The sequence below is a fragment of the Thiohalocapsa sp. genome (assembly GCF_022340605.1).
Classification (GTDB): Bacteria; Pseudomonadota; Gammaproteobacteria; order Chromatiales; family Chromatiaceae; genus Thiohalocapsa.
In genome coordinates this window covers 57,672-115,342 of sequence record NZ_JAJDNQ010000027.1, presented here as the reverse complement: position 1 = coordinate 115,342, position 57,671 = coordinate 57,672, and the positions used below count along the sequence as shown (strand labels likewise).

The 57,671-nt window shown below is 67.6% G+C and carries 39 protein-coding genes, 1 tRNA gene, 2 pseudogenes and 1 riboswitch (2 of these 43 cut by a window edge); of the genes and pseudogenes, 28 read left to right on the top strand and 14 right to left on the bottom strand.

The window, feature by feature from the left end; genetic code table 11:
* Nucleotides 1–2,413, bottom strand: the 5' portion of a protein-coding gene (locus LJE69_RS04010; RefSeq protein ID WP_296921727.1) for an EAL domain-containing protein. 161 nt of this gene lie to the left of the window's left edge; the window shows 2,413 of its 2,574 coding nt (coding positions 1–2,413); the start codon lies at nucleotides 2,411–2,413; its stop codon lies beyond the left edge, outside the window.
* Nucleotides 2,414–2,903: 490 nt separating this feature from the next.
* On the opposite strand from LJE69_RS04010, the gene dnaE reads away from it, so the two are divergent.
* Complete coding sequence (dnaE, locus tag LJE69_RS04005) at nucleotides 2,904–6,551, top strand: DNA polymerase III subunit alpha (RefSeq protein WP_296921725.1); 3,648 nt, start codon at nucleotides 2,904–2,906, stop codon at nucleotides 6,549–6,551.
* A 388-nt stretch (nucleotides 6,552–6,939) separates the two neighbouring features.
* On the opposite strand, the gene LJE69_RS04000 is transcribed toward dnaE, so the two are convergent.
* Entirely contained in the window at nucleotides 6,940–8,109 is a 1,170-nt protein-coding gene (locus LJE69_RS04000; RefSeq protein ID WP_296921723.1) for an alkaline phosphatase family protein, read from the bottom strand.
* Nucleotides 8,110–8,316: 207 nt separating this feature from the next.
* On the opposite strand from LJE69_RS04000, the gene LJE69_RS03995 reads away from it, so the two are divergent.
* The 7 genes from LJE69_RS03995 to LJE69_RS03965 all read left to right on the top strand — a co-directional run bounded on the left by LJE69_RS03995 (nucleotide 8,317) and on the right by LJE69_RS03965 (nucleotide 14,207).
* The gene (locus LJE69_RS03995) at nucleotides 8,317–8,967 is read left to right on the top strand and encodes a response regulator (protein WP_296921721.1); all 651 of its coding nucleotides are present in this window, start codon (nucleotides 8,317–8,319) and stop codon (nucleotides 8,965–8,967) included.
* Between the two features lie 52 nt (nucleotides 8,968–9,019).
* Nucleotides 9,020–9,670 carry a uracil-DNA glycosylase gene (locus LJE69_RS03990; RefSeq protein WP_296921719.1) on the top strand — a complete coding sequence of 217 codons (651 nt, stop codon included), beginning with the start codon at nucleotides 9,020–9,022 and terminating at the stop codon, nucleotides 9,668–9,670.
* Between the two features lie 163 nt (nucleotides 9,671–9,833).
* Nucleotides 9,834–11,651 (top strand): excinuclease ABC subunit UvrC, encoded by a 1,818-nt coding sequence (gene uvrC, locus LJE69_RS03985; RefSeq protein ID WP_296921717.1) that lies wholly within the window; start codon nucleotides 9,834–9,836, stop codon nucleotides 11,649–11,651.
* A gap of 585 nt (nucleotides 11,652–12,236) precedes the next feature.
* Nucleotides 12,237–12,848: a CDP-diacylglycerol--glycerol-3-phosphate 3-phosphatidyltransferase gene (gene pgsA / locus LJE69_RS03980; RefSeq protein WP_296921741.1), complete on the top strand. Its 612-nt coding sequence runs from the start codon at nucleotides 12,237–12,239 to the stop codon at nucleotides 12,846–12,848.
* Between the two features lie 104 nt (nucleotides 12,849–12,952).
* A tRNA-Gly gene (locus LJE69_RS03975) sits at nucleotides 12,953–13,028 on the top strand.
* A 513-nt stretch (nucleotides 13,029–13,541) separates the two neighbouring features.
* Nucleotides 13,542–13,841: a hypothetical protein gene (locus tag LJE69_RS03970; protein ID WP_296921715.1), complete on the top strand. Its 300-nt coding sequence runs from the start codon at nucleotides 13,542–13,544 to the stop codon at nucleotides 13,839–13,841.
* A 186-nt stretch (nucleotides 13,842–14,027) separates the two neighbouring features.
* Nucleotides 14,028–14,207 carry a hypothetical protein gene (locus LJE69_RS03965; protein WP_296921713.1) on the top strand — a complete coding sequence of 60 codons (180 nt, stop codon included), beginning with the start codon at nucleotides 14,028–14,030 and terminating at the stop codon, nucleotides 14,205–14,207.
* 5 nt (nucleotides 14,208–14,212) lie between these two features.
* On the opposite strand, the gene rlmKL is transcribed toward LJE69_RS03965, so the two are convergent.
* Both rlmKL and LJE69_RS03955 read right to left on the bottom strand, forming a co-directional pair.
* Nucleotides 14,213–16,453 carry a bifunctional 23S rRNA (guanine(2069)-N(7))-methyltransferase RlmK/23S rRNA (guanine(2445)-N(2))-methyltransferase RlmL gene (rlmKL, locus tag LJE69_RS03960; protein ID WP_296921711.1) on the bottom strand — a complete coding sequence of 747 codons (2,241 nt, stop codon included), beginning with the start codon at nucleotides 16,451–16,453 and terminating at the stop codon, nucleotides 14,213–14,215.
* Nucleotides 16,450–17,370, bottom strand: a complete 921-nt coding sequence (locus LJE69_RS03955; protein ID WP_296921709.1) for a hydrogen peroxide-inducible genes activator — start codon at nucleotides 17,368–17,370, stop codon at nucleotides 16,450–16,452. The genes rlmKL and LJE69_RS03955 overlap by 4 nt, the downstream gene beginning before the upstream one ends.
* Before the next feature lie 606 nt (nucleotides 17,371–17,976).
* Here LJE69_RS03955 and LJE69_RS03950 point away from each other — a divergent pair.
* Nucleotides 17,977–18,639, top strand: coding sequence for a hypothetical protein (locus tag LJE69_RS03950; protein ID WP_296921707.1), 663 nt, complete (start codon nucleotides 17,977–17,979; stop codon nucleotides 18,637–18,639).
* Between the two features lie 55 nt (nucleotides 18,640–18,694).
* Here LJE69_RS03950 and LJE69_RS03945 read toward each other — a convergent pair.
* The 3 genes and pseudogenes from LJE69_RS03945 to glgB form a co-directional block, all read right to left on the bottom strand.
* Nucleotides 18,695–19,696, bottom strand: a pseudogene (locus LJE69_RS03945) (AAA family ATPase); the annotation flags it as partial.
* A 117-nt stretch (nucleotides 19,697–19,813) separates the two neighbouring features.
* On the bottom strand, nucleotides 19,814–21,607 hold the full coding sequence (dacB, locus tag LJE69_RS03940) for a D-alanyl-D-alanine carboxypeptidase/D-alanyl-D-alanine-endopeptidase (protein WP_296921705.1): 1,794 nt from the start codon (nucleotides 21,605–21,607) through the stop codon (nucleotides 19,814–19,816).
* Nucleotides 21,608–21,651: 44 nt separating this feature from the next.
* A complete protein-coding gene (gene glgB / locus LJE69_RS03935) occupies nucleotides 21,652–24,012 on the bottom strand; it encodes a 1,4-alpha-glucan branching protein GlgB (protein WP_296921703.1) in 2,361 nt (786 codons plus the stop codon).
* Nucleotides 24,013–24,395: 383 nt separating this feature from the next.
* Between glgB and glgC the strand changes: the two genes are divergently transcribed.
* From glgC to LJE69_RS03885, 10 genes and pseudogenes are all read left to right on the top strand, one after another.
* The gene (gene glgC, locus LJE69_RS03930; protein ID WP_296921701.1) at nucleotides 24,396–25,667 is read left to right on the top strand and encodes a glucose-1-phosphate adenylyltransferase; all 1,272 of its coding nucleotides are present in this window, start codon (nucleotides 24,396–24,398) and stop codon (nucleotides 25,665–25,667) included.
* A gap of 216 nt (nucleotides 25,668–25,883) precedes the next feature.
* Entirely contained in the window at nucleotides 25,884–26,192 is a 309-nt protein-coding gene (locus tag LJE69_RS03925) for a linear amide C-N hydrolase (RefSeq protein WP_296921699.1), read from the top strand.
* Between the two features lie 119 nt (nucleotides 26,193–26,311).
* Nucleotides 26,312–27,082, top strand: a pseudogene (locus LJE69_RS03920) (choloylglycine hydrolase family protein); the annotation flags it as partial.
* 549 nt (nucleotides 27,083–27,631) lie between these two features.
* Nucleotides 27,632–29,164 (top strand): hypothetical protein, encoded by a 1,533-nt coding sequence (locus tag LJE69_RS03915; RefSeq protein WP_296921697.1) that lies wholly within the window; start codon nucleotides 27,632–27,634, stop codon nucleotides 29,162–29,164.
* A 582-nt stretch (nucleotides 29,165–29,746) separates the two neighbouring features.
* Nucleotides 29,747–31,222 carry a 4-alpha-glucanotransferase gene (gene malQ / locus LJE69_RS03910; protein WP_296921695.1) on the top strand — a complete coding sequence of 492 codons (1,476 nt, stop codon included), beginning with the start codon at nucleotides 29,747–29,749 and terminating at the stop codon, nucleotides 31,220–31,222.
* Between the two features lie 321 nt (nucleotides 31,223–31,543).
* Nucleotides 31,544–32,746, top strand: a complete 1,203-nt coding sequence (locus tag LJE69_RS03905) for a BtaA family protein (RefSeq protein ID WP_296921692.1) — start codon at nucleotides 31,544–31,546, stop codon at nucleotides 32,744–32,746.
* Nucleotides 32,747–32,799: 53 nt separating this feature from the next.
* Nucleotides 32,800–33,546: a class I SAM-dependent methyltransferase gene (locus LJE69_RS03900; protein WP_296921690.1), complete on the top strand. Its 747-nt coding sequence runs from the start codon at nucleotides 32,800–32,802 to the stop codon at nucleotides 33,544–33,546.
* 633 nt (nucleotides 33,547–34,179) lie between these two features.
* On the top strand, nucleotides 34,180–35,526 hold the full coding sequence (egtB, locus tag LJE69_RS03895) for an ergothioneine biosynthesis protein EgtB (protein ID WP_296921687.1): 1,347 nt from the start codon (nucleotides 34,180–34,182) through the stop codon (nucleotides 35,524–35,526).
* Complete coding sequence (gene egtD, locus LJE69_RS03890; RefSeq protein WP_296921685.1) at nucleotides 35,523–36,509, top strand: L-histidine N(alpha)-methyltransferase; 987 nt, start codon at nucleotides 35,523–35,525, stop codon at nucleotides 36,507–36,509. The genes egtB and egtD overlap by 4 nt, the downstream gene beginning before the upstream one ends.
* Before the next feature lie 749 nt (nucleotides 36,510–37,258).
* Nucleotides 37,259–37,906 carry a hypothetical protein gene (locus tag LJE69_RS03885; protein WP_296921683.1) on the top strand — a complete coding sequence of 216 codons (648 nt, stop codon included), beginning with the start codon at nucleotides 37,259–37,261 and terminating at the stop codon, nucleotides 37,904–37,906.
* 373 nt (nucleotides 37,907–38,279) lie between these two features.
* On the opposite strand, the gene LJE69_RS03880 is transcribed toward LJE69_RS03885, so the two are convergent.
* The 4 genes from LJE69_RS03880 to LJE69_RS03865 all read right to left on the bottom strand — a co-directional run bounded on the left by LJE69_RS03880 (nucleotide 38,280) and on the right by LJE69_RS03865 (nucleotide 46,526).
* Nucleotides 38,280–38,873 carry a methyltransferase type 12 gene (locus tag LJE69_RS03880; RefSeq protein WP_296921681.1) on the bottom strand — a complete coding sequence of 198 codons (594 nt, stop codon included), beginning with the start codon at nucleotides 38,871–38,873 and terminating at the stop codon, nucleotides 38,280–38,282.
* Nucleotides 38,874–39,133: 260 nt separating this feature from the next.
* Nucleotides 39,134–39,619, bottom strand: a complete 486-nt coding sequence (locus LJE69_RS03875) for a WbuC family cupin fold metalloprotein (protein WP_296921679.1) — start codon at nucleotides 39,617–39,619, stop codon at nucleotides 39,134–39,136.
* Nucleotides 39,620–39,623: 4 nt separating this feature from the next.
* The gene (locus LJE69_RS03870) at nucleotides 39,624–43,505 is read right to left on the bottom strand and encodes a PAS domain S-box protein (RefSeq protein ID WP_296921677.1); all 3,882 of its coding nucleotides are present in this window, start codon (nucleotides 43,503–43,505) and stop codon (nucleotides 39,624–39,626) included.
* Between the two features lie 84 nt (nucleotides 43,506–43,589).
* Nucleotides 43,590–46,526, bottom strand: a complete 2,937-nt coding sequence (locus LJE69_RS03865; protein ID WP_296921675.1) for a chemotaxis protein CheB — start codon at nucleotides 46,524–46,526, stop codon at nucleotides 43,590–43,592.
* Between the two features lie 190 nt (nucleotides 46,527–46,716).
* Nucleotides 46,717–47,059, top strand: a riboswitch (cobalamin riboswitch).
* 190 nt (nucleotides 47,060–47,249) lie between these two features.
* Here LJE69_RS03865 and LJE69_RS03860 point away from each other — a divergent pair.
* From LJE69_RS03860 to LJE69_RS03845, 4 genes are all read left to right on the top strand, one after another.
* Entirely contained in the window at nucleotides 47,250–49,190 is a 1,941-nt protein-coding gene (locus LJE69_RS03860) for a TonB-dependent receptor (RefSeq protein ID WP_296921673.1), read from the top strand.
* Nucleotides 49,191–49,431: 241 nt separating this feature from the next.
* A complete protein-coding gene (gene cobU, locus LJE69_RS03855) occupies nucleotides 49,432–49,953 on the top strand; it encodes a bifunctional adenosylcobinamide kinase/adenosylcobinamide-phosphate guanylyltransferase (protein WP_296921671.1) in 522 nt (173 codons plus the stop codon).
* A 100-nt stretch (nucleotides 49,954–50,053) separates the two neighbouring features.
* Entirely contained in the window at nucleotides 50,054–51,136 is a 1,083-nt protein-coding gene (gene cobT, locus LJE69_RS03850; protein ID WP_296921669.1) for a nicotinate-nucleotide--dimethylbenzimidazole phosphoribosyltransferase, read from the top strand.
* Between the two features lie 13 nt (nucleotides 51,137–51,149).
* Nucleotides 51,150–51,785: a histidine phosphatase family protein gene (locus LJE69_RS03845; protein WP_296921667.1), complete on the top strand. Its 636-nt coding sequence runs from the start codon at nucleotides 51,150–51,152 to the stop codon at nucleotides 51,783–51,785.
* A gap of 44 nt (nucleotides 51,786–51,829) precedes the next feature.
* On the opposite strand, the gene LJE69_RS03840 is transcribed toward LJE69_RS03845, so the two are convergent.
* Nucleotides 51,830–52,438: a hypothetical protein gene (locus LJE69_RS03840; protein ID WP_296921665.1), complete on the bottom strand. Its 609-nt coding sequence runs from the start codon at nucleotides 52,436–52,438 to the stop codon at nucleotides 51,830–51,832.
* A gap of 258 nt (nucleotides 52,439–52,696) precedes the next feature.
* On the opposite strand from LJE69_RS03840, the gene LJE69_RS03835 reads away from it, so the two are divergent.
* The 3 genes from LJE69_RS03835 to LJE69_RS03825 all read left to right on the top strand — a co-directional run bounded on the left by LJE69_RS03835 (nucleotide 52,697) and on the right by LJE69_RS03825 (nucleotide 55,617).
* Nucleotides 52,697–53,725 (top strand): metallophosphoesterase, encoded by a 1,029-nt coding sequence (locus LJE69_RS03835; RefSeq protein ID WP_296921663.1) that lies wholly within the window; start codon nucleotides 52,697–52,699, stop codon nucleotides 53,723–53,725.
* Between the two features lie 91 nt (nucleotides 53,726–53,816).
* Nucleotides 53,817–54,746: a DUF808 domain-containing protein gene (locus tag LJE69_RS03830; protein ID WP_296921661.1), complete on the top strand. Its 930-nt coding sequence runs from the start codon at nucleotides 53,817–53,819 to the stop codon at nucleotides 54,744–54,746.
* On the top strand, nucleotides 54,739–55,617 hold the full coding sequence (locus LJE69_RS03825; RefSeq protein ID WP_296921660.1) for an adenosylcobinamide-GDP ribazoletransferase: 879 nt from the start codon (nucleotides 54,739–54,741) through the stop codon (nucleotides 55,615–55,617). The genes LJE69_RS03830 and LJE69_RS03825 overlap by 8 nt, the downstream gene beginning before the upstream one ends.
* Before the next feature lie 113 nt (nucleotides 55,618–55,730).
* Here LJE69_RS03825 and LJE69_RS03820 read toward each other — a convergent pair whose 3' ends face one another.
* Nucleotides 55,731–56,174, bottom strand: coding sequence for a hypothetical protein (locus LJE69_RS03820; protein WP_296921658.1), 444 nt, complete (start codon nucleotides 56,172–56,174; stop codon nucleotides 55,731–55,733).
* A 65-nt stretch (nucleotides 56,175–56,239) separates the two neighbouring features.
* Complete coding sequence (locus LJE69_RS03815; RefSeq protein WP_296921656.1) at nucleotides 56,240–56,953, bottom strand: SDR family NAD(P)-dependent oxidoreductase; 714 nt, start codon at nucleotides 56,951–56,953, stop codon at nucleotides 56,240–56,242.
* A gap of 155 nt (nucleotides 56,954–57,108) precedes the next feature.
* Between LJE69_RS03815 and LJE69_RS03810 the strand changes: the two genes are divergently transcribed.
* Nucleotides 57,109–57,243: a hypothetical protein gene (locus LJE69_RS03810; RefSeq protein WP_296921654.1), complete on the top strand. Its 135-nt coding sequence runs from the start codon at nucleotides 57,109–57,111 to the stop codon at nucleotides 57,241–57,243.
* Nucleotides 57,243–57,671, top strand: partial view of a lipopolysaccharide assembly protein LapB gene (lapB, locus tag LJE69_RS03805; protein WP_367114622.1) — the 5' portion only. 750 nt of this gene lie beyond the right edge of the window; 429 of the gene's 1,179 nt are visible here — the first part of the coding sequence; the start codon lies at nucleotides 57,243–57,245; the stop codon falls past the right edge of the window. Before LJE69_RS03810 ends, lapB begins: the two co-directional genes overlap by 1 nt.

Genomic DNA, 57,671 nt, shown 5'->3' with positions numbered 1-57,671 from the left:
GCGTCTGAATGCCCGTGGCGACCACCAGGCTGCTGAAATGCCTGCCGAGGGAGACCCCGGCTTGCACCAGCGCCTGAGCGCGCCCCTGGTGTGTCACGCCCGCGGCCAGTGTGCGGTCCAGCTTGATGGTGTCGAAGCTGAGGTCCGCGAGTGGGGCCACCGGCGTCCGACCGGCCCCGAAGCCATCCAGGCACACCAGCAGTTGCTGGCCGAGCAGGCGCTCGCGCCAGGCACTGATGTGCGGGTGATCGTTGGTCAGCGCCGCTTCCGGGATCTCGAAGCGCAGGGCGCTCGGATCGATGCCGTACTTGTCCATGGCACGCCTGACCTCCGCCAGCAGGCGCTCGTCGCCGAGCTGCGACACGGATAGGTTGATGCTCAGGTACTCGCCCTGGTACCAGGTCTGATGCTGCTGCCACTCGCACAGCTGCCTGCACGCGAGGTGGATGACGCGATAGCCCAATTCGCGGATGAGTCCGCCGGCCACGGCGTAGGGGACGAACTGCGCCGCCGGCAGCAGGCCGCGCGTCGGATGCTGCCAGCGCAGCAGGGCCTCGCAGCCCAGCGGCCGCCCCGTGTCCAGCGCCACCACGGGCTGGTAGTGCAACAGGAATTGCTCCGCCCGTAGCGACCGGACAAGCTCCCTGCGCAGGCGCTCATGCGCCTGCTGCTCGCTGCGCATGGATGCCTCGAAGCGAACCGCCCTGTTGCCGCCGCGCTGCCGCGCCGCGTCCTGCGCGAGACCCGCATCGGCAATGATGTCGTCCACGCGGGCGTAGCGCGCATTCAGGGTAACGATGCCGATGCTGGCTTTGAGCCGCAGTTCGCGTGCGCCGCAGCGCATCGGCTCCGCCAGCTTGGCCAGGATGCTGCTCGCCCGGCCCTCCGCCGCGCAGGGCTCCTGGCCCGCGCGCAGCATCACCAGGAACTCGTCGCCGCCGAAGCGCCCGATCGACTCGCCGGGCTCCAGCACGCGTTGCAGCGCGGCACCGACGTCGCGCAGTATCGCGTCGCCGCCGGCGTGGCCGCAGCAGACGTTCACCTGCCTGAAGTCGTCCAGGTCCAGCAACAGCACTTGGCGCTGGATGCCCGGTTGGCGTTCAGCCTTGCTCAGGGTCCGGTCGAGCTCTTCACGCAGCCAGTGGCGGTTATGCAGGCCCGTCACCGGGTCGTGGTACGCGGTCCACCAGAGTTGCCTGCGATCCTCGGCCTGCTCGGCGCGGAACTTGAGTGTCAGTGCAATGAGCCAGCAGATGGACTCCACCAGATTGCCAATGGGGAAGGCCACCGAGACCACGCCCGGCAGCGCGACGCTGTCCACGGCGATGGAGGTGGCCTGCAGCCCGCCGCCGAGCATCGAGGCGCCGAGACCGGCCGCGAACCAGCGCAGTGCTGCATCCGCGTCGCGTAGCCGGCGCGCCAGCAGCGAGAGCACCAGAACCGCCAGCACGGCGAGTACGGCGGCTCCCAGCCGGTAGCTCCAAGTGGTCCAGGCGGAGCTGAGAAAGGCTGCGGATGCGAGGGCGACGCCGGCGGCAATAGTGAGCGTCAGCCCGCGGCGCGGGCGCAGAAAGGTCAGCACCACGCCGGTAATGCCCGGCACCACCAGCGCGACGGCGAGCGCTTGCATCATCCGCGTATGCGTCGGCCAGAAGGGTATCCAGGCCGGGCCGAGACCGAGCGCCTGAAGCTGGTAGAACTGCAGCGTGAGCAGGTATACCACGTAGGCCAGGGCGAAGGCGTTGCGCTGCCAGGCGACGAAGCCGAGCCCCACCAGCAGCAGCACCGCCAACATCCCGGTGTAGGCGCCAAGCTGGGTCCACTGGCGTGCGGACAAAGTCCGGAAGCGGCTTTCCGGCGCATACTCAATCCATTCTCGAACGGCCTTGGCGTCGGCGACGACGGCCACCGGCGGCGTGTCGCCGAGCGCCGCCGGCACCCGCGTGTTGGCCAGTGGGCTGGCAACCGTGCGCTCGCCCATCGGCAGCGCTCGGCCGGACAGGCCCGCGTGCACGCAGCCCCGGGCGTCCTCGGCCAGCACCAGCAGCCGCTCGACGATGCTGTCGCGGGTATAGACGATGCCGGGCTCGGGGAAGGTCAGGCCGGCGAGCCGGGCGAAGACGAAGGCGCCGGTGCGCACCCCGGGGGGCAGTGCCGGGATGCTCGTCGGCGCACAGTCCGTGGGCTGCGTGGCCGCGAGCTCGCGGTAATGAGTGAGCCACGGCGCGGCCGCTTCTCGGGCGGGCTGGAACAGCGCAGGTTCTGCCCATGCGGCCACGTGCGCAGAGGCCGCCGGCGGTGCCGAGACCATGATGAGCACGACGACAAGTGCCAGTGCCGCGGAACCGACGGCGCAGGTCCATGCCTCGGCTGCGCCGCGTCTCCGGGTGCTGGTCTGCTCGATGATGTGCATGACAGCCTGCCGGCGATTGTGGCAGGCACCGGAAGGTGCGGGCGCTGCCGATTCGGCATGTCCGGCTGGCCGTCGCGAAACCGCCGCGGCCCGCGCACCACCGCGGCCCGTGTGGAACTGCTCGACGCATCGCCGCCGCTGCGGCAAGGCGTGACGGTCGTCCGGTGTTTGGTGGGCCTCGTGCCCCGCCTGTCCACAGGACTCGTCCTGCCCGTTCCCGGGGCCAATCACAGCTTGCTACCCGCTGCAAACCGGGGTGTCCGTGGACGGATCACCCTCGTGTGCAATACAAAGAATACACGTAGCAATCGCAGGGGAACATGACAATTGGCCGCTTGGTGATGGCTTCGAGGCTTGCATTTTCGCCTCGCATGGACTCAACGGGCGCGAGCGCCGACGTGCGGTCGGCGCCAGCCACGGTCGCGGACGGCAACGCGTAGAATCCGGCAGTCCAGCTTCAGCCGAGCCCATCGCCCTCCCGAGCCATCCCATGCAAGCCCGCTTCGTCCATCTGCACCTGCACTCCGAGTACTCTTTGAGCGATGGCCTGGTGCGGGTCAAGCCGCTGGTGAAGGCGGCCGCGGCCGCCGGCATGCCCGCCGTCGCCGTGACGGACAAGACCAATCTGTTCTGCCTGGTGCGCTTCTACAAGGCCGCGCTCGCCGCTGGCATCAAGCCCGTCGCCGGCACCGAGGTCGCGGTGCAGGACCCGGACAACCCCGCCGAGCCGCACCGGCTGGTGCTGCTGGTGCAGGATGCCGCCGGCTACAAGAACCTGACCCGGCTCATCTCCCGCGCCTACCTGGAGGGCCAGTACCAGGGCATCGCGCAGGTGCAGCGCGATTGGGTGCTGGACGCCAGCCAGGGGCTCATCGCGCTCTCGGGCGGCGTTGGCGGCGACCTGGGGCGCGCGCTGGTGGGGGGGCACCGGGCCGACGCGGAGGCCAGGCTCGACACCTGGCTCGGTGCCTTCGGCAACCGCTACTACCTGGAGCTGACCCGCACCGGCCGCGAGGGCGAGGCGGAGTGTATCGAGGCCAGCGTCGATCTCGCCATCGCCAAGGGCGTGCCGGTGGTGGCCACCAACGATGTCGCCTTCCTGAAGCCGGAGGACTTCGACGCCCACGAGGTGCGCACCTGCATCCACGGCGGCTGGACCCTGGCGGACAAGCGCCGGCCGCGCCGCCATGCCCCGGAGCAGTACCTGCGCTCGCCGAAGGAGATGGCGCTGTTGTTCTCGGACCTGCCGGAGGCGCTGGATAACTCGGTGGAGATCGCCAAGCGCTGCAACCTGGAGTTGACGCTGGGCAAGAACTACCTGCCAGCCTGGCCGGTGCCCGCGGGCATGACCATCGACGAGCTCTTCGCCGCGGAGGCACAGAAGGGCCTGGAGTGGCGCCTCGACCGCACCTTCGACCGCACCGCCCCGGACTTCGCCGAGCGCCGCCAGCCCTATGACGAGCGCCTCCGGATCGAGCTCGACGTCATTTGCCAAATGGGCTTCCCGGGCTATTTCCTGATCGTCGCGGACTTCATCCAGTGGGCCAAGGACAACGGCATCCCGGTGGGGCCAGGGCGCGGCTCGGGGGCCGGCTCGCTGGTGGCCTACGCGCTCAAGATCACGGACCTCGACCCGCTGGAGCACGAGCTGCTGTTCGAGCGCTTTCTCAACCCCGAGCGCGTGTCGATGCCGGACTTCGACGTGGACTTCTGCATGGAGGGCCGCGACCGCGTCATCGAGTACGTGGCGCAGAAGTACGGCCGCAAGGCGGTCTCGCAGATCATCACCTTCGGCACCATGGCCGCCAAGGCCGTGGTGCGCGACGTCGGCCGGGTGCTGGGCCACCCCTACGGCTTCGTCGACAAGATCGCCAAGATGGTGCCCTTCGAGCTCGGCATAACGCTGGACAAGGCGCTGACGGAGAGCGAGGACCTGGCGAACGCCTACCGCGAGGACGAGGCGGTGACGGCCATCATCGACATGGCCCGCAAGCTGGAGGGCGTCGCCCGCAACGCCGGCAAGCACGCGGGCGGCGTGGTCATCGCACCCACCGAGCTGACGGACTTCGCGCCGCTCTACTGCGAGCCGGGCGGCGCGAATCTGGTCACCCAGTACGACAAGGACGACGTGGAGCAGGCGGGCCTGGTGAAGTTCGACTTTCTGGGGCTGCGCACGCTCACCATCATCGATTGGGCGCTCGCCACCATCAATGGGGAGCGCGAGGCCAAGGGTGAGGCAGCGCTCGACATCAACCTCATCGACCCAAAGGACCCGGACGCCTTCGCACTCTTGCAGCGCTGCGAGACCACAGCCGTGTTCCAGCTCGAATCGCGCGGCATGAAGGAGCTCATCAAGAAGCTCGGGCCCGATTCCTTCGAGGACATGACCGCGCTGGTGGCCCTGTTCCGCCCGGGGCCGCTGCAGTCCGGCATGGTGGACGACTTCTGCGACCGCAAGCACGGCCGCGCCGACGTCGCCTACCCGCACCCCAAGCTCGAGCCCATCCTCAAGCCCACCTACGGCGTCATCCTCTACCAGGAGCAGGTGATGCAGATCGCCCAGGTGCTGGCGGGCTATTCGCTCGGCGGCGCTGACCTGCTGCGCCGCGCCATGGGCAAGAAGAAGGTGGAGGAGATGGACAAGCAGCGCGCCATCTTCGAACAGGGCGCGGTGGAGCGGGGCGTCGAGGCCGAGACCGCCACCTACATCTTCGACCTGATGGAGAAGTTCGCGGGCTACGGCTTCAACAAGTCCCACTCGGCCGCCTATGCGCTGGTGTCCTACCAGACCCTGTGGCTCAAGGCGCACTATCCAGCCGCCTTCATGGCCGCGGTGCTGTCGGCGGACATGGACAACACCGACAAGGTCGTCACCCTCATCGACGAATGCCGAAGCCAGGGCCTCGCGGTGGAGCCACCGAAGGTGAACCGCTCCGAGTACCACTTCACCATCGACGGCGAGCGCACCGTCGTCTATGGCCTCGGCGCCATCAAGGGCGTCGGCGAGTCGGCCATTGCGGCCATCCTCGAGGCCCGCCGCGACGGCGCCTTCCGCGACCTCTGGGACCTATGCCGGCGCGTGGACCTGCATAAGGTCAACAAGCGGGTGTTCGAGGCGCTGATCCGCGCCGGCGCCTTGGATGGGCTAGGCGGCGGCTTCGGGGCGGACCCGGTCGGCGCCGGCCCCAACCGCGCCACCCTGACGAACTTGCTCCCCGCCGCCATCCAGCTCGCCGAGCAGCACCAGGAGCAGCAGTCCTCGGGCCAGGCGGACCTGTTCGGCGCCCTGTTCGCGGACCAAGCCGAAGACTCGGCGGCCGTCGCCGAGCCGGACCCGCAGCTCGCCGCCCAGCGCTGGCCGGACTGGGACGAGGACGAGCGCCTGCTGGGTGAAAAGGAGACCCTCGGCCTCTACCTCACCGGCCATCCCGTGAATCGCTACGACGCCGAGCTGAACGTCCTGGTGGCCCAGCGCATCGGCCCCCTGCTGGCGTCGAGCCATGGTCTTGCCGACCCCGGCGTCACCCAGCTCCGCGGCGGGGACCGCGACCAGCGCACCGTCGCCGGCCTGGTGCACCAGATCCAGGTGCGCAAGGGCGCGCGCGGGCGCATGGCCTCGCTGACCCTGGACGATCGCACCGGGCGTATCGAGGTCACCTGCTTCAACGATGTCTACGAGCAGGCCCGCGAGCTGCTCCAGCCCGACGCCATCCTGGTCATTAGCGGCAACCTGCGCGCCGACGACTACACCGGCGGCGTCGGCCTCATCGCCCGCGGCGTGCAGACCCTGGAGCAGGCCCGCGCCGGGCGCGCCGAGCACCTGCTGCTGCGCCTGGACCTCGCCGAGCCCGCCGCGCACGCGAAAGGCCTGGAGCGCGTGCAGCGGCTCCACGAGCTGCTGCAACCCTACAGCGGCGAGGGCACGCCGCTGCGCCTGCACTACCGCCGTCCCGGCTGCGAGGGGCGGCTGCGCCTCGGCGAGAACTGGCGGGTGACGCCGGCGGACGCGCTGCTCAAGCGCCTGCGCGGGCTGCTCGGCGACGACGGCGTGGAGGTGGTCTACGAGCGCGAGCGGGTCGTCGCCGCGCCACCAGCGCCGGTGGCGGCGGGGCGGCCGCAGTTGGCGGTGGTGCGGTGAGTTCGGCTGGGGTGATATTGGCCACCCGGCGACACGCCAGGCCGTGCCGCCGCGACTAGTGCACCAGTGCGCCACTCCCGAGACCGTCTCAGGTCGTTGTCGTTGTCGTTGTCGTTGTCGTTGTCGTTGTCGTGATCGTGATCTCAACCGTCTGGATATTCGATTACGACCACCACCACGAGGGAGTCCGGTCTCGGAATTGCCGCAGCGAAGCACCAGACTGCTGGAGGTCGGCCTGCTGTGCGCGCTCAGCCTGCGGCAGCCGCACTCCGCCGCGGAGCTCACCACCCCTGGGCGCTGACCTGCGCCAACCACCTCTTTGGCGCGGAGTCGGGCTTCACTATCGCTCAGCCCGACCTACGGGCCGGTGCTTGATCCGGCGTCGCGGTCACACCCGCGCCAGGGACAGCGGCACGTACAGCTCCTCGGGGCTCAGGCCCCCGTGCACGCCGATCTGCCTGAAGCCCTTCTCGGTCGGTAGCTGGTCGTGGATGACGGCCCGGCCGCGGGCCAGCAGGGTGTAGTCGCCGATGCGCTCGGCGAGCCTCGGATGTGGGGCGCCGGTGCCGAAAAGGCCGGCGTCGAGCAGGTCTTGGCTGCGATGGAGGTCGAACCGCTCGCCGAGCACGTCCCGGCAGTAAGCGGTGAAGCGCTCGACGCGGTCCGCGCGCACATAGCAGAACGCGGCCCGGGGCTCGCCGCAGAGGGGTAGGGTGAGGCAGTCGGCCAGCACCGGGTGATCGGCGAGCTGCACGACGTCCTCGGGCCGGCAGTCGAGGTGGCCGTGGTCCGCGCTCACCAGCACGGCGGTGTCGGTGCCGGCGATGTTGCGCAGGAAGCGTGCGTAGAGCGCATCGATGGCGTGGAAGTGGGCCAGCGCCTCGGGGCTGTCGATGCCCCGCTCGTGGCCGATGCCGTCCAGGCCTGGCCAGTAGAGATAAAAATAGCTCGGCTCGCGGGCGCGGCGGATGGCGCGGGCGGCGCGCCTGAACATCTGCTTCAGGCCCTTATAGGGCAGAAGTTGGGCCGGCCCCAAGTGCGCCAGATTGAAGTCCGAGCGGGCGATATGGGCGGGCGAGACGGCCACCGAGGGTGTCGCCAGGCGCTCGAAGATGGAGCGGTGACCCAGCAGCGCCGGCAGGTCCACGCCGGCGCTCGTGTAGCCGACGCCGCCGTAGCGCGGCGTCCCGGGCAGCACGGTCATCACGCAGCCCAACTCCCGGAGCCAGGTGAACCAGCCGGTGAGCCCATGCTGCTGTGGCGCATCGCCGGTGAGATAGGTGGTGATGGCGGTCGCCGTTGTGGGTGGGAAGACGGACGTCAGCTCGCCGATACGGTGTGCCGCCAGCGCGGACCCGGCGCCGTGCCGTGCGAGCCAGCGGCTGCCGAGGCCGTCGAGCACCAGCAGGACGATGTGAGGAACATCAGCGAGGGCTTGGGCGGGCAGGGCGCTCAGTTCCGGCAGCGCGGCGCGGCCGCCGCGGGCCGCGATCAACGTCGCCGTCAGGTTGACGATGCCGCCACCCTGATAATCCGGTTGGTGCGCGATCGTAATCATCGGTCCCAAGCATACTTGCGGGACGTTACCATGTCGCGTGTCGCCACTCGTGCTGCGGCTGTCGGGTTGCGGGGGCAAAGCCGGCTCAGACCCAGCAAGGTGCTACTTTCCGCTTGATCGGTTCATGGGGGTAGGGTTGACGGTCGCAGAACAACACGTATCCGGGCAGGCGGCCGGAATGAGGTCGCCGCGGGTCGGGGGGCATCCATGATCAAGCTCATGATCGTCGACGATCACCAACTGGTGCGCGAGGGCCTGCGGTCCATCTTCGCATCTGCGGTCGATCTCGCCGTGGTGGGCGAGGCGCAGAGCGGCGAGGATGCCATCGCGCTGGTGCAGCAAGGCGCATCACCGGACGTGGTGCTGATGGACATCAACATGCCGGGCGGCATGGGCGGTATCGAGGCGACCCGCCGACTCACGCGGATGCTGCCCAACTTGCGCATCATCGTGCTGTCGGCGCTGAGCGAGGAGCCTCTGCCGACGCAGTTGCACGACGCGGGCGCCATCGGCTATCTCACCAAGGGCTGCCCCGCGAAGGAACTGCTCGACGCCATTCGCGCGGTGGAGCGCGGCTTGCCCTATGTCGACGCGCGGCTCGCGCAGCGGCGCATGGTGGCCGGTTGGCGGGGTACCAAGGAGACGCCGTTCGCGGACCTGTCGCCGCGCGAGATGCAGGTGACGCTCATGATCCTCGACGCCCGCCGCAACCACGAAATCGCCCAATGCCTGTCACTGAGCCAGAAGACTGTCAGCACCTATCGCCAGCGTATCTTCGAGAAGCTGGGCATCACCACCGACGTGGAGCTCACCCGGCTCGCCTATCGCCACGGCATCATCAAGGAGACCGAGACGTGAGCCGGCGCGGCGGCTACGGCGTTGCGCGGGGCTTTCATTCGGAGCCGGCGCCTTGAGCCAGTACCCGGACGCGACCTTCGACCCCGCCTGCCGCCGCTGCCCGCGCCTCGCGAGCCATCTCGACGCGGTGCGCCGCGCGCATCCGGACTACTATGCCAGGCCGGTGCCGCCCTTCGGTGACCCGGCGGCGCGGTTGCTCATCGTTGGCCTTGCCCCCGGGCTGCACGGCGCCAACCGCACCGGCCGGCCATTCACCGGTGACTACGCCGGCATCCTGCTCTATGCGACCTTGCACCGCCACGGCTTCGGGTCAGCGCCTCAGTCCGTGGCCGCCGACGACGGGCTCGTGCTGCGGGGCTGCCGCATCAACAATGCGGTGAAGTGCCTGCCGCCCGAGAACAAGCCCACCACCGACGAGGTGCGCACCTGCAACGACTTCCTTGCCGCCGATCTGGCCAGGCTGCCCGACGGCGCCGTGCTGCTGGCCCTGGGCCGGGTGGCCCACGGCGCCGCGCTGCGGGCGCTCGGGCTCAAGCAGGCCGCCTGGCGCTTCGGCCACGGCGCCGAGCATGCGTTGCCGAACGGTATGACGCTCGTGGACTCTTACCATTGCAGCCGCTACAACACGCAGACGGGGCGGCTCACCGAGGCGATGTTCGACGCTGTGGTTGGGCGGTGTCGGGAGTTGAGTATGGAACGATAGTGCGGAGTTTGAATTTTCCTGCGTAGCGCGAATTTTGTTGCGTAGTGCTTAGTGCGTAGTGCGTAGTGCGTGGGAACTGCCCCAACTGCCGCCGCACCCCGCACCCCGCACCCCGCACCCCGCACCCCGCCTCCCGCACTTCGCTCGCACCCCGCACTTCCCTATGTCGTTCGACCACCGCGCCGCCCTCAAACAGATCCCGCCCAAGCCTGGCGTCTATCGGATGCTGGACGCGGAGGGGAACGTGCTCTACGTGGGCAAGGCGAAGGACCTCAAGCGCCGGGTGGCGAGCTACTTCGGCCGCGCGCTGAATCGCCGGCTGGTGGTGATGGTGGGCCAGATCGCCGACATCCAGGTGACGGTGACTCGCACCGAGGGCGAGGCGCTGCTGCTGGAGAACAACCTCATCAAGGCGCACAAGCCGCGCTTCAACGTGCTGCTGCGCGACGACAAGAGCTATCCCTACATCCGCCTCACCGCTGGTGACAACTTCCCGGCGCTGTACTTCTACCGCGGACCGCGGCGAAGCAAGGCGGACAAGTACTTCGGCCCCTATCCGAGCGCCTGGGCCACCCGCGAGACCCTGCAACTGTTGCAGAAGCTGTTCCCGGTGCGCCAGTGCGAGGACACTTTCTACAGCACCCGCACCCGGCCCTGCCTGCAATACCAGATCAAGCGCTGCACCGCGCCCTGTGTCGGCTTCATCTCGCCCAAGGACTACGCCCTGGACGTGGCCCACAGCATCAAGTTCCTGGAGGGGCGCACCGACGAGGTGATCGCCGAGCTGGCCGAGCGCATGGAACAGGCCGCCGAGGCCTTGGAGTTCGAGCGCGCCGCGCGGCTGCGCGACCAGATCGCGACCTTGCGGCGCATCCAGCAGCGCCAGTACGTCGCCGGCGATCACGGCGACCTCGACATCGTCGCCGCCACCGAGGCGGGCGGCACCGTCTGCGTGCAGGTGTTTTTCATCCGCGCCGGGCGCAACCTGGGCAACAAGGCGTTCTTCCCGCAGGTGCCGGACTCCGAGGGGCTGGAGGCGGTGCTCGCGGCCTTCCTGGCGCAGTTCTACGCCGACAAGGAGATCCCGCCGGAGATCCTGGTGAGCACCGAGCCCGACGAGCGCGACTTCCTGGAGACCGCCTTCAGCGAGCAAGCAGGTCGGCGCGTCGCCATCCGCCACCGCGTGCGCGGCGACCGCGCCCGCTGGCTCGACATGGCCCGGGAGAACGCCGAGCTCGCGCTCAAGTCCCGCCTCGGCAGTCGCGCCGGCTACGGCCGTCGCCTGGAGGCGCTGCGCGACGCGCTGGACCTCGACGAGCTGCCGGCCCGCATGGAGTGCTTCGACATCAGCCACACCCGTGGCGAGCTGACAGTGGCCTCCTGCGTGGTGTTCGACGCCGAGGGACCGCGCAAGTCCGACTACCGCCGCTTCAACATCGAGGGCATCACTCCCGGCGACGACTACGCCGCCATGGAGCAGGCGCTCACTCGCCGCTACCGGCGCGTGCAACAGGGCGAGGTGCCCATGCCCGACCTGCTCTTCATCGACGGCGGCAAGGGCCAACTCGGCGCGGTGCGCAAGTCGCTGGCCGAGCTCGGCGTCACCGGCCTGCAACTGGTGGGCGTCGCCAAGGGGCCCGACCGCAAGGCCGGCGCTGAGCAGCTCTGGCTGCCGCAGCGGCCAACGGCCATCATTCTTGGCGCCGACTCACCGGCGCTGCATCTGGTGCAGCAGATCCGCGACGAGGCGCACCGCTTCGCCATCACCGGCCACCGCCAGCGCCGCGACAAGGCGCGCCGCACCTCGGTGCTGGAGGGCATCCCCGGCGTTGGCCCCAAGCGCCGGCAGAGCCTGCTGAAGGCCTTCGGCGGCCTGCGCGGCCTCACCCGTGCCGCTCCCGACGACATTGCGCGGGTGGATGGCATCAGCGCGGAGCTCGCGCAGCGGATTCATGATGCGGTGCGGTCGGAGAGTACGTAGTACGTAGTACGGAGTGCGCGGGGCAACGAGACCGTGAAAGTATTGCTCGCAACTCCGAAAACGAGCGGATCGTAGGTCGGGTTGGCGATAGCGCAACACGACAATCAACGGCTTACCGACGCCCAGCGTCGGGCTACGCTGCGCTAACCCGACCTCCCATAACCGCTGCTCCGGGCGCGCCGGCGTGGGAGCGCCACTGCCTTTTGTGGCGCGACGACGGCTGAGAGGTTGCCTGCCGCTTGGCGGTTGCTCGGGGCGTGGTGTGCTGCTCTGCCGCCGGTCGCGGCACCGAGAGTGCCGCTCCCACAAGGGCTGCTACACTGAGTGCTTTTGCAGTCTCAACGCGCCACGCACTGCATATTCAACAGATTTCCCTCGTCGCGAAGCTCCAGCTTCGCGACGCCAGTGCGGAAGCTCCGCTTCCGGTGTCGACAGGTTCCTGCGGGGCCGGAGCTGAGCCGTTACGACCCGCCACCACGCACTGCGCACTCCGCACTCTGCACCTCCCCGGTACAATGTCATGGCCCGCCGCCCGCATCGCCGGCAGTATGCCGTACACAACTCCGCCGGAGAAACCTCGCCTTGATTTGGAACATCCCGAACGCCCTGACCCTGCTGCGCATCGCGCTGATCCCGGTGTTCGTGGTGATCTTCTACCTGCCGGTGCCTTGGGCGCGGCCGGTGTGCGCGCTGGTGTTCACGCTCGCCGGGATCACGGACTGGCTCGACGGCTGGTTGGCGCGGCGCTGGGGGCAGACCTCGCCGCTTGGGGCCTTCCTAGACCCGGTGGCGGACAAGCTGATGGTAGCGGTCGCGCTGGTGCTGTTGGTGCAGGGCGATCCGCGCGTGTTGCTGGCGCTGCCGGCGGCAGTGATCATCGGCCGCGAGATCACGGTCTCCGCGCTGCGGGAGTGGATGGCGGAGATCGGCGCCCGCGCCAAGGTAGCTGTCAGCATGGCGGGCAAGCTCAAGACCACGGCGCAGATGATCGCCATCGTGATGTTGATCATCGGCGGCCCTGTGCTCGGCCTTCCCGTCGTCGATCTCGGCCTGGTGTTGCTCTATCTGGCGGCTCTGCTGACGCTCTGGTCAATGGTGCTCTACCTGCGGGCGGCTTGGCCCAGCCTCACGGGCAGCGTGCCAGCCCCTCGCGAAGGGCAGGGGGACGTGCAAGGCAGCAGGCCTGAGGAACGCTGAGCCGTCCCGTGCGTGCGGGGCGCGTGCGCTCGGCAGGTCACCGTAAGCAAACCGCAACAACAGTTGACAGGCAGACGATTCGCGCTACAATAGCGCGCTCTGAGGCGGGAATAGCTCAGTTGGTAGAGCACAACCTTGCCAAGGTTGGGGTCGCGAGTTCGAGTCTCGTTTCCCGCTCCAAGTCCTCGAAACGGCGGCCCTCGGGCCGCCGTTTTTCTTTGTGTGTCCGTTTCACGCGCACCGGCACCTCGCTCCACGACTCGACCATCGGCGGCCGGTCCAGCTCGTTTCGCCTAGCCGGTTCCGTCCAGCCGACCCAGCCCGGCGATCCCTGCGCGCGCAGGAGCTAGCCGAAACGCCCCCTGCCGACCGCCCCTGGGAGTGTCGCCCTCCAGGGCGACACTCCAGGGCGACACTGATCGGGATTGTGGTCGGCACTGCGAACGGTCTCGGCATTTCCGCGCCAGTGCACTCGCGACGCGACGGCGCGGCAAATGGGCGATTGCTCGGAGTCTCTTTGAGGGGCTCCCCGATTAATTCCTTTGCGCGAGACTTACCTGGTGATACGCCTGCCGTCCATAGGCGTACCCGGCGTCCTGCGCCACCCTTAAGGGCACACGGAGGTATGAAGGACTCGACGAACCGGCGGTGCATGACGCAAGACGGACAAGCCGACGACTGATGAGCTTTGCAATGGACGTGAACGACCATGTGACGGCGGTGGCGGTGCGTCCGGCAATTGCCGGGGCGCTCGGCATGAATCTCAGGCCGGTGGATCGTCCGCGAGGTCAGCGCGATGGGAGCGCGCCGGCTCTGTCGGGGGGACAGAGACGGCGCGCCCGCAGCGCATCGCCGCTTCGGCGTCGCGATAGTGGTCGGATGTCGGGGGGCAAGCTCGATCGCAAGCTCGTGCTGCGCATCGTGCAAGCGGTGACATTGGCCGTCTCGGCAAGGCATCGCTCAAGCGATGTGCGGCAATTGATGACTCTGTAACGCCGCTAGGGAAATCTGCGAAGCAAAATAAATGGTGTCAGGCCAGCGGGAGGGGCCAATTGCCCGATGGCGTGCCTGCCATCGGGCTCTTCGTTGTGCTAAAACAACACTGATTATTCGGCCATGCATCAATCAGAAGTCGTCGCGCGCAGGCCTGTCTACCCGGCAAATGCAACGGAGGTAACCATGGACTTCGAGAGTAAGACTGCATTCTGGATCGCATCGATCGAGCGGAGCGATCTCGGGTATACCTACGTGCGGCTTTTCGTTGGTGCCCCGCGGGCGGTTCGGCATCAACTCATTAACCGCTTCGGGAAGGGCACGGTGTTCCTGGCGCCTGTTCAGGGCAAGCCGCTCGCGGCTTGAGCCGATCAAGCTCGCCGCCGCAGCCGCCAGCACTGGTGGATGTGCGGATTGCGCGCGAAGTCCCGGGGGATGGTGGCCAAACTGATATCGCTGATCTCCAGCGCGCCGGCCGGGTCCAACGCTTCGGCGTCCAGCCGGAAGCGCCGCCGGTTGGTGGAGAAGATCAACTCGCCGTCGGGCGCGAGCAGGTCGAGTGCACCCTGGATCAGCGCGACGTGATCGCGCTGCACATCGAAAGTGCCGCGCATGCGCTTGGAACTGGAGAAGGTGGGCGGGTCCAGGAAGATGAGCCCGAAGCGCCCGCGGTAGGCGCGGGCGTTGGCGAGCCAGTCCAGGCAGTCCGCCTGGATGAGTTGGTGATCGCGCCCGCTTGCGCCGTTGAGCGCGAGGTTGCGCTGCGCCCAGTCGAGATAGGTGCGCGACATGTCCACGCTGGTGGTGGAGCGTGCGCCGCCGGCAGCAGCGTGCACGCTGGCGCTGCCGGTGTAGCAGAAGAGGTTCAGCACGTGCCTGCCGTGAGCCAGCTCGCGCACCAGCCGGCGCGTGTCGCGGTGGTCCAGGAACAGCCCAGTGTCCAGGTAATCCTCGAAGTTCACCAGCAGCCTGAGACCGTCCTCGGCCACGGCGTGGAAGCGCCCGGTCTGGCCCAGCCGCTCGTACTGCGCCGCCCCACGCTGGCGCTGGCGCACCTTGAAGAACATGTCCTGCTCCGGCACCGCCAGTACCTCGCCGATGACGCCGATGGCCTCGCGCAGGCGCCGGCGCGCGGCCTTCGGGTCCACGTCGGCCGGTGCGGCATACTCCTGCGCGTGCACGAAGCGCCGCTCCGGCGTTTGCGAGTCCGCTGAGCCGTAGACGTCCACCGCTAGCGCATATTCCGGCAGGTCCGCGTCATAGAGCCGGTAGCAGGTGATGCCCTCGGCGCGCAGCCACTTGGCGAGCGCCTTCTGGTTCTTGCGCAGGCGGTTGGCGAGCATCTCGGCGCCGGGGCCTCGCTCCGCAGGCGGCAGCGGACGCGGGCGGTCCGAGACGTGCGCCTCCGGGGAAATCTCGAAGTGCAGCAGCCGGCACTCGATGGGGCCGTTGTAGAGGGTGTGGAAGCGCTTGGCACGCAGGCCCATGACCTTGCCCAGCTCCGGATTGCCGGTGAGCACGGCGGCCCGCCAGCCGTCGAAGCGCCCGCGCAGCACCGCGCCCAGGGTGGCGTAGAGCGCGGGGAGCTCGGATGTATCGCCCTCGTTCGCGCCAAGCCGCTCGCCGTAGGGCGGATTGGTGACCACGAGGCCGTGGGTCTCGCCGGCCACGGGGGTGCAGTCGGCCAGCTCGCGGCGCTCGAAGTGCACGTGGCCGGCGAGGCCGGCGTGCTTCGCATTGGCTTGGGCCGCATGCGCCACGCGCGGGTCATGGTCAGAGCCGCGGATGTGGAGCCCTCGCTTGGCCAGGCGTGCAAGGCCGGCGGCGCGGCGGTCCCGGGCCTCGGCCAGCAGCGCGTCCCAGGCCGGCGCGTCGTGGCCGAGCCAGCCGGTGCAGCCCCAGTGCACGTCGAGCTCGGTGCGCAGCAGGCCGGGGGCGATGTCGGCCGCCATCAGTGCGGCCTCGATGGGCAGGCTGCCGCCGCCGCACATGGGGTCCAGCAGGGCGCCGCCGGCGGCCGCGATCTCCGACCAGCCGGCGCGCAGCAGGACGGCCGCGGCCAGGTTTTCCTTCAGCGGTGCCGCGACCTCCTGCACGCGCCAGCCGCGGCGGTGCAGCGGGTCGCCGGAGAGGTCCAGCGACAGGGTCGCGTGGTCGCGGAAGAGCTGGCAACGCAGGCCCAAGTCCGGCCGGCGGGTGTCCACATCGGGCCGCTCCAGGCCGAGCTCGCGGAACTGATCCACGATGGCGTCCTTGACCTTGAGGGCGCCGTAATGGCCATGGCCGATGCCGGAGCGCACCGCGTCCAGGTGCACCGCCAGCGTGCGGCCGGGCGCCAGGTGCGCGGCCCAGTCGATGTCCCGCACGCAGGCATACAGCGTATCGGCGTCCGGAGCGTCGAACTCCGCCAGGGGCAGCAGCACGCGGCTCGCCACCCGCGACCAGATCAGCGCCCGGTAGGCGTCCGCCAGGCTGCCCGAGAAGCGCACGCCGGCGCGGGTCTCCTTGGCATCCGCCAGGCCGAGTCCGCGCAACTCCTCGGCCAGCAGGGTCTCCAGGTTGCGGGCGGCGCTGGCGAAGAAGGCGTAGGTTGCCGATGCCGCCGCGGTCACGCCTTGACCGCCTTCACCGTGTTGGGCAGTTGCAAGAGCGTGACCTCCGCGAAGGTTTCCAGCGCCGCGCGGCGCGGGAAGCTGCGGCGGAACACCAGCGAGATGCGCCGCTTGGCGTCCGGCAGCTCCAACGGGCGCGCGATGATGCCGCTGTCCGTCATCCAGCCGCCGCGGATGGCCAGCGCCGGCACCAGGGTGCAGCCGAAGCCGGCACCGACGAGCTGCAACAGCGTCTCCAGACTCGCCGCGCGCAGGTCCGCCATTTCGCCGGTGCGCGGGCGATCTGCCAGCTTGCAGACCTCCATCACCTGGTGACTCAGGCAGTGGCCCTCGGAGAGCAGCAGCAGGTCGATGGACTCGAGATCTTCCTGCGTGATGTCGTCCTTGTCGTAGAGCGGATGGTTGCGCGGGTGCGCCAGCCAGAACGGCTCGTCGAACAGCGGGATGCTGGTGAGGTCCGGGTTCGAGATGGGCGTCGCCAGCAGCGCCGCATCCAGCTCGTGCTGGTCCAGCCGGCGCAGCAGCGAGTCCGTCGTCTCCTCGAACAGCACCAGCTTCAACTGCGGACAACGGCGCTTCAGCGGCACCAGTACCAGGGGCATCAGGTACGGGCTCAGCGTCGGGATGGCGCCGACGCGCAGCGGGCCGGCCAGCGGGTCCTGGTGCGCGCGTGCCACTTGCTCGATGGCGTCTGCCTGCTCCATCAACAGTCGCGCATGACTCAGGATCTTCTCGCCGATGGGCGTCACCTCCACCGAGCGGTTGGTGCGCTCGAAGATCACCACCCCGAGCTGGTCCTCCAGCTTCTTGATCTGCCCCGACAACGTCGGCTGGCTCACGAAGCACCGCTCCGCCGCCTTGCCGAAGTGCCGCGTCTCCGCCACGGCGAGGATGTACTTAATGTCCCGGAGGTTCATGGAGTGAGGTCAGCGCGCTCCCGCTCTTGGCCCAAGACCACAAGGATCATAAACCATTCCCGCCAGCGCCTCCCGGGGCCGCCGAGTTCCACTCGGCACCCCGGGGCCGCCGAGTGCAACTCGGCGCGTTTCGCGTGCACGTGCGCTTGATGCTGACCCGAGCAGCGCGCGCGCCGCGGCAGGCCGCCTGGCGGCGGCCGGGCCGAGTGCAACTCGGCGCCCCCAGAGAACCGGGCCAGTATTCGCGCTAGCCGCCATCCAAAGCGCGCCAGCGGGTGGCGCCCACCCAGGAGGCCCGACAAGCCAGCGCCAACGACGCGTGTCATGTCGGGCTTCGTTCCGCAGCCCGACCGACGGAGTTCGGACGGAGTCTCGTTCGCTCTGTGGAGCGCGGGAGCCTGGCCGCGTGCGCCCGCGCCCACATTTCGCTGCCTTTTTGCGCTGGGGAGAGGGCGCCAGGCTGTTGTCGAAGCGCTGCAATCCGTACAATCCCGGCCTGTTTGGGATACGCGAAGCTGTTCGGCGTTTCCCTCGGAGCGTGAGCCTGGCGGCGCCGGAGTGCGGCCGATTGGCCGCGACCGCCATCCCGACCGGAGCTGAGCCACCATGTCCACATCCTCACAGGCGCTGAAGCAGTCGCTGCTCGGACTGGCTATCCTCATCGGCGGCGGGGTGTTCGTCGCAATGGGCTATGCGATGTGGATGATGATGGGCTATATGGCGGGCATGCGTGACTACATGGCGAGCATGAATGAATCCATGACCGCCATGACCGCCATGTCCGGCGACATGAAGCAGATGCGGATCGCCATGGTCAACATGGGCGGCACGCCGGAGCAGATCGTGGCAGGCGAGGCCGATCCGGCGGTGGAGCACAGAGGCGGCGGACCGGATTCCGGCGCCGGCAAGCTCAAGGCGACGCCCCACGAGATGGCCGCCGTCGACGCCACGTGCGAGGCGTTCCTGCAGTCGGTTGCCGCCGACGGTGGGCCGCCGCAGTTCAAGGTCGACGACGCAAGACCCTCGGTCATTGCCAACGAGAGCTACATGGCCTCGATGCGACGCGACATGCGCGAGATGGATGCGCACATGTTCTGCATGTACCTGTCCATGAGCGCCGACATGGCCGAAATGCGAAAGTCAATGAGCATCATGACGCCCTCGGTCGCCAGCATGGGGCCGACGATGAACTACATGGGCTACGACATGAACCGGGGCGTCAGTTCGTTCTCAAATCCAATGAACTACATGTTCAACGCGTTTCGGTGAGAGGCGATCAATCCGTCATGCAGCGATATTCGCCGAAGACCTCTTCCTCGCGCCCGATGGTCAGATAGCCGGTCTGCCACAGCAGCGCCTCGGTGCTGATTTGGCCGACGTCGAAGGCGGAGAGCAGGGCGCTGTCGGCCTGCAATTGGCCGAGCTGTGGCAGCCAGGTTTCGCGCTCGGTGAGGACGTCGATCAGGAAAGTCGGCGTCGCCGTCTCGAACCACCAGGGGCGGAATTTGCGCTCTTTCAGCAGCAGTAGCACCCCGAAGGGGTTGTAGACCGCCTCGCCGGTCCAGTTGTAGCCGTTGTACCAGGTGCGGATCTGGTCACGGTCGAGCCCCGTCAGCTCCGGTGCGAATGTGTTATCGAGGTCGGCCTCGGTATAGCCGCAGAGGGCCGAATACTCCGCCGAGACGGTGATGTCGCGCAGGTTGTTCAGCCCCGAGAACAGGCTCACCTTGCTGAACTTCGACACCCCGGTCAGGTAGGCGAAGCGGACGTGGGCATCGTTGTCCTTGATGACGGAGTAGAGGTTGCGCAGCCCGTCGCGGTTCGCGCGGGCGATGTCCGGGCGGGTCAGGTTGTCGAGGATGGGCTTGTCGTACTCGTCCACCAGCACGACGACGCGCTCGCCGTGCGCGGCATGGGCGCTGGCGATCAACTCGGCGAAGCAGCCCACCGGGTCGTCCGGGTCGCGGCAGGAGAGCCTCAGGCGCTCGGCGTTGTTGCGCAGCAACGCGAGGATGCGCCGGTCCAGCTCGGCTCGGCTCTGCAGGACGCCGCCGCCGAAGCTGAGCCGGATCACCGGAAAGCGCCGGCTCCAGTCCCAGCGGCCGTGAGCCTCCAGGCCCCGGAACAGCTCCTCGCTGCCGCTGAACAGCTCGGCCAGCGTATCGAGAAACAGCGACTTGCCGAAGCGCCGTGGGCGCGACAGGAAGTAGTACTTGCCCTCTTCGGTCAGGCGCAGCGCGAAGCCGGTCTTGTCGACGTAATAGCAGTTCTCCTCGCGGATCTCGCGGAAGGTCTGGATGCCGATGGGCAGGCGCTTGCGGGGCATGGCGGCGGGTCGGCGTGCGGCGGCGAGGCCCGCAGTGTAGCGCGCCCGCCGGACCGTGGCGCGGGCGTCCCCTCGGCGATGCCCCACCAGCCGATGTGCCGGGCGACTGTGTCAGCGTCACTCCGGCAACACCGCCCCATCGAACACCCACCGCAACAACGCATGCTGCACAGCGTGCCCGCGCCACGCCTGGAGGGTCTGGCCGGGTAGGGCGTTGACCAGCACGACGACGACCCAGCGCTGGCCGTCGGGGTCGAGGACGTAGCCGGCGATGGAGCTCGCGTCGCGGACGGTGCCGGTCTTCATGTGGGCGCGGCCTGCGATGGGCTCGTTGCGCATGCGCTTGGCCAGGGTGCCGTCGACGCCCATGATGGAGAGCGAAGCCATCAGCTCCGGCATCCAGGGCTGGTGATAGGCCCAGGTGAGCAGCTCGCCCATGCTGGCAGCGGCGATGCGGGTGTCGCGGGAGAGACCGGCGCCGTTGTCGATGACCAACTCAGGGAAGCTGAAGCCGCGCTCGGCGAGCCATTGAAACATGGCGTCGCGGGACTTTTCCTTGCTGCCCGGCGCTCCGGCGTGCTGGATGCCGAGCTGCAGGAAGATCAGCCGCGCCATCAGGTTGTCGGAGTACTTGTTGACGGTGCGCAGCACTTCTTCGAGTGGCTGTGATTCGGCGATGTGAAAGACCTCGGCGTCGTCGGGCGTCGGTGCGGCGAGCATGCGACCCTCGATGGTGCCACCGAGGCCGCGCCAGATGGCATCGAAGGCGGCGGCGGCGTGTTGCTCGGGGTTGAGCACGAGGCGCGGGATGGTCTCGTCCGGGCATTCGCTGGCAAAGGTACCGTTGATGGTGAGACGGGCGAGCTCGGTGCCCCCGGTGGCCGATGGTTTGGGGGCGGGCGGCTCCTCGATGGGCACGGGCTCGGGAGGGTGTGGCTCGGCGGGGCCGATGTCACCGGCGCCGGCACTGTTGGCGCCTGCTCCGCCAGACGCGCCCGCCGCCGTCTGCGCCGGTTGTGCTGCGGATGGCGGCTGCGGCTCGCTGATGGCGACGCTGAGGCGGTGGTAGCGACCTCGGCATGGCGCCTGGACGACCTTGGCGTGGTTGACGATCTCGACGTGGCTAAGCGGCGGGTCGGTGTAGACGCCGACGCCGCCGCGCTCGCGGTCGTTGTACAGGTGCACGTAGGTGACCTGCCGATTCAGGCTGAGCGCCGCCGGCAGCGCGTTGTAGCTCTTGTGGGCGGCGCCGTCGAAGTCACCGCGCTTGGCCGTCGGCGGCACCAGCTCGCTGTTGTCGAAGACGACGTCGCCGGCGATGTGCCGGATGCCCTTCTCGCGGATGGCGCGGATCAGGGCGGCATAGGCCTCGGTGGTGAGCAGCGGGTCGCCGAAGCCTTTGATGTAGAGGTTGCCGTCAAGGGTGTCGGCGACGACGTGGCCGGTGATGAGCACCTCGGTGCGCCACTGGTAGTCGGAGCCCAGCAGGTCCAGTGCGGCGATGCCGGTGAAGAGCTTGGTGGTGGAGGCGGGGATGCGCGGGGTGTCGGGGTTGATGGCGAGTAGCGGCTGCGGGTCGTCCACGCGGCGGACGTAGGCGCTGATCTGGCTCGGCTGCAGGGCCAGCTCCGGCAGCAACGCGGCCACTTGGCGGGGGAGTTGATCGTAGGGCTTGGGCGGCGCGGTTGGCTCGGGCGATTCCGGGATGCGGTCTGCGGTAGCCGCGTCGGTCTCGGCGGGTACCGCAGTTGCGGCGGTTACCGGTGTCTGCTGGGCGGCGGCGCTTAATGACAGCAGCAGGCCGAGCCCAAGGATTGCAGGTACCAGTGCCGCACCGCGCCACGGCGTGCGGATCAGCCGTCCCTGGTCTGGCTTCTGGCCTTCCGGCCGTAACGCTGACGACAGCGTCATTGCGGCCCGGGCATGCTCGCTGGCGGACGCCGGCGGCCAGGCGCTCAGCCGGACGTGCCGCTGCCGGTGCCGCCGTCGTCGGCATCGGCGCTTTCTGAGATCGCCGGCGAGGCTGCGGCCGGGACGGTGCCGTCGCCCTGGACCGTGCCGGCATCGGTGGTGGTGGCATCGGTGCTGCTGGCGGTCGCCTCCGGGGCGGGCACATCCGGCTCATGTACCATCACCACGCCCGCCAGTGGCGGCAGCGCCATGGGAATGGAGTGGGGGCGTCCCATCCAACTGATGGGCTCGGCGTGGACGCCGCCGCGGTTGCCGACGTTGCTGCCGCCGTACATTTCCGCGTCGGAGTTCATGGCCTCGCGGTAGTAGCCGGGCAGGGGTACGCCGATGCGGTAGTTCTCGCGCGGCACCGGCGTGAAGTTGAACGCGCAGGCGACGATCTGCTTGCCGTCCTTCGACTTGCGCAGATAGCTCAGCACCGACTGACTGGAGTCGTGGCAGTCGATCCACTCGAAGCCCGAACTGTCGAAATCCACCTCGTACAAGGCCGGCCATTTGCGGTAGAGCCGGTTCAGATCCGCGACGATCTGCCGGACGCCCTGGTGCTGCGGGCGCTCCAGCAGGTACCAGTCCACCGCGGCGTCGAAGTTCCATTCCTGCCCCTGGCCGAACTCGCAGCCCTGAAACAGGAGCTTCTTGCCCGGGTAGGTGAACATGAAGGTGTAGAGCAGCCGCAGCGAGGCGAACTTCTGCCAGGCGTCGCCGGGCATCTTGTCCAGCATGGAGCGCTTGCCGTGGACGACCTCGTCGTGGCTGAACGGCAGCACGAAGTTCTCGGTGAAGGCGTAGAGCAGGCCGAAGGTCAGCAAGTCGTGGTGGTAGTGGCGGTAGATCGGGTCCTTTTCCATGTACGCCAGGGTGTCGTGCATCCAGCCCATGTTCCACTTCATGCTGAAGCCCAGGCCGCCGAGGTAAGTGGGCCGCGACACCTGCGGCCAGGCGGTGGACTCCTCCGCCACCATCAGCGAGCCCGGGTGCTGCTCGTGGGTGACGGTGTTGAGCTGGCGCAGGAAGTCCACCGCGTCCAGGTTCTCGTTGCCGCCATACTTGTTGGGAATCCACTCGCCGTCTTCGCGGGAGTAGTCCAGGTAGAGCATGGACGCCACCGCATCCACGCGCAGGCCGTCGATGTGGTACTCCGAGAGCCAGTACAGGGCGCTGGACAGCAGGAAGTTCTTCACCTCGTGCCGGCCGTAGTTGAAGATCAGCGTGCCCCAGTCCTTGTGCTCGCCCTGGCGCGGGTCGGCGTGCTCGTAGAGCGCCGTGCCGTCGAAGCGGGCGAGCGCGGTGGTGTCGCGCGGGAAGTGCGCCGGCACCCAGTCCAGCAGCACGCCGATGTTGCGCTTGTGCAGGTGATCGACGAAGGCGCGGAAGTCGTCGGGTGTGCCGAAGCGGGCGGTGGGGGCGAAGTAGCCCGTTGCCTGGTAGCCCCAGGAGGCGTCCAGCGGGTGCTCGGTGACGGGCAGGAGCTCGATGTGCGTGAAGCCCATCTCGGTGCAGTACTCCGCCAGGCGCTCGGCCAACTCGCGGTAGTTCAGGAACTCACCGTCCTCATCGCGCTGCCAGGAGCCCAGGTGCACCTCGTAAATGGACATCGGGCTGTGCTGCCAGTCCCGCTCGGCGCGGCGGCCGAGCCAGCCGTCGTCGCTCCAGGCGTAGCGGCTGGGGGCGGTGAGGATGCTGGCGTTGTCCGGGCGCTTCTGGAAGGCGTTGGCGTAGGGGTCGATCTTGACGTGGAGGTTGCCGCCGCCGTCGCGCAGCTCGAACTTGTACAGAGCGCCCGGCGTAAGGTCCGGGATGAACAGCTCCCAGACGCCGGAACCGCCGCGTACCCGCATCGGGTGCACGCGCCCGTCCCAGTTGTTGAATTCGCCGATGACGCTCGCCCGCTGCGCTCCCGGCGCCCAGACCGCGAACTGAAAACCCTGGATGCCGTCCACGGTGCGCTGGTGGGCGCCGAGGAAGCGGTAGGCGTGCCAGTGCCGGCCCTCGCCGAACAGGTGCAGGTCGAAATCGCCGAGCTGCGGGCCGAAGGTGTACGGGTCGCACCGGCTGCTGACGCGGCCCTGGCGGTCGTACCAGGTGATGCGGTAGTGCTCCTGGCCGCGCAGCTGCTCGGCCGGGCCCTCCCAGATGAACAGGTCCGTGCCCGGAATGCGCTCCAGGTCGATGCCGGCCTCGTTGATGCGGGCGCGCTCGGCCTGGGGCAGAAAGGCCCGCACAGTAGCCGTGTCGGCGGTGAGGTCATGCCGGCCAAGCACCTCGAAGGCGTCGTGGTGGCGCGCCTCGACGATGCGCAGCAGTGGCTCGGGCAGCGAGGAGGGCGGGATCGGACCGATGGGCATGGGGGTTCCGTTGGCGTATCGTTCAGCAGGATTCGGGGCCGGACTCAGCGCGGGTCTCGCGACGCTGACGTATGAACCCGCGATGTTACCATGCGCCCCGCGCGCGCCGCCCCCGGGCGGCCCATTTGGAAGCCGCAGCGAATGCAGCGCGGACAGCCGCTGCCGCGCGGCTGTCTTGGGCAGGGTGCCGGGTCCGGCCGCGTCTCGTCGCGGCGCGGACGCCGCTCCCACAGTTCCTGTGGCGCGCGGGACGCCATGTCCAGCCGGGGACCGACGAGTGGCGTCGGTTCAGGGAGCTCCGGGCGGCCGGGCGCCTGCGCCGCACCGGGAGGCAGCGCGGACGTCGGTGCTTTCCCCCAAACCACCTGATCAAGAGGTGACCCATGCCGGATGCCGGACCGCGTTTCGTCAGCCGCCTGACCCGTAACACGCTGGCACTGATCCTCGCCGGGGGGCGTGGCTCGCGGCTCAAGGATCTGACCCGCTGGCGGGCCAAGCCGGCGGTGCCGTTCGGGGGCAAATTCCGCATCGTGGACTTCCCGCTGTCCAACTGCATCAATTCGGGCATCCGTCGCATCGGCGTGCTGACGCAGTACAAGGCGCATTCGCTGATCCGCCACATCCAGAAGGGCTGGGGCTTCCTGCGCGGCGAGTTCGGCGAGTTCGTCGAGCTGTGGCCGGCGCAGCAGCGCATCGCCGAGACCGCCTGGTATTCCGGCACGGCGGACGCCGTGTTTCAGAACCTGGACATCATCCGCAACCACGATCCGGAATACGTCCTGATCCTGGCCGGTGACCACGTCTACAAGATGGACTACGGCACCATGATCGCGCACCACGTGGAGAGCGGTGCGGACATGACCGTCGGCTGCCTCGAGGTGCCGGTGGAGCAGGCGCGCGCGTTCGGCGTCATGGATGTGGACGCCGAGGGTCGCGTGCGCGGCTTCCTCGAGAAGCCCGCCGAGCCGCCGTCGACGCCGGGACAGCCGGGGATGGCGCTGGCATCCATGGGGATCTACGTCTTCAACCGGGATTTTCTCTACGAGCAGCTCATCCGCGACGCCGATCAGCCCGGCTCCAGCCATGACTTCGGCAAGGACCTGATCCCCTACGTCATCGGCCGCTACCAGGTGATGGCCTATCCTTTCCGCGATCCCAAGTCCGGCGAGCAGGCCTACTGGCGTGACGTCGGCACCGTGGACGCCTTCTGGGAGGCCAACCTGGAGCTCATCGGCGTGACGCCACCGCTCAGTCTCTACGACGAGCACTGGCCCATCTGGACCTATCAGGAGCAACTGCCACCGGCCAAGTTCGTCTTCGACAGCGACGAGCGCCGCGGCATGGCGGTGGACTCCATGGTCTCCGGCGGCTGCATCATCTCGGGCTCCACGGTGCGGCACTCCCTGCTGTTCTCCAGCGTGCGGGTCAACTCCTACTCCTACGTGCAGGACACCGTGGTGCTGCCCAACGTGGACATCGGCCGCAACTGCCGCATCAAGCGCGCCGTCATCGACCGCTGGTGCAACATCGCCCCGGACACCGTCATCGGCTACGACCGCAAGGCCGACGAGACGGCCGGCTTCTATGTCACGGACAACGGCGTCACGCTGGTGACGGCGGACATGCTGGGGCAGCAGATCAATCGCGTCCGCTAGCCAAGCGGCCGGCGAGCTGGCACCTCGTTCGCGGGTGGCGTTGCGTGCTTTGGGCGCTCGACGCCACGCATTCAGCCGTCCACCTGTCTTCAGCGGCTGCTTGGCCTCGGCATGCCAGCCGTTCGCGACGTTGCGTCGAAGGGCACAACTGGAAGCGAAATCTAGTTTACCGAAATCAACAGCTATCAACAGTACTGCTGGAAGAGGAGAGCACCGATGAGGCAGCAAGCGATTAACCTACTGGCAACCTGTGCAATCGTTGGCGTAATGAATGCTCCGGTGGATGCGTGCACTGGAATACGTCTTATATCCGCGGACGGGGGCGCTGTTGTCGGCCGGACGATGGAGTTTGGTTTTGACGTCAAGTCGGATGTCGTGGTGGTTCCGGCTGGCACCGAGTTGACGAGCTCGCTTCCCGACAAGTCTCAGGGCATGCGCTACAAATCTAAATACGGAATTGTCGGCGCCAATTTACTCGGCATGCCCGTGGTTGTGGACGGGGTCAATGAAAAGGGTCTTTACTAAGCCGCTCGGTAGTAGTGTCACATCGCATTTAAAGTAACCGCCTGTCTTGTCAAGCATCCGGTTTTGAGCGATCCTGACATTACTAACGCTACGATCAGTATGTCGGTGGGTTCTACTTTCCTGCATATGCAAGTTACTCCGACCCCGATCCAAAGAGTGCCTCCCGAACCCTTGCGCCTGAAGATTACGGGACCTGGCTGCTCGCCAACTTTGGGAGCGTCGAAGAGGTCAAGGCCAATTTCGGCAAGGTCGTCCTGGTGCCGAATCCCATCAAGGAAATCGGCGGCGAGAGCTTTCCCGGCCACTTTGTTGTCCATGACAGCACTGGGGCCTCGGTGGTAATCGAGCCCGTCGACAAGACCCTCAAGATCTACGACAACCCCCTTGGCGTCATGGCAAACTCTCCGACCTTCGACTGGCATGTCACCAATCTCCGGAACTACGTCAATTTGACAACGACCAATGTGCCTCCGATCGAAATGAGCGGGATCAAGTTGTCACAGTTCGGCCAAGGCAGTGGTATGCGCGGCATTCCTGGCGACTTCACGCCGCCGTCGCGGTTCGTGCGTGCGGTGGCGTTCTCCCAGTCCGCCGAGAAACTTGCCACAGCAGAGGAGACTGTGCCGCAGGTCTTTCACATTATGAACGCATTTGATATTCCTGTAGGAGCCGCTCGGGAAAAGCATGGCGACGAAGTCCATTATGACTACACGGTCTGGACGAGTGCCTCGGACCTGAAGAATATGCGCTGGGCGTACAAGACCTACAGCGACCAATCCATTCGCAGTGTCGATGTCCGAAAGGCGCTAAACGCGGCCGGGGACAGGATTAGAATCATCGAGATGGATTCGTTGCAGCCCATCGAGGATGTCTCCACGAAATTCAAATGATCAGGAGTGCTCACTCTGGGAAAGAAAGGCTAGGTGACGATTCCGCGTGCCGTTCTACGGTCGGTCCGCCTGACCGGTGATGCTCCGCTGCTGGTGGACACAACTCCCGAGGGGCGATCCTGCTGAAGCCGGCAGCGGCTTTCCCGGTCGAGATCTATTCCGAGTAGCGTGTCCGGGAGTTTCAGCGCGAGAACACGGTCTCCGAGGAACTCCAGGCCCAAGTCCGTGCCTCGTCACTGGAGATCGCACCCACTTTGGTCACCTGTACGGCAAGACCATCGGTAGTCTGCGGGTGCTGACGTTGACAGAAACCTTGGCGCGCTTGCTCGAAGGCCGGTATCTCCGATCCGGGCTTACCATGTCCCCCGGGAAATGGGAAACTCCGCGTGCATTCAGTGGACTGTCTCCCAAATCAGCGGTCATCTGCGCGCCTCTCAACTCTCCCTTGGGGCAGCCACCGGCCACTTCCGGCCCTTGACCGGCCGAGAAAGGATCGCCAAGAGTCGGCGACGAGTAGACACAAGCCATCCTCGCCCTACTTCAACCCGCATGTTTACATCGACGAGAAGAAGAATCGAGCGCGCCGCAGAGTTCCTTCGCAAATACCCGAAGTTCCCCCGCGGCTCGGCCGGCGACGTGTTGTCGCTCGCCGGCACAGATCGGTGGGCCATCACCTGGGGTCTGATCAAGTACGCTGTCAGATTCTCTGGCGTCACGACCAGGCGATCGGTTCTTAGAACAGCTGAAGACCTGGTGCGAGCCACTGACGCATTGAGGCATTATTTCTTGCTCTCGCCTGAGGAGCATCAGATCTTAAATGATCACCTCACCGCGTACGCCATCAGAAAAGCTGCTCAGGTTGGCATAGGCGTTGATGATCCAATCACTTCGGAATTCTTTACGACCATCGTTCGGGAAACTCTTCGCGCGGCCGACAACGCAACAAAAGCTCGCGTCAATGAGAGCTACGACTCGTTACTTGAAGAGATCAAACGTTCGAGAATCACGTTCAAGTGCAAGTTTCCTCGGTCTCAGAGCTCGGCTGCCCGAACTGAGCTGATTAACAGAGGCATTCTCGATTCCGCGGGTCGGCTCGTTATGACCGAAATCAACCGTGCGCTAGACCGTATGGAGTCCGAGAACGAGCAGATAAATTTTGTGCGGAACCTCTTGCAACACGTTCCTGGTGACCCGAGCGACTGCCACGGTTTAGTGGACCTCCGCAGCCGGTTCCGCGTCATGGCACAGGCATTTCCACATTTCTTGGATGACTTCAATGCGCCGGATGTATTGAACGCCAACCTTACGGAGATACTCGAGAATCCGCAGAATACCACCCAAGGCTATCTACAACTTCTGGAAGACGCAGACGACCTCGGAACCTGGCGGTTTTCTTTGATTCGGGCAAGCCTCCCGCTAATAGAGTGGCTAGACTGTCGGGATGCGAACGAGAATTTGCAAAGTTTCTTTGACGAATTCGAAACTTTCTTAGGCCCGGCTCCCCGTGAGTTCATCGACTGGGGGCCCGAGAGGCATCGGCGTCGGTTTAAGGACACTTTGCAGCGGATGATACTTGAGCATCAGCAGCCATTGACGTTCGTCAGAGAGCTAAATAGAGCAAGCAATCCGGAGCCTTTTCGCTATTTGTTCGACTCAGACGACGAAATGGAGCAGTTCGTAAGTAAGGCATACGGCGCCTCCCGCTTTCGGAACGGCCCATTAGGCCAAATTTTCGAGATTAGACACAGCAACGACAGCGCTTCCCGCATCGCACTGACAGCTCTGCAAGAGCGCAGTTACGCGTTGAGCTTTTGGGAAATGGCGCCTCATGAACTGCGCTGTTTACAGGCGGGAATCATCGACTTGATCGTGAGAAGCGAGCTTTCCGAAAGTGAGAGAGCTGGCTTTGGTCATTTGGTTCTTAATGCAGATATCTTGTGGCAGCAGTGCCGTACAAGAATTTGGCTGTGTCAAATATTGACCCAGACCCAGAGAAAAGATCTAGCGTATTTAGGGGCTTACTACAGCGTCGTTTTCGGGAGTATCGGGCGCAAAGGACGCAGTACGCGCAAGCGGAAGTAGCAGCCTTGTGCGCGGGCGCGCTCTAAGGCGTTCGCTAATGGTGTAGCCGTTTGCCACTGCGATGGCGAACTTGGGCGATCATCTAGGAAGACCTAGAGCGTGGTGAGGTCCTGTTCACGCCCTATGCTTGGAAGGCAATGAACGCTATGCCAAGGTGCAGATTGGCCTTTTCGGTCGGCTGAAATTTTGTGTGCATTTTCGGATGCTAAGCGTTTCCAGTCCGCGCCTGCTGGACACCCACAGGCTCGAGGAGAATTCCGATGTTTCCGCAAGCGTCGCGGACCGCTCGCCTAACGGTGGTTTCGAGACGCATTGGCCAAGGCGGTGCGCGCTTCGCGCAGTTGTCCATGCGCGATGTTGATGTCAGCTAAGGGTCGCAAGCGGACACGCGACGGGCGACTTCGCACTGTCCGATATGTTGCGACCGGTCGCAGGCTCTAGACCCGAGTCGCTAGACTGCATGCTCCTGCGGGCGCTGCGGTCGGCGCCGAACCTGCTTGGAACTCCCGCGCCGCAATCCGGTACCATCCTCGCTTCTCCTGCTCCGGATCGCTTGCACGTTCCCTGATGTCCTCCGACGCGATGTCCTCCCCTGACGTCCTCGACCGGCGCCGCGCCGGTTTGCTGCTGCACCTGACCTCGCTGCCCGGCGCCGGCGCCAATGGCGACCTCGGCTGGGAGGCGCACAACTTCGTCAACTTCGCCGCTGATTGCGGCTTCACGCTGTGGCAGATGCTGCCGGTGGGGCCGCCGCAGGAGAGCGGCTCGCCGTATCAGACCAGCTCGGTGCATGCCGGCTGGGCGCAGCTCATCGGGCTGGAGCCGCTGGCGCAGGCCGGCTGGCTGGAGGCGGCGCCCCCGGCACCCTTCAGCGCGGCCGCCAGGACCCGCGCGCTGCGCCAGGCGCACGTCGGCTTCCAGCAGCACGCCGACGACGCCGCGCGCCGGGAGTTGGACGAGTTCCACGCGCGTCACGCCTACTGGCTGGACGACTACGCGCTGTTCCAGGCCATCCACGACGAGCGCCATGCGCCCTGGTGGGAGTGGCCCAAGGGGCTGCGCTCGCGCGATTCCCGTGCGCTCGGGCAGGCACGAAAGCGCCTGGCGGAGCCGGTGAGCTACCTGGTCTGGGAACAGTTCGTGTTTTTCCGCCAGTGGCAGGCGCTGCACGATCACTGCGCCGAGCGCGGGGTGCTGCTGTTCGGCGACATGCCCATCTTTGTCGCCCATGACAGCGCCGAGGTCTGGGCCCGGCCGCAGGACTTCGACCTCACCGAGGACGGCCACACCCGCAACGTCGCAGGCGTGCCGCCGGACTACTTCTCCGCCACCGGCCAGCGCTGGGGCAACCCGCTGTACCTATGGGACCGGCTGGCCAAGAGCGATTACAAGTTCTGGCTCGACCGTATGCGCACGCAGCTGGCGCTGTTCGACATCGTGCGCATCGATCACTTCCGTGGCTTCGAGGCGTTCTGGGAGATCCCCGCCGATCAGGAGACTGCCATCCATGGCCGCTGGGTGCCCGCCGGCGGTGACGCGCTGTTTGCCCGGCTGGAGCGGGAGTTCGGCCGGCTGCCGCTGGTGGCGGAAGACCTCGGCATCATCACGGACGCGGTGACGGCGTTGCGCAAGAAATACCGCATGCCTGGCATGAAGATCCTTCAGTTCGCCTTCGGCAGCGGCGCGGACAACCCCTATCTGCCGTTCCGGCACAGCCGCGATGCCGTGGTCTACACCGGCACGCACGACAACGACACCACCCTCGGCTGGCACCAGTCCTTGCCGGAGGCTGAGCGCGCCGAGGTGGACGACTACCTGGGCCAGCCGGGCGAGCCCATGCCTTGGCCGCTGATCCGCACGGCGCTCGGCTCACGCGCCAACCTGGCGATCCTGCCGATGCAGGACGCGCTGAGCCTGGACGGCGAGCACCGCATGAACACCCCCGGCACGGCGGAGGGCAACTGGACCTGGCGCTTTAGCTGGGAACAGGTCACGCCAGAGCTGCCGGCCCGGCTCGAGCACCTGGTGCAGTTGTACGGGCGCGCGCCGGAGAATTGAGCGTGCAGGGCCGGGCGGGGTTCGCGGGCGCTGTTCCTTGCCGCCATTGGGCGCAGTCGGAGGATGTCGCCGCGATCATCCCCCCTGCTCATCCAACCTCCTACTGAGCCGTCCACCTTTGCGATGCCCAAAGGGGCAGGATCGGCGCATGTCCCTGCGCTCATCCGCGCTGCTTGCGGCCGGCGGCGACGGGCGCATGACGGCGACGTCATGGGGCCGACGCCGAGGATGCGAAAGGATGTGCGCGGCAGATCGCCACACGATTGTCATGTTTTTCCGGTAGGCTGGTCCGATTGACCTCACACGCGAGACGCACGGCCCATGGCAGTAAAGGCGAAGGCCACACTGGCGGACAAATTCGATCAAAAGGTCTTCGACGCCATCTACTCCCGCGCCCTGGTCTACAACACCTGTTGGGAAGATCCGGCGGTGGACCGCCAAGTGCTGAATATCGGCGCCGACGACCGCCTGCTGGTCATCACCAGTGCCGGCTGCAACGTACTGGACTACGTGCTGCTGGGGCCGGAGCAAGTTCACGCCGTAGACGCCAACCCGCGGCAGAACGCGCTGCTGGAGTTGAAGCTCGCGGGCATCCGGCGGCTGGAGTTCGATGACTTCTTCGCCGCCTTCGGCCGCGGCTACCACCCGCGCTTCGAGACGCTCTATCGCCGCGAGTTGCGCGCCGGGCTCTCGCCCTTCGCCCGCGGCTTTTGGGACAAGCGGGTACGCTGGTTCGGCAACCCCCGCGGCAGCTTCTACTTTCACGGCCTGTCCGGCATCGTTGCCAAGACCTTTCACGGCTATCTGCGCATGCGTCCCAGGCTCGCCGCAAGCATCGACGACCTCTTCGGCACCCGCTCGCTGGACGATCAGCGCCGCATCTACGATGATCGCGTGGAGCCGCTGTTCTGGACCCCCGGCGTCAATTGGACCCTGTCGCGGCAGTTCACCATGAGCATGCTCGGGGTGCCCCACCCGCAGCGCAAAGAGGTGCAACAGCAGCACGAGCGCGGTGTCGCGGGCTTTATTCGCGAGTCCGTCGAATACGTGTTCCGGCAACTGCCGGTCTGGACCAATTACTTCTGGATGGTCTATATCCGCGGTGGCTATACCGAGCAGTGCTGCCCGGAATACCTGAAGCCGGACAATTTCACCGCGCTGAAGGGCGGGTTGGTGGATCGCATCTCGCTGCACACGGCCACCGTGGCGGAACTGCTCAGCGAAAGCGACCGCAGCTATTCCAAGTACGTGCTGTTGGATCACATGGACTGGATGAGCTCGTACCACCCGGGCGCGCTGGCGGAGGAATGGGCGCTGATCCTGAAGCGCGCTCGCGCCGATGCCCGCATCATTTTCCGCAGCGCACATGCCGCACCCGCCTACCTGGAGAGCCTGGAGATCGGCCCCGAGCGAGCGCCTCTGCACGAGCGGCTCAGGTTCCATCCGGAGTTGACGGCGGCGCTGCAACCACAAGACCGCGTGCACACCTACGCGGGCTTCCACGTGGCCGACGTGCTGGCTTGACGCGCAGCGTCGGCCGACCCCGTTCACTGATCCTGCCCGACCTCCTGATTCGCATGTCCTTCACCGGCGACGCCCATGTGTTGTGGTCCATGCTGCGCGGCCAGCCGCGCAGCGGCAGCCATGCCGAGCGGCTCGCGGCCTTCTACGGGCCGCAGGCGAGCCAGTACGATGCCTTTCGTGAGCGGTTGCTGCACGGGCGCGCGGAGATGATCGGCAGCCTGACGGACGCCCTGATGGAGAGCCGCGGCAGCCTGGATGGCGCCCGTGTCGTGGAACTGGGCGGTGGCACCGGGCGCAATCTGCTCTTTTTCGGCCCCGCGTTGGACGCGCTTGGCCGCGTGGACCTCGTGGATCTCTGCACGCCGCTGCTGGCCGAGGCCCGCGGGCGCTTCTTGGACCGGAAGCAGGTCCACGTCACCGAGGCCGATGCCTGCACCTGGCGGCCGGACGAGCCCGTCGATGCCGTCTACTTCTCCTACGCGCTCACCATGATCCCGGACTGGCGGGCGGCGCTGGACAACGCGCTGGCGATGCTGAAGCCGGGCGGCGTATTGGGCGTCGCGGACTTCTACGTGTCGGACGCCAAACCGCCGGCCGGTCTCGTTCGGCACGACAGCTTCACCCGCCTGTTCTGGCCACGCTGGTTCGCCCACGACGGCGTGCGCCCATGCCCCGACCATCCGCAGGCGTTGCGGGAGCGCCTGCCGGCGCACCGGCTGTGGGAATCCATGGCGCCCGTCCCTTATCTGCCGCTGCTGCGGGTTCCGTACTACCGCTTCATCGGTCGCCTGCCGCACTGAGTGCTTCCGCCGTGCGGGTGGGGGCAACCCTGTCCAGGCTGGTGAAGCAACAGTGCACAAGTCCTGACACCGTCTCAGGTCGTTGTCGTGGTCGTGGTCGTAATCGACTACCCGACCACGACCACGACCACGACCACGATCGCTGCTCGGACTGCGAGAGCGATGCTCATGACTCGTCGGTCTGAGGCAACGCCTCCCTAGTGCACCGGCGCGGACATGCCGAGACCGCTCGCGGTGTCTAACCGTGTTGCCCCATGTCGCCCTGGAGGGCGACACACCCGGGCGCGGCCGCCGTCGCGGGTTGAAATCCCGTTGTCCCCCGCCATGCTCGTCGGGCAAGCCGAACGCACGCTTCAGCGACCATGCGCCAACCGCCCGCGATCCAACCCAGAGCCCGAGCCGATGGCACCGCGAATGCGTTGCGGCAAACCGTCGTCGCCCTCGCGCCCGGCCACGTCGCCATGAACGCCGTTCGCGGTCAGCCGCGTGGTCGGCCGCGGCGAACAACCCAAGCGGCCTGACGCCGCTCCGGTCACTCAGCCACGCACAGAACCACAACAGCCCGCCGGCCGGTGCCCATGTGTCCGGCCGCGACGTGGCACGAGCCGCAAGCAGCGCCCCCGGGAGGATCCGATGCAGCAACCCATTTCCGCCGATGCAGCGACCGTCGAGTCCGCCAGCGCCAGCCGCCCGCCAAGCGATGACGGCGCTGCCGGCCGCGAGCGGCTGGCGACCGACTACCGTCGCGTCCGCGGGCTGAGCGAGCAGCTCTGCGAACCGCTGGCCATCGAGGACTACGTGTTGCAGTGCGCCGTGGAGGCGAGCCCGCCGCGCTGGCACCTGGCGCACGTGTCCTGGTTCTTCGAGACCTTCCTGCTGCGGCCGTACCTTGGCGGCTACCGGGTCTTCCACCCGCGCTTCGAGTACCTGTTCAATTCCTACTACGAGCAGACCGAGACCGGCTTCTGGCCGCGGCCTGAGCGCGGGCTCCTGTCCCGCCCGACAGTGGCGGAGGTCTACGACTACCGCCATCACGTGGATGCCGCCATGGCCCGACTCATCGCCGATTGCCCGGCAGATCTGTGGCCCGGCGTGGCGGAACGGCTCGCCATCGGTCTCAATCACGAGCAGCAGCACCAGGAGCTCCTGGTGACCGACATCAAGTACAACCTGGCCTACAACCCACTGCGGCCGGCCTATCGCGAAGACCTGCCGCAGTCGCCGCCGGCCGAGCCGGACGCCCTCGGCTTCGTGCCGTTCGACGGCGGCATCGTCGAGATCGGTGCCGACGTGGCGGGCGGGTTTGCCTACGACAACGAGTCGCCGCGCCACCGGATACTGCTGGCGCCGTACCGGCTCGGCGACCGGTTGGTGACCAATGCCGAGTACCTCGAGTTCATCCAGGACGGCGGCTACCGCAATCCGGCGCTCTGGCTCGCCGACGGCTGGACCACGGTGCAGCGGCAGGGCTGGCGGGCGCCGCTCTACTGGGAGCAGGGCGACGACGGCTGGCAGCAGATGACCCTCGGCGGGCTGCGGCCGCTACGCCCCGCCGAGCCCGTGTGCCACGTCAGCTACTTCGAGGCGGACGCCTTCGCGCGTTGGGCCGGCAAGCGACTGCCGACGGAGGCGGAATGGGAGGCCGCTGCGGCGGGTCGGCCGGTGGCGGGCAACTTCGTCGATAACGGCCGGCTGCACCCGGCGCCGGCGGCACCGCGCCACGGAGACGGCGAGCTGCGCCAGTTCTTCGGCGACTGCTGGGAATGGACCGCCAGCGCCTACCTCGCCTATCCAGGCTATCGCGCGCCGGCCGGGGCGCTCGGCGAGTACAACGGCAAATTCATGAGCGGTCAAATGGTGCTGCGCGGCGGCTCCTGCGCCACGTCACACGACCACGCGCGCGCCAGCTATCGCAACTTCTTTTATCCCCACGAGCGCTGGCAGTTCAAGGGCATCCGGCTGGCGGAGGACCTGTCATGAACGCACCGATGTCGAATTTGTCGGACTCTACCAGCAGGGTCCATTTCCATGACCTCAAGCCCACCCCGGCGGACATGCGCGCCGAGGTGCTGTCCGGGCTGGCTCTGCCGCAGAAGCGCCTGTCACCCAAGTTCTTCTACGACGCCGCGGGCTCGCGGCTGTTCGATGCCATCTGCGAGCTGCCGGAGTACTACCCCACCCGCACCGAGATCGGCATTCTGCGTCGCCACGGCGCCGAGATGGCGGCGCGGCTCGGCCGCGATGCGCTGCTCATCGAACTGGGCAGCGGCTCCAGCCTCAAGATCCGCACCCTGCTTACCGCGCTCAGGCCCGCTGTCTACATGCCGGTGGACATTTCCGGCGAGCACTTGCTGCGCTCGGCGCAGGACCTCGCGGCCGCCTTCCCGGGGCTCATCATCCACGCCGTCTGCGCCGACTACTCCGCCGCCTTCGTGTTGCCGGTGGAGCACCACGAGCACCCGCGGGCGGCCTTTTTCCCGGGCTCGTCGATCGGCAACTTCGAGCCGCCGGCCGCCACGCGGTTCCTGAAGCGGGTGGGGGAGGTGCTCGGCCCCGGTGGCCGCCTCCTCATCGGCGTTGACCTCGTGAAGGACATCCGGCGCCTGGACGCCGCCTACAACGATGCCGACGGCGTCACCGCCGCCTTCAACCTCAACCTGCTGACACGCATCAACCGCGAGCTGGGCGCGGACTTCGACTGCGGCGCCTTTCGCCACGACGCCTTCTTCGATGTGGGGCAGAGCCGCATCGAGATGCACCTGGTGAGCACCCGCCCGCAACGGGTGCAGGTGGCAGGCCAGGCGTTCGACTTCGCCGAGGGCGAGACCATCCACACCGAGTGCTCGTACAAGTACCGCGTCGACGGCTTCCATGCCCTCGCCGCCGAGGCAGGCTTCATCGCCGAGCAGGTCTGGACCGACGCGGACGCGCTCTTCAGCGTGCATTGTTTGGTTTGGGGCTGAGCGATCAGCCGCCTGTCTGCCGGGGGGGGCAGCGCCGTGCTTCGGCGGGGCGTCCTGACACCCGCCCTAGCGAATACGCACGCCCGTGCACAACGTGGGGCTAAGGACGATCGGGCTGCTTGGCCCTATGCCCCCGCTGCCGCGACCGACACCCGTGGAAAGCCAACGTTAACCACAATCTGCGCCAATCTCCGCCCTTAGGGACGGTGGAACGCCGCATTGGCGTTGACGCTGGCGGCGTGGGCTTGGTCGTTGCCCCGAAAACGGCAAAAGCAGGACTCGACTCGTTCTTCCCTTACAGGGAATGAAGAGTGTTTTCTCGTTCTTGTGAAAGTACTTACTTTGCTAACACGTAAGATTTCTCTTTGCACAGCCTAAACAAAAACCTAGAGACGAATATAGGTGATTGCGCTCATATACTTATAGTCATTTCTACTGGCGGCAATTTGGTAGACAAAAATGCTCAACAATGTTTGCGGAAACGTCTAACCTTTGCCCAAACATGAGGAGATGTGGTTGTTCGATTACGGACGACGACTACAGCCTGGGAATGCGAGTCGCGCCGTGTACTTGCTGAGTATCCGGCGCGACAACTGACCAGCCGTTACCGAGAGGCGGTCTCATCATCAAGGTCTTGCCCGCGCGCCCGCCCGGTTCAGCGCCGCCACTCTCGCGGCAATCGTCTTGCGCCAGTCGCTATGTCAGTTCCACAACTGTCTGCGCTGGCCAATCAATTGGAGAACCGCACCATGTCGACATTCAAGATTGTCATGATTTCTCAGTGCTTTGCGTTGGCTCTCGCCGCATCCGGCGGCGCACTTGCTCAATACAATTATGATAATCCGAGCGAATCTGAGCCAAGCACGGGGGGTGCTTGCGAGTACGACCAGGACGGATACAACCAGGAGGGGTACAACAAGTATGGGTACTACAAGGATGGGTACCACAAGGACGGCTACGACCAGGACGGGTACGACATCTGCGGGTACGACAGGGAGGGCTACGACAAGGACGGCTACGACAAGGAAGGCTACGACAAGGACGGGCATTATAAGGATGGGTACGACGCGGAAGGGTACGACAAGTACGGGTACAACATGGAAGGCTACGACAAGGACGGGTACTACCGGGACGGGCATCACAAGGATGGTTACAACCAGGACGGGTACGACATGTACGGGTACGACATGAAGGGATACGACAAGGAGGGGTACGACAAGGACGGTTATGACAAGGACGGACACCACAAGGACGGGTACGACGCGGCCGGATACGACGTATACGGGTACGACAAGTGCGGGTACGATATGAACGGGTACGACCGGCAAGGGTACGACAAGGACGGGTACGACAAGGACGGGAACCCCAAGTATGCGTGCGAATCGTCGCAGAGCTAGTGTGATGCCGAAGCAAGGGGCCAGGCTCGACGTTCACTGAAATGCGCCTTCCCGGGTGCCGACTGAGGTCGGCGTACCCGGGGGGACTGCATGCGAGCGAACGCACTCGATGAGTGCACGACCGAGGCAGGGAGGGCGCGGAGGAAGAAGGCTGATAGCCACAACCCAACCTCCGTGGACTTCCTGCCTCCGCGGTGAATGCTTGCACGGTCTCTCTGGCGTGGGAGCAAGCAGCGATGCACGGGCGTCGCGTGGCGGGGGCGCGGAACCTGATGCCGGGCGCCACGGGAGCGAAGCAGGGACGCGCTCGACGAGCTGGCCCCCGGAGCAAGAAGAGCGGGAGCGCGGGGCACTACAGGCCCAGCGACCTCGTTCAGGCCGCCGCCTTCGCCCAGCGGAACACGCGCATCGGCGGAAAGTTCATCAGTTCGGTACCGATCTCTGGCTCGCCCAAGAAGGGTTGGGCCAGCGCCGCGACGCGAGGGTTGAACTGGTAGGCGACGAAGCGGCCGGCGGCGGCGAGGCAGTCGCTGGCATCCGCTAAGATGTGCGCCCCCATGTCCTGGGGCATGGTGGAGAAGGGGATGCCGGAGACGATGGCGTCCGGCAATCCCAGGCCATGGGCCGCTGCGATCTCGCGGATATCCGCGGCGCTGCCGAGGTGCGCGATGAGCCGCTCGTCCTCGATGTGGGCCAAGTGGGCGTGGAAGATGGGATTGATCTCGATGCTGAGTAGCCGCGCCTCAGGCTGGAGCGCCCGCAGCATGGCCCGGGTCATGCCGCCCGTCCCGGGTCCCAATTCGACCACGACCTTGGCCGAGGCGATGTCGGCTGCCGCAACGACCCGCCGCTCCAGAAAGGAGGAGCTCGGGATGATGGCTCCGATCTGGAGCGGGTGCTGCAAGACCTGCCGCGCGAAGACCCAGTGGCCATTGGCGCGCTTGCGCAACGTTTTCTGGATTGACATGCAAGGTTTCCCGTGGGTGATACAACGGTCGGTGCACCCGCAGAGGGGCGCCGGGCTCAGACCACCACGCTCCCACTCGCGCCATGTTGCGATCGTGTCGCGATCGGTGAATGATCGCGCCTGTCCGAACGCTGGTCACGGATTATGACAGATGGATGACGGTCAAGATGATGACGGTGTTGCCATGTCGGCTCACGCCCACCCGACCAGACGCCGACAGCGCGAAACAGGGAGCCACGGCTGCTGACGCACTCCGCACTTCAAACTCCAAATTTCTCCCCAACCCTCGCTCGCAACATCCATCGCACAGCGACCCCAGCCGCGTCGTCGCCTTCGGCTGGCGACCAGGGTGCGAAGTCGGACTCGGCCGTCGCCACGAACGGCCCCTCCTTGCATTCGAACAGCACGGTGTCGGGGGCGAGGCAGACGAGGGCGTGCCAAACCCCGGGTGGGGTTTCCAGGCCCTTGGCGCCGCGGTGGGCGCCGGCCTCGTGGCGGGCAGTGACGCGGCCGGTGTCGTCGAAGGCGAGCCAGGCGGCGGCGCCCTTGAGGACGAGCATGAGCTCCCACTTGGACGGCCGGGTGTGGCGGTGGGGGCGGAAGTAGCTGCCGGGCTGGACGGCGATGAGCATGCGTTGCACGGCCTCCGCGTGGGAGTCGTGCAGCAGGTGGTGCACCCGCCGGCGCGGGTGATCATCGGCGCGCGCGCAGAGGTTGTCGAGGAGGTCTTTGTCGATGAGCTTCATGGGCTCAGTACCGCGCGCGACCCGGCCGCGGGCTCCGGTTGAAGGGGGCGCTGGCAATGAGTTGGTGCGCCGGCATGGGCTTGCCGAACAGGAACCCCTGCGCCTCGGCGCAGCCCTCGCGGCGCAGGAATTCGGCCTGGGGCTCGGTCTCGACGCCCTCGGCGATCACTTCGAGCCCGAGTCCGTGACCCAAGGCGATGATGGCGCGGGTGATGGCGTCGTCGTTGGCGTCCTGGGTGAGCTGATCGATGAAGGATTTGTCGATCTTGAGCCGGTGGATGGGCAGCCGCTTGAGGTAGGCCAGCGACGAGAACCCGGAGCCGAAGTCGTCCACGGCAATGGTTATCCCTAAGTCGCGTAGACCCGCCAGGTTGGCGATAACCTGGTCGGCGTGCCGCATAAGCATGGACTCGGTGACCTCCAGCTCCAGGCGGTCCGGCTCCACGTGGGTGCGCGCCATGATGGCCTGGACCTCTTTCACCAGTCCGGGGCGCTCGAGCTGCAGCACCGACAGGTTCACCGCGAGCCGCGGCACCAGGAAGCCGTGGGCGTCCCATTCGGCGAGCTGCTTACAGGCGTGCTCCAGCGCCCAGTAGCCGAACTCGACGATGAGCCCCAGTTCCTCGGCAATGGGGATGAAGCGCGACGGGGAGATTTGCCCATACTCGGGATGGTGCCAGCGCAACAGGGCCTCGGCGCCGTGCATGCAGCCGTCGGCGAGACGCACTTGCGGCTGGAATTCCAGCGTCAGCTCACTGCGCGCCAGGGCGCCGCGCAGCGCGTTCTCGAGCTTGAGCCGCTCCACCGCACCCTCGGTCATCTCCGGTTTGAAGAAGCGGTAGGTGTTGCGGCCCTGGTCCTTGGCCCGGTACATGGCGACGTCGGCGTTGGCGAGCAGGGCGTCCATGTCCTCGCCGTCGGCGGGAAAGACGCTGATGCCGATGCTTGCGGTGATGTGCAGTTCCCGCCCCTGGGCGGCGAAGGGCTGAGTGAAGACGCCGAGCAGCCGCCGCGCCAGGTGTGCTGCGGCGTCGGGATGGCCGATGTCCTCCAGCAGCACGACGAACTCGTCGCCGCCGAGCCGGGCAATGCTGTTGTTGCCGCCCACCTGCTCGGCCATGGCGTCGGCGACACTCTGCAGCAGCGCGTCGCCGACCGGGTGGCCGAGGGTGTCGTTGACGTTCTTGAACAGGTCGAGGTCCAGGAACAGCAGCGCGAGCATGCGCCCCGCGCGGGCGGCGCGCGGCAGGGACTGCTCCAGCCGGGCGCGCAGCAGGGTGCGGTTGGCCAGCCCGGTGAGGGGGTCCTTGTGCGCGAGGTCGTACAGCGCCTGCTCCGAGCGCTTGAGCTGCGTGATGTCGCTAAAGACGCCGATGTAGTTCATGAGCCGCCCGCCCGGGTCGTGCACGGCGCTGATGGTGCTGAGCTGCGGATAGATCTCGCCGTTCTTGCGTCGGTTCCAGAACTGCCCACGCCACTGTCCGGTGCGGTTCAGGGATGCCCATAGGGCCTGGTAGAAGCTCTCGTCGTGGCGGCCGGATTGCAGCATGCGCGGATCCTGGCCGAGCGCCTCCTCTTCCGAGTAGCCGGTGATCTCGGTGAAGGCGCGGTTGACGGCGACGATGTGCCGCTCGGCGTCGGTGACGACGATCCCCTCCATGGTGTTCTCGAACACGGTATGCGCGCGGGCCTCACGCAGCGCGGCGGCGCGGCCCTCGGTGAGGTCGTACCAGATGGAAAACAGCGCCCGCTCGCCTTCCAGCTCCGCGGGAATCAGCGTCACCTGCACTAGGCGTACGCTGTCGTCGGCGCCCAGCAGCTCCCAGTCGAAGCGCTGCACCTCTCCCCTGTCCGCGGCGGCGCTGATGCGCGCCTGCTTGTCTGCGCTGCGCTCGCCGTCCGGTTGTCGCTCGGGGGACAGCTCTGCCGGCTGTTTGCCCAACAGCCCAACCTGGTCCTCGTAGCCGAGCAGCCGCACGGCCGCGGCATTGAAGGACGTGAACACGCCCCCCTGGAGGATGGCCATGCCCTCGCCGGCGGATTCGTACAGCGCGCGGTAGCGGCGCTCGCTCTCGCGGCGCGCGCGCTCGGCGGCGCGCTGCTCGTCGATGTCGGCGACCATGCTGATGGCGAAGTTGCCGCCCTCGTCTGGATCGCGCAACAGGGCCACCGTCAGGCGCCCCCAGACGGTGCGGCCATCCTTACGCAGGTAGCGGTTGTCGCGGGTGTAGCTGCCGCGCCGGCCGGCGAGCAAGTCCGCGTAGAGCCGGGATTCCTTGCCGATCTCGTCCGGGTGGGTGTAGTCACGAAAGCTCATGCGCCGGAGCTCGGCGGCATCGTAGCCCAGGAAGCGCTGCAGCGCGGCGTTGGACATGACCACGCGCTCGTCGCCGTCGACAACGGCAATGCCGACGGGTGCGGCATCGAACACGGAGCGGAAGCGGGCCTCGCTGGCGCGCAGGGCATGGTCCGCGGCGACCCGGGCACTGATGTCCTGGACGCTGCCGCGCAGCGCCACGACGTGGCCGTCATCGTCGCGCACCGCCTCACCAGTGGTCTTGACCCAGCGCTCGTTGCCGTGGGCGGTGGTCAGCCTGAGCTCGAGCGCATAGGGCGTGCCGTCCTGCGACGCGGTGCGGATCGCCTGCGCCAGGCGTGGCCGGTCCTCCGGGTGGTAGAAGGCCAGGGTCTTGCGGACGGTGGGCACGTAGTCGTCGTCCACCTCGTGCAGCTCGCGTGTGACCCGGGTCCAGAGCAGGGCTTGGGTGTCCGTGCGGAGCTCCCAGCCGCCGACGCTGGCGAGGCGCCCTGTGGCGTTGAGCAGTGCCTCGCTGCGCGCCAGGGCCTCGCGTGCCTCGTGGCGCTTGGTGATGTCCCGGTTGACGCCGCGCCGCCCCAGGAAGCGTCCATCCGGCGTGCATACGGGCCGGCACACGTGCTCGATCCAGCGCACCTGCCCGTCGTGGCTGCGGACGCGGAACTGCAGTCGGCCGAGGTCGTGGTGGTCCACGTCGTGGGCCTCGTCCATGTGCGCTTGCCAGGTGGACAGGTCCTCCGGGTGGACGATGCGCTCGAACAGGTCAGGCTCCTTGCGGAACGCTTCGGCGCTGTAGCCAGTTACCTCGAAACAGGCGGGTGAGACATAGATGAAGCGCCGGTCGGGGCCGTACCAGTAGTCCCACTCGGGGCTGAAATCCGCCAGCACACGGTAGCGTTCCTCGCTGCGCTCCAGCTCGTCGTAGGCGCGGGCCAGGGCATTGCGCTGGCGGATGACCTCGGTCTGGTCCACGATGGCGCAGACGAACCGCTCTGGTGCGTTGTCGTTGTCCGAGGGCAGCCGCGCGAGGTGCAGGTCCGCCTGGAAGCGGTCGCCGTCGGCGGCGGTGAAGCGCACCTCGGTGAGGGCCTCGGCCTGGCTGCGCTTGGCCCGGTGGAAGGCGGCTGCCACGGCGGCACGGTCGTCTTCGTGCACGAGCCGAACCAGGAAGTACTGGTGGGAGCGGATGTCCCGCAGCGACAGGAGATCCCGAGCCCGGGGATTGGCCTCCAGGACCAGCCCGTAGTCGTCCACCACCAAGCCCGCCATGGGCAGCTCGGTGAACAGCGTGGTGTAGCGGGCGAGTGCCGTGAGCGCCCGCTGCTCGCTGGCGCGCAGCTCCTCGTTCTGGAGCTCCAGCTCCGCCTGGTAGACGCGCAGGTTTTCCACCAGCGTGGGGATATCCAGCTTGCCGTCACTCAGTACCTGCTCCACCAGGTCGAAGTGGCCGGCGCGCAGCGCCTCCAGCGCGCGCGTGCGCAGCGCTGTCGCCGCCGCTCCCCCTGCTGACTCCTGCTGCTCGGGCTCGGCTGCCCGTTGTCGCGCATCGGGCGTCTCAGTCGTTGTCATGGCTGGCGTCCTGCGCCGGCGAAACCGGCGCGGGTGACGGTCTGGGGTGGCTCCAGCGCGTCGTCTTCGGTGGCCTGCCTGCGCTCAGTCCCGCTCGCCCGGACGATACCACTGGGTGATGTCGACATGGCTCACGACCATGCCGCCGTTGCCGTGCACGATGGGCGCGGCGTGCATGGCGAACCAGCGCGTGCCGTCGTCGCCACGGTATGGATAGATCATCGCGAATTCCTCGCGCTCGCCGCTGATGAGCGTGTCCAGGCCGGCGCGCAGCTCGGCCTCCTGGCGGGCGTCGAAGCCGGCGTCGCCGGCCCATGCCTCGGGGTAGCGGGCGCCGATGCCGCCGGAGGCGTTGTGTGTGGCGGCGAACTCGCGCCAAGCGCGGTTGATCAGCTTCACCTCGCCGTCGTCATCCAGCAGGGCCACGTGCTCCGGCAGCGAATCGAGTACTGCCTGCAGGCGCTCGGCGTCGCGCAGGACGGTCACATCCACGAAGGTTGCCACCGCGCCGCGTGCCTCGTGCTCGCGCACGGCGTAGGGCAGCACGCGTAACAGGTACAGCCGGCCATTGGCGGCGCGGATTTCGCGCTGGGTCATCTCGCCATCGGCGATGGTGCGCTTGAGCTCCACCACGAACTCAGGGTAGTCCAGCAGGTTGGTGAAGTCTTCGATGGAGCGGCCGAGGTCGCCGTCGCGGATCTTGAACAGGCTGGTGGCCTCCGGCGTGAAGCGGGTGAGCAGCAGGTTCGAGTCGACGAAGATGGTCGCGATGGCCGCCGCCTTGGCCATGTTGTCGAGGTCCGCGTTGAGGCGGTTCAGGATCTCGATCTTCTCCTGGTTCTCGGCGTTGACCGTGTACAGCTCTTCGTTGACCGACTGCAGCTCCTCGTTCGAGGATTGCAGCTCCTCGTTCGAGGCCATCAGCTCCTCGTTGGTGGCCTGAAGCTCCTCGTTGGCGGTCTCCAACTCCTCGATGGTGGCCTGCAGGCTCTCGCGGGTGGCGGCCAGCTCCCGCTCCAGGGTCTGCACGCGCTCGACGTGCTCCTGGTCCATGTTCATGGTTTCGATGGCGCCGGCCAGCGTGACGCCGTTGTCCAGCGGTGTCGCATCCGGCTCAAAGGACAGGAGCAGATGCGGCTCGCCCTGGTCCAGCGACACGCTACGTGCCACCAGCCGCAGCCGTTCCGTGGTGCCGTCCGGCAACTGCATGCTGAGCAGGTCCGAGCGCAGCGGCTCGTGGCCGCGCGCGGTCTTGTGCAGCAACGCCTGCGCCACCGGCGCCAGCGTCGGCGGCAGCAGCTTGGCGAGGTCGAGCGTGACGGCGCCCTCGCCGATGCGCAGGTAATGGCTCACGTCGCCGAAGACGTGCATCAGCTCCTGGTTGGCGTTGAGCAGCAGGCTGGTGGGGGCGTAGGAGCGCAGCAGCACGGACTCGCCGGCCTCGATGGCGGCGGCGTCGGTGAGGCGGCGATCACGCGGCGTGTGCCGGCGCTGGTGCGGCGCGGCGCCGGCGAGCCGGGTGAGCTGCGAGGCGCCGGTGTCCAGCGGCAGCGCCACGTGGCGCAGGATGCGGAACACCTTGGCCTTGGAGTTGACGGCGGTGAAGTCGGTCTGGAGCTGCGCCAGGGTCTCGCTGGAGCCGAGGAACAGGAAGCCGCCGGGGGCGAGCGCGTATTGAAGCCTTCTCAGGGCTCGCTCCTGCGCCTCGGTGCGGAAGTAGATGAGCAGGTTGCGGCAGGACACTAGGTCCATGCGCGTGAAGGGCGGGTCCGAGAGCAGGTTGTGGCGGGCGAAGACGATGTTCTGGCGGATCTCGTTCTTGATGACGAAGTGGTTGCCGCGCTTGTAGAACCACTGCTCCAGGCGCTCCGGTGACACCTCCGTGGTGATGGCCTCGGAGAAGACGCCGGCGCTGCCGAAGTCCACGTTGTGCTGCTCGACGTCCGTCGCGAAGAGCTTGATCGGCGGCCAGCGCCGCGCCCGCGCGCAGGCCTCGGCGAACAGGATGGCGATGGAGTACGCCTCCTCACCGGTCGACGCGCCGGGCACCCAGATGCGGATGGGTTGGTTCTCGCCGCGCTCCTTGACGATGGTGTCGATGGCGGTCTGCGCCAGCACCTCGAACGCGACCGGGTCGCGGAAGAAGCTGGTCACCGGGATCAGCAGCTCGCGGCGGAGCGCGTTGAGCTCGGTGCGGTCGCCCTCCAGCAGCCGCGCGTAGTTCTCCAGGTCCGGCACGTGGCGCACCTGCATGCGCCGCTCGATGCGGCGCATGACCGTGGCCGGCTTGTAGTCGCGGAAGTCGATGCCGCCCTGGTGCTGGAGCAGGTGCATGGTCTCTTCCAGCGCGCTCTGGCGGTCCGTGGCGATGCCGTCGTCCGCCGGGCGGATGCGCGGGCGCGGCGCCTGGCTGATGTGGTCCATCACCCGCGGCCCTAGTTCCTCCGGGGGCAGGATGCCGTCCACCAGGCCGGTGGCGATGACGCTGCGCGGCATGCCGTCGAACTTGGCGGACTCGGGCTCCTGCGCCAGCAGCAGGCCGCCCGCGTCGTTGATGGCCACAGCGCCGCGGGTGCCGTCGGAGCCGGTGCCCGAGAGCACCACGCCGATGGCGTACTTGCCGAACTCCCGCGCTAGTGCGGTGAAGAAGAGGTCGATGGGTAGGGTGAGTCCGCGCGGGTTCTTCGGGCTCAGGCGCAGCTGGTTGCGCGAGACGCTCATGACGCTCGCCGGCGGGATCAGGTGGACCCGGTCCGGCTTGATCTCCATGCCGTCCTCCACCGTCACCACCGGCATGCTGGTGTGCCTGCCGAGCAGGTTGCCCATCATGCTCTTGTGGTCCGGCGACAGGTGCTGGATCACTACGTAGGCGGCGCCGGAGCGGGCCGGCAGGCCATGGAAAAAGCGTTCGAGTGCGTCGAGCCCGCCCGCCGACGCGCCAACGGCGACGACATAGAACTTGGCTTCGGCCGGGGAATCCTCGGTGTGCGGTAGGCTGGCGCCGTTGCTGGTGTCGGGCATGGGGAGACTGCTCTGAGCGTTGTGTCCAGCGTTATCTCGGCCGATTGTACGCCATTGCGCAGCTCTGGCCCGTGCGGCATGGCCCGACGCGCGCGGCATCAATGCCGGTACTTGCGGTAATGCGATCGAGCGCGCCGCTTGATCCGCGTCAACCGTAGGAATTTGCATCGCCGCGTCGCAAGACTTCAGAATATGCCGCTTTCCAGTGGGTGCCCCGGCCGTTTGTCAGTTCAGGCTGCGAACGGTGGCGGGGTTGAACGGGAAGCCGGTCCAACGTGCCGGACCCGGTTGTGGACGCCCTCTGGGAGCCTGGCACAGATTGGGTTCCCGTGCTGTCCGCGACCGCCGTCCACGCCGTGATGCCGGCGCTGCCCCCGCAACGGTGGGCGAGTCAAGCCGCGACGAGATGCCACTGCGGCCACCGGGCCGTGGGAAGGCGTCGCGGCCGGGATGCCTGAGGGTTGGCGCAGACGGGCGCCAGGCGGCACCCCAGCTCGCGAGCCCGGATACCGGCCCGCTGGATGCTCGCGGCGTCGCGGAGGGCGGGGTCGGTGTGCCGGTGCCGCTCGCGCGCCCGTTGCTGCCGTCGTGCTCCCGTGCGAGAGCGCGACCCGCCGCGGACCCCGCCTTCGTCCATCGTCCACGCCGCCCGAATTCGCCTCAATCTCCCGGCGCCTGTGTCCACACGAGCCCCAGCGGGTGAGCGGGGCGGGGAGGCGTTCGATGTCAGACTCTCAGCAGGGATGCCGCCGGTATCTCCCAAAGCATCCGCCAAAGGGCACTTTGTTCAGTGTCGTGCTCGCATGCGCCGTGCCGTGGCCGCTCGGCGCCGCGGCAGCGGCCGTTGACGGTGCGGCGGGGGATGTGCCGAGCTTCGTCGAGGACGTTACCAATGTGGAACCGGTGGTGGTGACCGCCACCCGCACCGCCGAGACCGCCGATGAGACGCTGGTGCCCGTCAGCGTTGTCACCCGCGAGGAGATCGAGCGCACCCAGGCGCGCAGCACGGTGGACCTGCTGCGCGGCCTGCCGGGTGTGGTGCTGTCCAACTCCGGCGGCCCCGGGCGAGTCACGGATCTGTATCTGCGCGGCACCAACGCCAATCAGGTGTTGTTCCTGGTGGACGGCATCAAGGTGGGCTCCGCCACCACCGGCCAGACCGAGTTCCAGAACCTGCCCGTGGACCAGATCGAGCGCATCGAGGTGGTGCGCGGCCCGCGCTCCAGCCTCTATGGCTCCGAGGCCGCCGGCGGCGTGGTGCAGGTGTTCACGCGCCGTGGCGGCGGACCGCTTCGGCCCTTCCTCAGCACCACCGCCGGGCGCTATCAGACCGCGGGCATCGCCGGCGGCATCCGCGGCGGCGGTCAGCACGGGCGCTTCAGCATCTCCGGCAACGTCGACCAGAGCGAAGGCTTCGATGCCTGCCGCGGGCGCGGCTTACCGTACTTCGACGGTTGCGGCACCGATGAGCCGGACAGGGATGGTTACAGCAACCGGGGCGTCAGCGCCGCCGCCGGCTACGACTTCGGCGAGCGCGCCAGCGCCGACTTGAGCTTCCTGCGCGCCGAGAGTCGGGTGGACTTCGACGGCGCCTACCAGAACCAGGCCGACAACGTGCAGCAGGTGGCGGGCGCCCGGATCCTGCTGCGCCCGCTCGGGTTCTGGGACCTGGAGCTCAGCGCCGGGCGCAGTTGGGATGAGCAGCAGAATGCCAAAGACAGCGTGTTCATGAGTCAGTTCGATACCCGCCGCGACACGCTCGGCCTGCAGAACGACTTCGCCATCGGCGCCGACCAACTGCTCACCATCGGCGTCGATTACCTGCGCGACAAGGTCACCGGCAGCGTCGACTACAGCGTAAGTTCGCGCGACAACACCGGCGTCTATGGCGAGTACCAGGGCCGGTTCGGCCCCGCCGCCATCAAGGCGAGCCTGCGCCACGACGACAACGAGCAGTTTGGCGGCCACGGCACCGGCGACCTGGTGCTCGGTTACGAGGTGCTGCCGAGCCTGCGTGTCACCGCCGCCTATGGCACCGCCTTCACGGCGCCCACCTTCAACGACCTGTACTACCCGGGCGATGCCTTCTTCGCCGGCGGCAATCCGGACCTGAAGCCGGAGCAGACCCGCAGCGGCGAGTTGGGCCTGGCCGGGCGGCTCGCGCGGCTGGACTGGTCGCTCAATCTGTTCGAGATCCACGTCGATGACCTGATCACCCTGGTGCCTCCCACCTACCTCGCGGAGAACCTCGACCGCGCACGCATTCGCGGCCTGGAGACCGTGCTCTTCGGCCGCGTGCTGGACACCGACGTCTCGGCGAGCCTCACGTTGCTGGACCCGCGCAACGACTCCCCCGGGCCCAACGACGGCAAACTGCTGCCGCACCGCCCGCAGCAGACCTTCCGGCTCGACCTCGACCGCAGCTTCGGCCGCGTCGGCGTCGGCGGTACGCTGTTCGCCGCCGGGCGGCGCTTCGACGACCCGGCCAACGCCGTGCGCCTGGCCGGCTACACCCTGCTCGACCTGCGCGCGTCCTTCGCTTTCACCGATGCGCTCAGCATCCAGGCGCGGCTGGAGAACGTCTTCAACGAGGAGTACGAGACGGTGGCGTACTACAACCAGCCGGGGCGGGGGATTTATGTGACTTTGCGGTATGAGCCATGAAAATGAGGAACTACTGGCTAGGGGCTGGGGGCTAGTACCCCGTTTCAGCCAATTTTGCAGGCGCCAACCCGGGTGAGGCCGGAGCAGAGGAACCGGGTCGAAGTCTCTGCTCGTGGTCGTGGTCGGATGCTCGACAACGACAACGACAACGACCACGACAACGACAACGACAACGACAACGACAACGACAAAGAAATCGACGTTAGAAGAAACGCCCCTAGCCCCTAGCCCCTGATTTCTCATGCATACCTTGATCCTCGGCGGTGTCCGCTCCGGCAAGAGCCGCCTCGCGGAGCGGCTGGCCCGCGAGTCGGGCCTGGCCGTGACCTATATCGCCACGGCCAGGCCGTCGGATGACGAGATGATTGCGCGCATCGCCGCGCACCGGGAGCGCCGGCCGGCGGACTGGCGGCTGGTGGAGGAGCCGCTGGCGTTGGTGGACACCCTGCGTCGGGAGGCCGCCGACGGCCACTGCCTGCTGGTGGAGTGCCTGACCCTCTGGCTCAGCAACCTGCTGTGGGGCGAGGACGAAGAACAGCTCCAGCGCGAGCTGGCGGCGCTGCCGAGCCTGCTGCCCGCGCTTCCGGGCCAGGTGATCTTCGTCGGCAACGAGACCAACCTGGGCGTGATTCCAATGCACGCCCTCGCACGCCGGTATTGCGACCTCGCCGGGGTGCTGCACCAGCGTCTCGCCGCCGTCTGCGGCGCCGTGTACTTCACCGCCGCCGGCCTGCCGCTGGCGCTCAAGGGGCCGCCGGTCTAGGGCGGCACCGAATATTGCAGACTCGCACGGAAAGCGCCGATAGGCCGGCGTTTTCTGATAGCACACCGACTTATCAGCGTCTATCGATGGGAGCTACGCATTGAATTCAACACACTGGTTCCGCAACCCGGCCGCGCGTCCGGACGCAGCCGCCGCCGAAGCGGCCGTCGCACACCAGGCCCAGCTCACCAAGCCGGCCGGGGCGCTTGGCCGACTGGAGGATCTCGCCGTGCGGCTGGCGGCGCTACAGGGGCGGGAGCGCCCGGATGTGGACCGGGTCTGGATCACGGTGTTCGCCGCGGACCACGGCGTGGCGGCGGCGGGCGTTTCGGCATTCCCGCAGGCGGTCACCGCGCAGATGGTGGCCAACATGGCCGGCGGCGGCGCGGCCATCTCCGTCCTGGCGCGGCAGCTCGGCGCGCGGCTGGAGCTGGTGAATCTGGGCACCGTGGTACCGGTGCCGGTGCATCCGGACATCCATGACGCCGTCATCGGCCCCGGCAGCGCCGACTTCACCCAGGGGCCAGCCATGTCCGATGACCAACTGGCCCGGGCACTGCACGAAGGTGCCGCGGCCGCGGAGCGCGCACTGGCGAATGGCTCCGAGCTCTTCATCGGCGGCGAGATGGGCATCGGCAACACCACCGCGGCCAGCGCTGTCGCCTGCGCGCTGCTGGACCGACCGCCCGGGGCGCTCGCCGGGCCTGGCACGGGCCTCGACGCTGTCGGCGTCGCCCGCAAGGTGGCGGTCATCGAGCAAGGGCTGGCGTTGCATGCCGCCCGGCTCGCCGACCCGGCTGCCGTGCTCGCCTGCGTCGGCGGCTTCGAGATCGCGGCGCTGGCGGGCGCCTACATCGCCTGCGCCCAGCGCGGGTTGCCGGTGCTGGTGGACGGCTTCATCAGCAGCGCGGCGGCGCTTGCGGCGAGCCGGCTCTGCGCCGGTGCCACGGACTGGCTCCTGCTCTCGCACCGCTCGGCGGAGCCGGGCCATGCGGCCCTGCTGGAGGCGCTTGGGGGCTCCGGGGGCGATGCCGGGGGCAGTGCAGCGCTGCTGGATCTGGGCATGCGGCTGGGGGAGGGCAGTGGCGCCGCCACCGCGGTGGCGCTGCTGCGCCTCGCCTGTGCCCTGCATGCTGGCATGGCCACCTTTGCCGAGGCGGGCGTCGCGGCAAGCAAGGTCTGAGGTGCGGCAACCGATGGGCGCCGACGGCGTGTCCACCCGCCTGGCCGATCTGCTTCGCCACGGGCAGACCGAGGGCGGTGCCTGCTTCCGCGGCAGCCGGGACGATCCCCTCACCGCACAGGGCTGGGCGGAGCTGCGCGCGGCAACGGCGCCGGAACTGTCCGGTGCAGCACCGGCTTGGGATTTGGTGATCACGTCGCCGGCGCGGCGCTGTGCGGAATTCGCACGGGAACTGGGCCAGCGGCTGGAACGACCGGTGCGCGAGCTGCCCGGGTTGCGCGAGCGCCACTTCGGCACCTGGGAGGGATGTACGGCCGCGGCGATCCCGGCGCCGGAGCTGGATGCCTTCTGGCGCGACCCGGGCGGTTACACGCCGCCCGGCGCCGAGCCGTTCGCGGCCTTCCGGCAGCGCGTGGCGACGGCCTGGCGGGGCATCCTGGCGGCACCGGCGCAGCGGCAGCTGGTGCTGACCCACGGCGGCGTGCTGCGGGTGATCCTCGGCGAGGTGCTGGGGATGGCGGACGCGTCGCTGTTGCTGCTGGAGGTGCCGCATGCCTGCCGCAGCCGCGTGCGGCTGCCGGATGGCGCCGGCTTGCCGAGCCTGGTGGCGCACGGCTGTGACGGGGGACCGCCGCGCGCAGACCGCTGAGCGGGAACTGGTGGGCAGAAACTGGTGGGCGCGGGCCGACCTGATCAGGCGCGCCGGGACGCCGCCGGGCGGGACGACGACGCCGGCCCGGACTTGGCGAGCCCCGCCAAGTCCTTCGCGCAGTCGGGGCAGATAGAGTGCCGGGTGCGCGGCAGCAGTTCGCTCTCGAACAGTCGCAGGCGGATCACCGCGTCCTCCACTTCGACCCATTGTTGGCCCAGGTCCACGCGCTTGCAGGAGCTGCAAATGTCCAGGCGGCGCTCGTCGGCAGGGTGATCGATGCGCAGCAGGTCCTGTGGCGAGCGTCGCTCGATGCGCACCACGCGGCTCTGGAACTCGATCTCCCGCTCCGTCTTGTCGTAAAGCATCAACATCTCCATGTGCCTGCGTGCGTCCGGTGCGTCGCAGCGGTAGCGGAAGCGCAGCGGACCCCGGCCCGCGCGCAGCCGGCCCATCAGCAGGCCGTACAGATAGCGCAGGTGCTCATCGGCAATGAAATCCATCAGAGGCCGGCCGATGATATCGCCCACGGCGATGGGCCAGTCGTTCTCGGCCGCAAAGGCGAGCCACGCGTCGTTGACAGCAATCAGGCGACCGCGTGCGTCGACGCGGTACACAAAAGTTCGGGGGTCGATTTGCTGGAACAGCCGCATGTCTTGTATCCGGTCCAACACCCCGAGACGCCGCTAGGTCTCACCAGAAAAAGATAATGCAAATCCGTTGGTCCCGCGGCATACCAGCGCCAGGTCCCGCACTTCCTCGATGGCTGATGCCCGATGCCCGTGCCGGACGGGTTGACAGGCGGCCTCCTTCCGGCTCCGGGGCGATGGGGCGCAACCTCCGAAGCACGCGACCCCGGCGGCGCTATTATCCCCAGCACCAAACTCAGAGATATGCGGGAGGATCTGCGCATGTCAAAGATGTCCGAGGCGGGAGGGGCGGACGGCTCGGCACGGCCTGCCGCGCCGCTCCCGAACACCGCGGCGCTTGGCGAGACGTCACTTGCGCCCGGCGACTACGAGCAACTCGGCCGGCGCCTGGGCAAGTCACGGTTGCGCCAGCGGCTCAATACCCAGGTCTACCATGCCGCCGGCGAGGCCCACCAGGAAGAGATCCTGTTCGGGCTCGGGCGGGTGGTGGAAATTGATGCGCTGGTGGAACGCCTCGCCCGGCTGCTCGGGATCTACCGTTGGGGTCGTAACAACTTTCTCGGCCTCAGATTGGTCGAGCACCGCATTCGCCATCCGCGGCTGCCGGCCGGTCTGGAGGGGCTCACGCTGCTGCAACTGAGCGACCTGCACCTGGACCTGGACCCGGCGCTGGGGGCTGTCATCCGCGACCGCTTGCGCGGCGTTGACTACGATGTCGCCGTCATCACCGGCGACTTCCGCAACAAGACCTGCGCCGATCAAGAGCCGTCGGTGATGGAGACCGTGACGCTGCTGGCGGCGTTGCGGGGACCGGTCTACGGCGTGCTCGGCAATCACGACTTCATCGAGATCGTGCCGCCGCTGGAGCGTGCGGGCATGCGCTTCCTGCTGAACGAGGTGGACCGCATCCGCTTCGGCGGCGCCGAGCTCTACCTCGCCGGCGTGGATGATCCGAACTTCTACCGCACCCACGATCTCGCCGGGGTGCGCGATGCGATTCCGGACGGCGCCTTCTCCGTGCTGCTCTGCCATTCGCCGGAGACCTATCGCGAGGCGGCCGGACACGGCTTCGACGTGATGCTCTCGGGTCACACCCATGGCGGGCAGTGCTGTCTGCCGGGCGGGCATGCGCTGGTGCGGGTCTGCGACGCGCCCAAGCCGATGCAGGCGGGCGCATGGCGCTATCAGGAACTGCACGGCTATACCTCCGTGGGCACCGGCGCCTGCGGTGTGCCGCTGCGCTACTTCTGTCCGCCGGAGATCACGCTGCATCGGCTGGAGCGGGGCTGAGCCGCGGTCAGCGGGCGGTGGGCGATGTTGCCGCGGGCGCCGGGCACTGCTAACGTGCCGGCGCCCGCCGCCCGTTGACCAAGGATTCTCGATGGCCACCAGTCTGCTCGCGCTGTTCGACGATATCGCCACCGTTCTCGACGATGTGGCGCTGCTCACCAAGGTGGCCGCGCGCAAGACGGCCGGTGTGCTGGGCGATGACCTGGCGGTGAACGCGGAACAGGTCACCGGTGTGCGTGCCGAGCGCGAGATCCCGGTGGTGTGGGCGGTGTTCAAGGGCTCACTGTTGAACAAGCTGATTCTGGTGCCGGTGGCGCTGGTGCTGAGTGTGGTCGCTCCTTGGGTGCTGACGCCGCTGCTGATGGCAGGTGGCTTGTTCCTGAGCTACGAGGGGTTCGAGAAGCTCTCGCGCAACTACCTGCATCCACAGGACGATACGGACCGCCACCAGGAGCTCGCCGATGCGCTGACGGACCCGAAGACGGACATCGCCGCCCTGGAGCGGCAGAAGGTCAGGGGCGCAATCCGCACGGATTTCGTGCTGTCGGCGGAAATTGTGGTCATTACGCTGGGCATCGTCGCCACTGCAGCCCTGCCGGCGCGCATCGCCGTGCTCGCGGGGGTGGCCGTCTTGATGACCGTCGGTGTCTATGGCCTCGTCGCCGGCATCGTCAAGCTGGACGACCTGGGGCTTTACCTCAGCAAGCGCCAGGGCGAGGGCCTGTGGACGGAGCTTCGGCACCGGCTCGGCCGTGCCATCCTGAGCGCCGCCCCCTACCTGATGAAGACGCTGTCGCTGCTGGGCATGATCGCCATGTTCTTGGTGGGCGGCGGCATCCTGGTGCATGGCATCCCGGCGCTGCATCACGGCGTCGAGTACCTCGCCGAGGCGCTGTACGGCCTGCCACTGCTGAACGGGCTCCTGGCACCTGTCGTCAATGGGCTCATCGGTGTCGTTGCCGGTGCCGCCGTGTTGAGCGCGGTGCTGCTCGCCGGTCGGCTGCGAGCCAGCTTTGCCTGAGCGTTCCGCCGCCTGGTCCGGGGCATCTATGGGGGCGCTGGTGGATGGCTGGCGGGCGCTGCTGCTGGCGGGGCGATTCCTGACGCGCTGGCCCTTTCCGGCATCCGCGGACGCGCCGCCAGCGCTGTACGGGCATGCGGCGCCGTTTTATCCCGTCATCGGGCTCCTGATTGGAGCTGTGCTGTCCGGCCTCGGTCTGGCCGCGCAGGCGCTCGGCGTCCTGCCGGCCGGTGCGCCAGCGCTCGCCGTGCTGCTGCTAGTGCTCTGGGTCTGGTCCACGGGCGCGCTGCATCTGGATGGGCTCGCCGACTGTGCCGATGCGTGGGTGGGCGGCCTCGGCAGCCGGGAGCGGACCTTCGCCATCCTCAAGGACCCCCACATCGGCGCCATGGGCGTGGCGACCCTGGTGCTGAACCTGCTTGCGAAGCTCGGCGCACTGGTCACGCTGCTCGGCGGTGTCACGGCCACGCTGCCGGCGCCCGCGGTGAGCGGAGCGTGGCTCGCCGCGCTGCTGTGGGTGCCGGTGCTTGGGCGGGCGCAGATCCTCTGGCTCGCGCTCACCACGCCGGCCGCCCGGCCCGAGGGACTCGGCGCGGCGCTCGGTGCCCACCTGCCGCGCCGGGCGGCCTGGCTCGCCGCCGCGTTGGGCAGCGCCGCCGCGCTGGCCGGCATCGGTGTGGCGTCGGTGCCGGCGGCGGCTGCCGCAGCGGGGACTACCCTGCTGGTGCTGTTCGCGTGGCGAGGCTCGCTGCTGCGGCGCCTCGGCGGCTACACGGGCGACGGTATCGGCGCCCTGGTGGAGCTCACCGAGACCCTGGCGTTGCTCGCCGTTGCGCTTGTAGCTGCGGTGCCGGCGGCCGGCGCTGGTTGACGCCGTCGTCAGACCGACTCGATCCCGCTTCCGAGCCCGAGTGCGTCAAGGCGATTGCCGAGGTAGTTCGCGGACGACCGTGACTGAATCGTCATTGCGGCGATGGAGGCGGATCAGGGCCGCGCCGCCACCGCGTCCATGGCGGCGTCGTAACGCGCGCCGAGGCTGTCGCGCAGGCCCGCGGCCTTGGCGCCGGCGCAGCCCCCCATGTCGCGCAGGCGCGTCAGGAACTTCTCTTGCATGCGGTCCTGGGCGTCGCGATAGTAGCCTTCCGGGAAGAGGTCGTCGAGCACGTCCAGCACCGTCATCTGGAAGCGGCTCACCAGTTCCTTGTTGAGGTTCTCGGTGTGGCGCCCGGACTGGTCGTTGCGGCAGCGGGTGTTGTAGAGGTCGAGCTCGAAGGCGGACTCCACCGCCTCCACCAGCAGCGCCCGGTCGGCGTCGGTGAGCAGTTCCTCGTCGATTGCGCAGGCAACCGGAGCCACGCAGCCCAGCACCAGCGCCAGCATGCAGGCTTGCAGCGCGGCGCGCGGTCGCAGGTTGCGGTTCTGGGCCATTGGTCGGACGGTGTTCGGCGCTTGTCGGGGCCGGGCCGGAGCGGTACTTTGGCTGTGCACGGGCGTCAACTGCGGCCGTAGACAGGCACTGCGGCACCGCTGACGCAGCGTGCGGCGTTGGAGGCGAGGAACAGCATCACGTCCGCGAGTGCCTCCGGGGGCACCCAGGTATCGTGGTCCGCGTCCGGCATTGCGGCGCGATTCTGGGGCGTGTCGACGGTGCCAGGCAGGATGCAGTTGACGTTGATGTCCAGGTGCTTGGTCTCCGCGGCCATGCTCTCGGTGAGAGACATGACCGCCGCCTTGGATGCGCAGTAGGGACCCATGTGGCCCTGGCCCTTGAGTGCGGCGCGTGCGGCGACGTTGACGATGCGCCCGTAGCCGCCCGCGCGCATCAGCGGCAACACGGCGCGGGCGGTGTGGAACACGGAGCGGGCGTTGAGGTCCAGCATCAGGTTCCAGGTGGCGTCGTCGGTCTCGTCCAGTGTCGGGCCCATGGCGAAGCCGCCGGCGACATTGGCGAGGATATCGATGCGCCCGAAGCGCTTCTGCACGTCGGCGATGCAGCCACTGACGGAATCCGCGTCCAGCAGGTCCACGGCGAAGCTCGCGGCATTGGCGCCCGCCGGGAGCCCATTCAGCACACGCGCCATGGCGTCGGGGTCGCGGTCGAGCAGGGCGATGCTGGCTGCGGCGGCGGCGAGCTTGTTGCACAGCGCGGTGCCGACGTTGCCGGCGGCGCCGGTGACCACGGCGACTTGGCCTTGGAATTCGCTCATGATGCACTCCTGGTGTGGCTTTGCATGGCGTTCGGTGCCGGAATTGAGGGCTCGATGCGCGTCCGTAAACAGTGTGCCGCCCCTGCCTTAGCCTCCCGCGGGCGCGCTGGCGGCGGTGCCATGCGGCGGCCAATCACAGCTTGTATGATAACCCCATGATGGTCGCCCAGATGTCCGAACCGGTCGCCGCGCGCGCCGGCGCCCGCCGCGCCGCGCGCGCCCGTGCGCCGCAGCAAGGCGGGTGCGCCGTCGTGCCCGACGACGACACCGGGCGCGCGGGGGTGGCCTGATGGAATGGTTGTTCCTGCTCCTGCCGGTGGCGGCGGCCAGCGGCTGGTGGATCGGGCAGCGCACGGCGCAGCCGCGCCGCAACGACGAGGGGGAGCCGAACTTCTTCCGCGGCCTCAATTACCTCCTGAACGAACAGCCGGACAAGGCCATCGACGTCTTCCTGAAGCTCGCGGAGGTGGACAGCGAGACCGTCGAGACGCACCTGGCGTTGGGGGCACTGTTCCGCCGCCGCGGCGAAGTGGACCGCGCCATCCGCGTCCATCAGAATCTCGTGGCGCGTCCCACGCTCGGCGCCAGCCAACGGGGCTTCGCGCTCTACGAGTTGGGGCGCGACTACATGCTTGCCGGCCTGTTCGATCGCGCCGAGAGCCTGTTTAAGGAACTGGTGGAGCGGCAGTTGCAGCAGGCGCGAGCCCTGCGCGCGCTG

Coding starts and splice junctions, on each gene's coding strand:
- dnaE (WP_296921725.1), top strand. CDS start 2,904: ATGCAAGCCCGCTTCGTCCATCTGCACCTGCACTCCGAGTACTCTTTG.
- LJE69_RS04000 (WP_296921723.1), bottom strand. CDS start 8,109: ATGATTACGATCGCGCACCAACCGGATTATCAGGGTGGCGGCATCGTC.
- LJE69_RS03995 (WP_296921721.1), top strand. CDS start 8,317: ATGATCAAGCTCATGATCGTCGACGATCACCAACTGGTGCGCGAGGGC.
- uvrC (WP_296921717.1), top strand. CDS start 9,834: ATGTCGTTCGACCACCGCGCCGCCCTCAAACAGATCCCGCCCAAGCCT.
- LJE69_RS03970 (WP_296921715.1), top strand. CDS start 13,542: ATGGACGTGAACGACCATGTGACGGCGGTGGCGGTGCGTCCGGCAATT.
- LJE69_RS03965 (WP_296921713.1), top strand. CDS start 14,028: ATGGACTTCGAGAGTAAGACTGCATTCTGGATCGCATCGATCGAGCGG.
- LJE69_RS03955 (WP_296921709.1), bottom strand. CDS start 17,370: ATGAACCTCCGGGACATTAAGTACATCCTCGCCGTGGCGGAGACGCGG.
- LJE69_RS03950 (WP_296921707.1), top strand. CDS start 17,977: ATGTCCACATCCTCACAGGCGCTGAAGCAGTCGCTGCTCGGACTGGCT.
- dacB (WP_296921705.1), bottom strand. CDS start 21,607: ATGACGCTGTCGTCAGCGTTACGGCCGGAAGGCCAGAAGCCAGACCAG.
- glgB (WP_296921703.1), bottom strand. CDS start 24,012: ATGCCCATCGGTCCGATCCCGCCCTCCTCGCTGCCCGAGCCACTGCTG.
- glgC (WP_296921701.1), top strand. CDS start 24,396: ATGCCGGATGCCGGACCGCGTTTCGTCAGCCGCCTGACCCGTAACACG.
- LJE69_RS03925 (WP_296921699.1), top strand. CDS start 25,884: ATGAGGCAGCAAGCGATTAACCTACTGGCAACCTGTGCAATCGTTGGC.
- LJE69_RS03915 (WP_296921697.1), top strand. CDS start 27,632: ATGTTTACATCGACGAGAAGAAGAATCGAGCGCGCCGCAGAGTTCCTT.
- malQ (WP_296921695.1), top strand. CDS start 29,747: ATGTCCTCCCCTGACGTCCTCGACCGGCGCCGCGCCGGTTTGCTGCTG.
- LJE69_RS03905 (WP_296921692.1), top strand. CDS start 31,544: ATGGCAGTAAAGGCGAAGGCCACACTGGCGGACAAATTCGATCAAAAG.
- LJE69_RS03900 (WP_296921690.1), top strand. CDS start 32,800: ATGTCCTTCACCGGCGACGCCCATGTGTTGTGGTCCATGCTGCGCGGC.
- egtB (WP_296921687.1), top strand. CDS start 34,180: ATGCAGCAACCCATTTCCGCCGATGCAGCGACCGTCGAGTCCGCCAGC.
- egtD (WP_296921685.1), top strand. CDS start 35,523: ATGAACGCACCGATGTCGAATTTGTCGGACTCTACCAGCAGGGTCCAT.
- LJE69_RS03885 (WP_296921683.1), top strand. CDS start 37,259: ATGTCGACATTCAAGATTGTCATGATTTCTCAGTGCTTTGCGTTGGCT.
- LJE69_RS03880 (WP_296921681.1), bottom strand. CDS start 38,873: ATGTCAATCCAGAAAACGTTGCGCAAGCGCGCCAATGGCCACTGGGTC.
- LJE69_RS03875 (WP_296921679.1), bottom strand. CDS start 39,619: ATGAAGCTCATCGACAAAGACCTCCTCGACAACCTCTGCGCGCGCGCC.
- LJE69_RS03870 (WP_296921677.1), bottom strand. CDS start 43,505: ATGACAACGACTGAGACGCCCGATGCGCGACAACGGGCAGCCGAGCCC.
- LJE69_RS03865 (WP_296921675.1), bottom strand. CDS start 46,526: ATGCCCGACACCAGCAACGGCGCCAGCCTACCGCACACCGAGGATTCC.
- LJE69_RS03860 (WP_296921673.1), top strand. CDS start 47,250: ATGTCAGACTCTCAGCAGGGATGCCGCCGGTATCTCCCAAAGCATCCG.
- cobU (WP_296921671.1), top strand. CDS start 49,432: ATGCATACCTTGATCCTCGGCGGTGTCCGCTCCGGCAAGAGCCGCCTC.
- LJE69_RS03845 (WP_296921667.1), top strand. CDS start 51,150: ATGGGCGCCGACGGCGTGTCCACCCGCCTGGCCGATCTGCTTCGCCAC.
- LJE69_RS03840 (WP_296921665.1), bottom strand. CDS start 52,438: ATGCGGCTGTTCCAGCAAATCGACCCCCGAACTTTTGTGTACCGCGTC.
- LJE69_RS03835 (WP_296921663.1), top strand. CDS start 52,697: ATGTCAAAGATGTCCGAGGCGGGAGGGGCGGACGGCTCGGCACGGCCT.
- LJE69_RS03830 (WP_296921661.1), top strand. CDS start 53,817: ATGGCCACCAGTCTGCTCGCGCTGTTCGACGATATCGCCACCGTTCTC.
- LJE69_RS03820 (WP_296921658.1), bottom strand. CDS start 56,174: ATGGCCCAGAACCGCAACCTGCGACCGCGCGCCGCGCTGCAAGCCTGC.
- LJE69_RS03815 (WP_296921656.1), bottom strand. CDS start 56,953: ATGAGCGAATTCCAAGGCCAAGTCGCCGTGGTCACCGGCGCCGCCGGC.
- LJE69_RS03810 (WP_296921654.1), top strand. CDS start 57,109: ATGATGGTCGCCCAGATGTCCGAACCGGTCGCCGCGCGCGCCGGCGCC.